The organism is Actinotalea endophytica (genome assembly GCF_025717005.1).
Lineage (GTDB): Bacteria > Actinomycetota > Actinomycetes > Actinomycetales > Cellulomonadaceae > Actinotalea.
Map to the genome: position 1 here is coordinate 99,312 of NZ_JAOVZU010000008.1, position 53,267 is coordinate 152,578.

At 73.0% G+C, this 53,267-nt stretch carries 60 protein-coding genes (1 of these 60 only partly in view); 13 read left to right on the top strand and 47 right to left on the bottom strand.

The annotated features are described in order from the left end of the window. Positions 1–124: 124 nt before the first annotated feature. From OEB99_RS14345 to OEB99_RS14385, 9 genes are all read right to left on the bottom strand, one after another. Positions 125–1,165 (bottom strand): zinc-dependent dehydrogenase, encoded by a 1,041-nt coding sequence (locus OEB99_RS14345; RefSeq protein WP_263577963.1) that lies wholly within the window; start codon positions 1,163–1,165, stop codon positions 125–127. After that, positions 1,165–1,626: a PTS mannitol transporter subunit IIA gene (locus OEB99_RS14350; RefSeq protein WP_263577964.1), complete on the bottom strand. Its 462-nt coding sequence runs from the start codon at positions 1,624–1,626 to the stop codon at positions 1,165–1,167. The genes OEB99_RS14345 and OEB99_RS14350 overlap by 1 nt, the downstream gene beginning before the upstream one ends. After that, positions 1,619–1,927, bottom strand: a complete 309-nt coding sequence (locus OEB99_RS14355) for a PTS sugar transporter subunit IIBC family protein (protein ID WP_263577965.1) — start codon at positions 1,925–1,927, stop codon at positions 1,619–1,621. The genes OEB99_RS14350 and OEB99_RS14355 overlap by 8 nt, the downstream gene beginning before the upstream one ends. 139 nt (positions 1,928–2,066) lie before the next feature. Next, a complete protein-coding gene (locus tag OEB99_RS14360) occupies positions 2,067–3,245 on the bottom strand; it encodes a PTS transporter subunit EIIC (RefSeq protein ID WP_411910697.1) in 1,179 nt (392 codons plus the stop codon). 57 nt (positions 3,246–3,302) lie between these two features. Continuing rightward, positions 3,303–4,286: a 1-phosphofructokinase gene (gene pfkB / locus OEB99_RS14365; RefSeq protein WP_263577966.1), complete on the bottom strand. Its 984-nt coding sequence runs from the start codon at positions 4,284–4,286 to the stop codon at positions 3,303–3,305. Between the two features lie 200 nt (positions 4,287–4,486). Then, positions 4,487–5,248, bottom strand: a complete 762-nt coding sequence (locus OEB99_RS14370; protein WP_263577967.1) for a DeoR/GlpR family DNA-binding transcription regulator — start codon at positions 5,246–5,248, stop codon at positions 4,487–4,489. 153 nt (positions 5,249–5,401) lie between these two features. Then, the gene (locus OEB99_RS14375) at positions 5,402–5,902 is read right to left on the bottom strand and encodes a hypothetical protein (protein WP_263577968.1); all 501 of its coding nucleotides are present in this window, start codon (positions 5,900–5,902) and stop codon (positions 5,402–5,404) included. An 85-nt stretch (positions 5,903–5,987) separates the two neighbouring features. Beyond that, on the bottom strand, positions 5,988–7,112 hold the full coding sequence (locus OEB99_RS14380; RefSeq protein WP_263577969.1) for a GuaB3 family IMP dehydrogenase-related protein: 1,125 nt from the start codon (positions 7,110–7,112) through the stop codon (positions 5,988–5,990). A 28-nt stretch (positions 7,113–7,140) separates the two neighbouring features. After that, entirely contained in the window at positions 7,141–7,683 is a 543-nt protein-coding gene (locus tag OEB99_RS14385; protein WP_263577970.1) for a DJ-1/PfpI family protein, read from the bottom strand. Between the two features lie 133 nt (positions 7,684–7,816). Between OEB99_RS14385 and OEB99_RS14390 the strand changes: the two genes are divergently transcribed. Then, positions 7,817–8,545: an exonuclease domain-containing protein gene (locus OEB99_RS14390; RefSeq protein ID WP_263577971.1), complete on the top strand. Its 729-nt coding sequence runs from the start codon at positions 7,817–7,819 to the stop codon at positions 8,543–8,545. 1 nt (position 8,546) lies between these two features. Here OEB99_RS14390 and OEB99_RS14395 read toward each other — a convergent pair whose 3' ends face one another. From OEB99_RS14395 to OEB99_RS14410, 4 genes are all read right to left on the bottom strand, one after another. Beyond that, on the bottom strand, positions 8,547–9,344 hold the full coding sequence (locus tag OEB99_RS14395; protein WP_263577972.1) for an inositol monophosphatase family protein: 798 nt from the start codon (positions 9,342–9,344) through the stop codon (positions 8,547–8,549). Next, positions 9,344–10,849, bottom strand: a complete 1,506-nt coding sequence (guaB, locus tag OEB99_RS14400) for an IMP dehydrogenase (RefSeq protein WP_263577973.1) — start codon at positions 10,847–10,849, stop codon at positions 9,344–9,346. Before guaB ends, OEB99_RS14395 begins: the two co-directional genes overlap by 1 nt. 78 nt (positions 10,850–10,927) lie before the next feature. Continuing rightward, positions 10,928–11,563 (bottom strand): response regulator transcription factor, encoded by a 636-nt coding sequence (locus OEB99_RS14405; RefSeq protein WP_263577974.1) that lies wholly within the window; start codon positions 11,561–11,563, stop codon positions 10,928–10,930. A 154-nt stretch (positions 11,564–11,717) separates the two neighbouring features. Beyond that, on the bottom strand, positions 11,718–12,620 hold the full coding sequence (locus tag OEB99_RS14410; RefSeq protein WP_263577975.1) for a MerR family transcriptional regulator: 903 nt from the start codon (positions 12,618–12,620) through the stop codon (positions 11,718–11,720). Positions 12,621–12,892: 272 nt separating this feature from the next. Here OEB99_RS14410 and OEB99_RS14415 point away from each other — a divergent pair, with 272 nt between their 5' ends. Further along, positions 12,893–13,183 (top strand): WhiB family transcriptional regulator, encoded by a 291-nt coding sequence (locus OEB99_RS14415; RefSeq protein ID WP_263577976.1) that lies wholly within the window; start codon positions 12,893–12,895, stop codon positions 13,181–13,183. A 150-nt stretch (positions 13,184–13,333) separates the two neighbouring features. Here OEB99_RS14415 and groES read toward each other — a convergent pair whose 3' ends face one another. Beyond that, positions 13,334–13,627: a co-chaperone GroES gene (gene groES / locus OEB99_RS14420; protein ID WP_263577977.1), complete on the bottom strand. Its 294-nt coding sequence runs from the start codon at positions 13,625–13,627 to the stop codon at positions 13,334–13,336. A 234-nt stretch (positions 13,628–13,861) separates the two neighbouring features. Between groES and OEB99_RS14425 the strand changes: the two genes are divergently transcribed. From OEB99_RS14425 to OEB99_RS14435, 3 genes are all read left to right on the top strand, one after another. Then, entirely contained in the window at positions 13,862–15,055 is a 1,194-nt protein-coding gene (locus OEB99_RS14425) for a class I SAM-dependent methyltransferase (protein WP_263577978.1), read from the top strand. Further along, positions 15,052–16,191 (top strand): glutamate--cysteine ligase, encoded by a 1,140-nt coding sequence (locus tag OEB99_RS14430; RefSeq protein WP_263577979.1) that lies wholly within the window; start codon positions 15,052–15,054, stop codon positions 16,189–16,191. The genes OEB99_RS14425 and OEB99_RS14430 overlap by 4 nt, the downstream gene beginning before the upstream one ends. 189 nt (positions 16,192–16,380) lie before the next feature. After that, entirely contained in the window at positions 16,381–17,019 is a 639-nt protein-coding gene (locus OEB99_RS14435) for a hypothetical protein (RefSeq protein ID WP_263577980.1), read from the top strand. Here the strand turns inward: OEB99_RS14435 and tsaD are convergent. Then, positions 17,016–18,065: a tRNA (adenosine(37)-N6)-threonylcarbamoyltransferase complex transferase subunit TsaD gene (gene tsaD, locus OEB99_RS14440; RefSeq protein ID WP_263577981.1), complete on the bottom strand. Its 1,050-nt coding sequence runs from the start codon at positions 18,063–18,065 to the stop codon at positions 17,016–17,018. The genes OEB99_RS14435 and tsaD overlap by 4 nt on opposite strands. A gap of 147 nt (positions 18,066–18,212) precedes the next feature. Here tsaD and OEB99_RS14445 point away from each other — a divergent pair, with 147 nt between their 5' ends. After that, the gene (locus tag OEB99_RS14445) at positions 18,213–18,824 is read left to right on the top strand and encodes a malonic semialdehyde reductase (RefSeq protein WP_263577982.1); all 612 of its coding nucleotides are present in this window, start codon (positions 18,213–18,215) and stop codon (positions 18,822–18,824) included. Positions 18,825–18,884: 60 nt separating this feature from the next. Then, a complete protein-coding gene (locus OEB99_RS14450) occupies positions 18,885–19,697 on the top strand; it encodes an alpha/beta fold hydrolase (RefSeq protein ID WP_263577983.1) in 813 nt (270 codons plus the stop codon). A gap of 22 nt (positions 19,698–19,719) precedes the next feature. Here the strand turns inward: OEB99_RS14450 and rimI are convergent, their stop codons facing one another. From rimI to OEB99_RS14480, 6 genes are all read right to left on the bottom strand, one after another. Next, a complete protein-coding gene (gene rimI, locus OEB99_RS14455) occupies positions 19,720–20,163 on the bottom strand; it encodes a ribosomal protein S18-alanine N-acetyltransferase (protein WP_263577984.1) in 444 nt (147 codons plus the stop codon). Then, complete coding sequence (gene tsaB, locus OEB99_RS14460; protein WP_263577985.1) at positions 20,160–20,828, bottom strand: tRNA (adenosine(37)-N6)-threonylcarbamoyltransferase complex dimerization subunit type 1 TsaB; 669 nt, start codon at positions 20,826–20,828, stop codon at positions 20,160–20,162. The genes rimI and tsaB overlap by 4 nt, the downstream gene beginning before the upstream one ends. Positions 20,829–20,887: 59 nt before the next feature. Continuing rightward, entirely contained in the window at positions 20,888–21,403 is a 516-nt protein-coding gene (gene tsaE / locus OEB99_RS14465) for a tRNA (adenosine(37)-N6)-threonylcarbamoyltransferase complex ATPase subunit type 1 TsaE (RefSeq protein ID WP_263577986.1), read from the bottom strand. After that, positions 21,400–22,557 carry an alanine racemase gene (alr, locus tag OEB99_RS14470; RefSeq protein ID WP_263577987.1) on the bottom strand — a complete coding sequence of 386 codons (1,158 nt, stop codon included), beginning with the start codon at positions 22,555–22,557 and terminating at the stop codon, positions 21,400–21,402. Before alr ends, tsaE begins: the two co-directional genes overlap by 4 nt. 129 nt (positions 22,558–22,686) lie before the next feature. Then, the gene (locus tag OEB99_RS14475; protein WP_263577988.1) at positions 22,687–23,325 is read right to left on the bottom strand and encodes a nucleoside/nucleotide kinase family protein; all 639 of its coding nucleotides are present in this window, start codon (positions 23,323–23,325) and stop codon (positions 22,687–22,689) included. Beyond that, positions 23,322–24,872 carry a bifunctional ADP-dependent NAD(P)H-hydrate dehydratase/NAD(P)H-hydrate epimerase gene (locus tag OEB99_RS14480; RefSeq protein ID WP_263577989.1) on the bottom strand — a complete coding sequence of 517 codons (1,551 nt, stop codon included), beginning with the start codon at positions 24,870–24,872 and terminating at the stop codon, positions 23,322–23,324. Before OEB99_RS14480 ends, OEB99_RS14475 begins: the two co-directional genes overlap by 4 nt. A gap of 190 nt (positions 24,873–25,062) precedes the next feature. Here OEB99_RS14480 and metH point away from each other — a divergent pair, with 190 nt between their 5' ends. Further along, positions 25,063–28,707: a methionine synthase gene (gene metH / locus OEB99_RS14485; RefSeq protein ID WP_263577990.1), complete on the top strand. Its 3,645-nt coding sequence runs from the start codon at positions 25,063–25,065 to the stop codon at positions 28,705–28,707. Positions 28,708–28,769: 62 nt separating this feature from the next. Next, on the top strand, positions 28,770–29,759 hold the full coding sequence (locus OEB99_RS14490; protein ID WP_263577991.1) for an LLM class F420-dependent oxidoreductase: 990 nt from the start codon (positions 28,770–28,772) through the stop codon (positions 29,757–29,759). A 58-nt stretch (positions 29,760–29,817) separates the two neighbouring features. On the opposite strand, the gene OEB99_RS14495 is transcribed toward OEB99_RS14490, so the two are convergent. The 3 genes from OEB99_RS14495 to glmS all read right to left on the bottom strand — a co-directional run bounded on the left by OEB99_RS14495 (position 29,818) and on the right by glmS (position 32,877). Then, positions 29,818–30,171 (bottom strand): holo-ACP synthase, encoded by a 354-nt coding sequence (locus OEB99_RS14495; protein WP_263577992.1) that lies wholly within the window; start codon positions 30,169–30,171, stop codon positions 29,818–29,820. Between the two features lie 23 nt (positions 30,172–30,194). Next, on the bottom strand, positions 30,195–30,695 hold the full coding sequence (locus OEB99_RS14500; RefSeq protein WP_263577993.1) for a DUF4190 domain-containing protein: 501 nt from the start codon (positions 30,693–30,695) through the stop codon (positions 30,195–30,197). Positions 30,696–31,023: 328 nt separating this feature from the next. Continuing rightward, complete coding sequence (glmS, locus tag OEB99_RS14505) at positions 31,024–32,877, bottom strand: glutamine--fructose-6-phosphate transaminase (isomerizing) (protein ID WP_263577994.1); 1,854 nt, start codon at positions 32,875–32,877, stop codon at positions 31,024–31,026. Between glmS and coaA the strand changes: the two genes are divergently transcribed. Beyond that, positions 32,876–33,910, top strand: a complete 1,035-nt coding sequence (coaA, locus tag OEB99_RS14510) for a type I pantothenate kinase (protein ID WP_263577995.1) — start codon at positions 32,876–32,878, stop codon at positions 33,908–33,910. The genes glmS and coaA overlap by 2 nt on opposite strands. A 41-nt stretch (positions 33,911–33,951) precedes the next feature. Here the strand turns inward: coaA and OEB99_RS14515 are convergent, their stop codons facing one another. The 6 genes from OEB99_RS14515 to OEB99_RS14540 form a co-directional block, all read right to left on the bottom strand. Further along, complete coding sequence (locus OEB99_RS14515) at positions 33,952–34,674, bottom strand: DedA family protein (RefSeq protein WP_263577996.1); 723 nt, start codon at positions 34,672–34,674, stop codon at positions 33,952–33,954. Positions 34,675–34,843: 169 nt separating this feature from the next. Further along, positions 34,844–35,476, bottom strand: coding sequence for a peptide deformylase (locus OEB99_RS14520; RefSeq protein ID WP_263577997.1), 633 nt, complete (start codon positions 35,474–35,476; stop codon positions 34,844–34,846). A 75-nt stretch (positions 35,477–35,551) separates the two neighbouring features. Continuing rightward, positions 35,552–36,907 carry a phosphoglucosamine mutase gene (gene glmM / locus OEB99_RS14525; RefSeq protein ID WP_263577998.1) on the bottom strand — a complete coding sequence of 452 codons (1,356 nt, stop codon included), beginning with the start codon at positions 36,905–36,907 and terminating at the stop codon, positions 35,552–35,554. A 126-nt stretch (positions 36,908–37,033) separates the two neighbouring features. Next, a complete protein-coding gene (rpsI, locus tag OEB99_RS14530) occupies positions 37,034–37,510 on the bottom strand; it encodes a 30S ribosomal protein S9 (protein ID WP_263577999.1) in 477 nt (158 codons plus the stop codon). A 47-nt stretch (positions 37,511–37,557) separates the two neighbouring features. Further along, positions 37,558–38,001 carry a 50S ribosomal protein L13 gene (rplM, locus tag OEB99_RS14535; RefSeq protein ID WP_263578000.1) on the bottom strand — a complete coding sequence of 148 codons (444 nt, stop codon included), beginning with the start codon at positions 37,999–38,001 and terminating at the stop codon, positions 37,558–37,560. A gap of 149 nt (positions 38,002–38,150) precedes the next feature. Beyond that, a complete protein-coding gene (locus OEB99_RS14540) occupies positions 38,151–39,011 on the bottom strand; it encodes a LysR family transcriptional regulator ArgP (protein WP_263578001.1) in 861 nt (286 codons plus the stop codon). An 86-nt stretch (positions 39,012–39,097) separates the two neighbouring features. Here OEB99_RS14540 and OEB99_RS14545 point away from each other — a divergent pair, with 86 nt between their 5' ends. Further along, entirely contained in the window at positions 39,098–39,679 is a 582-nt protein-coding gene (locus OEB99_RS14545) for a LysE/ArgO family amino acid transporter (protein ID WP_411910699.1), read from the top strand. A gap of 44 nt (positions 39,680–39,723) precedes the next feature. Continuing rightward, a complete protein-coding gene (locus OEB99_RS14550) occupies positions 39,724–40,131 on the top strand; it encodes a DUF5709 domain-containing protein (RefSeq protein WP_263578003.1) in 408 nt (135 codons plus the stop codon). A gap of 95 nt (positions 40,132–40,226) precedes the next feature. Here the strand turns inward: OEB99_RS14550 and OEB99_RS14555 are convergent, their stop codons facing one another. Continuing rightward, positions 40,227–41,927, bottom strand: coding sequence for an aminotransferase class V-fold PLP-dependent enzyme (locus OEB99_RS14555; protein ID WP_263578004.1), 1,701 nt, complete (start codon positions 41,925–41,927; stop codon positions 40,227–40,229). A gap of 8 nt (positions 41,928–41,935) precedes the next feature. Then, positions 41,936–42,787, bottom strand: coding sequence for a tRNA pseudouridine(38-40) synthase TruA (gene truA, locus OEB99_RS14560; protein WP_263578107.1), 852 nt, complete (start codon positions 42,785–42,787; stop codon positions 41,936–41,938). A 38-nt stretch (positions 42,788–42,825) separates the two neighbouring features. Here truA and OEB99_RS14565 point away from each other — a divergent pair, with 38 nt between their 5' ends. After that, positions 42,826–43,623: an ROK family protein gene (locus OEB99_RS14565; protein ID WP_263578005.1), complete on the top strand. Its 798-nt coding sequence runs from the start codon at positions 42,826–42,828 to the stop codon at positions 43,621–43,623. Here the strand turns inward: OEB99_RS14565 and OEB99_RS14570 are convergent. The 15 genes from OEB99_RS14570 to rplF all read right to left on the bottom strand — a co-directional run. After that, on the bottom strand, positions 43,610–44,347 hold the full coding sequence (locus OEB99_RS14570; RefSeq protein ID WP_263578006.1) for an alpha/beta fold hydrolase: 738 nt from the start codon (positions 44,345–44,347) through the stop codon (positions 43,610–43,612). The two genes, OEB99_RS14565 and OEB99_RS14570, sit on opposite strands and share 14 nt — an antisense overlap. A 180-nt stretch (positions 44,348–44,527) precedes the next feature. Beyond that, positions 44,528–45,082 carry a 50S ribosomal protein L17 gene (gene rplQ / locus OEB99_RS14575; protein WP_263578007.1) on the bottom strand — a complete coding sequence of 185 codons (555 nt, stop codon included), beginning with the start codon at positions 45,080–45,082 and terminating at the stop codon, positions 44,528–44,530. Between the two features lie 51 nt (positions 45,083–45,133). Then, positions 45,134–46,126 carry a DNA-directed RNA polymerase subunit alpha gene (locus OEB99_RS14580; protein ID WP_263578008.1) on the bottom strand — a complete coding sequence of 331 codons (993 nt, stop codon included), beginning with the start codon at positions 46,124–46,126 and terminating at the stop codon, positions 45,134–45,136. An 89-nt stretch (positions 46,127–46,215) separates the two neighbouring features. Continuing rightward, entirely contained in the window at positions 46,216–46,623 is a 408-nt protein-coding gene (gene rpsK, locus OEB99_RS14585; RefSeq protein WP_263578009.1) for a 30S ribosomal protein S11, read from the bottom strand. 69 nt (positions 46,624–46,692) lie between these two features. Beyond that, positions 46,693–47,073: a 30S ribosomal protein S13 gene (gene rpsM, locus OEB99_RS14590; protein ID WP_263578010.1), complete on the bottom strand. Its 381-nt coding sequence runs from the start codon at positions 47,071–47,073 to the stop codon at positions 46,693–46,695. 200 nt (positions 47,074–47,273) lie between these two features. Then, positions 47,274–47,387: a 50S ribosomal protein L36 gene (rpmJ, locus tag OEB99_RS14595; RefSeq protein WP_263578011.1), complete on the bottom strand. Its 114-nt coding sequence runs from the start codon at positions 47,385–47,387 to the stop codon at positions 47,274–47,276. 82 nt (positions 47,388–47,469) lie between these two features. Next, entirely contained in the window at positions 47,470–47,691 is a 222-nt protein-coding gene (gene infA, locus OEB99_RS14600) for a translation initiation factor IF-1 (RefSeq protein ID WP_012867920.1), read from the bottom strand. A gap of 229 nt (positions 47,692–47,920) precedes the next feature. Then, the gene (gene map, locus OEB99_RS14605; RefSeq protein WP_263578012.1) at positions 47,921–48,745 is read right to left on the bottom strand and encodes a type I methionyl aminopeptidase; all 825 of its coding nucleotides are present in this window, start codon (positions 48,743–48,745) and stop codon (positions 47,921–47,923) included. Then, positions 48,745–49,323 (bottom strand): adenylate kinase, encoded by a 579-nt coding sequence (locus tag OEB99_RS14610; RefSeq protein WP_263578013.1) that lies wholly within the window; start codon positions 49,321–49,323, stop codon positions 48,745–48,747. The genes map and OEB99_RS14610 overlap by 1 nt, the downstream gene beginning before the upstream one ends. Continuing rightward, positions 49,320–50,618, bottom strand: coding sequence for a preprotein translocase subunit SecY (gene secY, locus OEB99_RS14615; RefSeq protein WP_263578014.1), 1,299 nt, complete (start codon positions 50,616–50,618; stop codon positions 49,320–49,322). The genes OEB99_RS14610 and secY overlap by 4 nt, the downstream gene beginning before the upstream one ends. 121 nt (positions 50,619–50,739) lie before the next feature. Next, positions 50,740–51,525 (bottom strand): 50S ribosomal protein L15, encoded by a 786-nt coding sequence (gene rplO / locus OEB99_RS14620; protein WP_263578015.1) that lies wholly within the window; start codon positions 51,523–51,525, stop codon positions 50,740–50,742. A 2-nt stretch (positions 51,526–51,527) separates the two neighbouring features. Continuing rightward, a complete protein-coding gene (gene rpmD, locus OEB99_RS14625) occupies positions 51,528–51,710 on the bottom strand; it encodes a 50S ribosomal protein L30 (protein WP_263578016.1) in 183 nt (60 codons plus the stop codon). Then, complete coding sequence (rpsE, locus tag OEB99_RS14630; RefSeq protein ID WP_263578017.1) at positions 51,710–52,345, bottom strand: 30S ribosomal protein S5; 636 nt, start codon at positions 52,343–52,345, stop codon at positions 51,710–51,712. Before rpsE ends, rpmD begins: the two co-directional genes overlap by 1 nt. A 40-nt stretch (positions 52,346–52,385) precedes the next feature. Then, on the bottom strand, positions 52,386–52,757 hold the full coding sequence (gene rplR / locus OEB99_RS14635; protein ID WP_263578018.1) for a 50S ribosomal protein L18: 372 nt from the start codon (positions 52,755–52,757) through the stop codon (positions 52,386–52,388). A gap of 2 nt (positions 52,758–52,759) precedes the next feature. Continuing rightward, on the bottom strand, positions 52,760–53,267 hold the 3' portion of the coding sequence (gene rplF / locus OEB99_RS14640; protein ID WP_263578019.1) for a 50S ribosomal protein L6. It continues 29 nt past the right edge of the window; the window shows 508 of its 537 coding nt (coding positions 30–537); the start codon falls outside the window, past its right edge; it ends in the stop codon at positions 52,760–52,762.

Consider the following 53,267-nt stretch of genomic DNA (forward strand, 5'->3'; position numbering starts at 1 on the left):
ACACGGAGCCCCGGCCCGGCCGCCCCGGGCGCCGGAAGAGACGGGGCGGGCGCCCCGGGGACGAACCCCGGGGCGCCCGGGTGGTGGCGCGCGCTCCGAGCCACGACGGCGCGCCGGTCCACCGTCAGGGCAGGATCGTCACCTTGATCGCCTCACCCCGGGAGACGATGCCGATCCCGTCCAGGACCTGGTCGAGCGACAGCTTGTGCGTGATGAGGTCGGCCACGGGGACCTTCCCGTCCGCGATGAGCTGCAGCGCCCGCTTGTTGTGCTCGGGGCTGGACCCGTTCGCGCCGACGATCGTCAGCTCGCTGTAGTGCACGAGGTTCGAGTCCAGCGTGATGGTCGGCTTGTCCTTCGGCAGCCCGCCGAAGAACGAGATCCGGCCGCCGCGGGCCAGCATCTGGAGCGCCTGCTCCTGCGCCGCACCGGAGGCCGCCGCGGTGATCGCGACGTCGACGCCGCGGCCGTCGGTGAGCTCGCGGACCTTGGCGATCGGGTCCTCCTCGGAGCTGCAGATCGCAGCGTCGGGGTGAACCAGGTCGGCCGCGAGGTCCAGCCGCTCGCGGGACAGCTCCACCAGGAAGACCCGCTTGGCGCCGTAGGAGCGGGCCAGGCGGACGTGCAGGCAACCGATCGGACCGGAGCCGACCACGACGACGTCGTCGCCGGGGTTGATCTTCACGAGCTCCTGCGCGTTGAGGGCGCACGCCAGCGGCTCGGCGACGCTCGCCTCCTCGAACGACAGGCCCTCGGGGATCCGGTTGAGACCGTCCACCTTGAGCACGTTCTCCGGCACCACCATGTACTCGGCGAAGCCGCCGTCGAAGTGGTAGCCCATCGAGACCTGGTTCGGGCAGATGTTCTGCTGACCCTTGGCACAGAAGTCGCACTCACCGCACGGGATCGCCGCGATCACCTGGACCCGGTCTCCCGCGGCCCAGCCGGCGACCTCGCTGCCGACCTCGACCACCTCCCCGGCGATCTCGTGCCCCATCACCCGCGGCGGGTGGATGTGGTGGTGACCGAACTTGGAGATCTTCACGTCGGTCCCGCAGGTGGAGCAGGCGCGGACGCGGATCTTGACCTCACGGGGGCCCGCGGTCGGTTCCGGCGCGTCCTCGAGGCGGACGTCACCGGGGGCGTGGAATCGGGCGACTCTCATCATTCTCCTTCGGTCGCGGCGCTCGGGGTGAGCATCCGCAGGACGGTGTCCGGATCGTCGGCGAGTCGCAGCGCCTCGGCCCGTTCGGGGACCACGAGGATCTGCGCGAGCTGGGCGAGGATGTCGACGTGCCCCTCGCCCTTCGCGGCGATGCCGATGCACACGGTGGCCGTGTTGCCGTTCCAGTCCACGCCGTCCGGGAAGCGCAGGAAGCACAACCCGTCGCGCACCACGGCTTCCTTGCCGGCGAGCGTGGCGTGCGGGATGGCGACACCTTCACCGATGTAGGTCGAGATGCTCTGCTCCCGCTCGAGCATCGCCGGCGGGTAGTCCTCGGTGACGCAGCCGGCCTCGACCAGGGCCCGACCGCAGGCGAGGATCGCCTCGGTCTTGTCGGCCGCGGTCTCCTGCAGCCGGATCGACCCCGGCGCGAGGAGCTCGGCCGGGTTCGTCTCAGACATCGAACGGCCGGCCGTTCTGCAGGGCCGTGACGACCTTGGTGACGGCGGGGTCACCGAGGAAGAGGTTGAACGGGACGACCGGCGTGCTGCCGGCCACGCCGCGTGCACGGTCCAGCAGGCCGGCGTGCGTGAGCACCAGGTCGGCGTCCGCGGGGATGCCCTGGACCGAGGTGTGCTCGACGGCGATGCCGGACTTCGCGAGCTGCTTCTTCAGGGTGCTGGCGAGCATGGCGCTGCTGCCCATGCCGGCGTCGCAGGCGACGACGAGCTTCTTGACGGCAGCGGGGTCGATGGTGGTCATTGAGAGTCTCCTTGGCTCGGATCAGGCTCGGATGTGGGGTGCACGGCAGACCTGGGGCGGGGAACCGCGGCGCCGGCATAGGCGCCGCGGCCTCCCCCCAGCGCCGGTCGGGGCCGCGCGCCCCGGCCGGGGCCCCAGCTCACGGACGCTGCTGCTTGGACTCCGCCTTGAGCTCGGCGACCTCTTCCTCGGCGGCCTTGAGCTCAGCCTGCACCTCTGCGTCGGACTCTGCCCGGGCATTGCGTCCGAAGCCCATCAGCAGCGCGGCGACCACGAACGACACGATCGTCGCCATCAGGATCGCGAGGAGCGGTCCCCACACGCCACCCTTCGGGAGCATCGCGATGTAGGCGAAGATGCTGCCGGGTGCCGGCGAGGCGACCAGGCCGGCGCCGGTGATGACGGCGGTCGCGACACCGGTGGCACCGCCGAGGATCGTGGCGGCGATCAGCTGCGGCTTCATCAGGATGTACGGGAAGTAGATCTCGTGGATCCCGCCGAAGAAGTGCACGATGATCGCGCCGGGAGCCGTCGGGCGCAGCGCGATCGGGCCGAAGAACATGATCGCGAGCAGCACACCGAGGCCCGGGCCCGGGTTGGTCTCGAGCATGAACAGGATGCTCTTGCCGGTCTCGGCAGACTGCTCCGCACCGAGCGGGGTCAGCACGCCGTGGTTGATCGCGTTGTTCAGGAACAGCACCTTGGCCGGCTCGATGATCAGCGACGCGGCCGGGAGCAGGTGGTTGTCGACCAGCCACTGCACGCCGTTTCCGGCCGCCGTGGTGATGGACTCGACGACCGGGCCGACGATGTAGAGGCCACCGACGGCCATCGCACCGCCGATGATGCCGGCGCTGAAGTTGTCGATCAGCATCTCGAAGCCGGCCTTGACCTTGCCCGCGATGGCCTCGTCGAGCTTCTTCACGATCCACGCGGTCAGCGGCGCGATCGCCATGGCGCCGAGGAACATCGGCACGTCGGTGCCGACGATGACGCCGACGGTCGCGATGGCGCCGACGACGCCACCACGGTGACCGTGGACCATCTTGCCGCCGGTGAAGCCGATGAGCAGCGGCAGCAGGTAGGTGATCATCGGGCCGACGAGGCCGATGCCGGTCAGGCCGGGACCGGAGAAGTCACCCCAACCACCGATCTTGTCGACCGGGATCCAGCCGACCTCGATGAACAGCGCGGTGATGAGGCCCCAGGCGATGAAGGCGGCGATGTTCGGCATGACCATCCCGGCGAGGTAGCCGCCGAATCGCTGGATGGTCGCCTTCGCCCCCGTCCCCGTGACGGTCGGTGTGTAAGCGCTCACTGGAACTCCTTTGTCCAGACGGGCACGAGGCCGGAGGGTCCCCGCGCGGTGGGAGTGTTAGTTGGTACCGACGAGAGGCTGGGGAAGGAACGCGTCGGTCTCGGTGTCCGTCAGGACCACCGCCGCTGCGGGGTCGATGTCGGACGGCCCGGGCATCTGGGTGCCCGGGAGCTGAACGGCCGCGGCACCCCAGGCCAGGGCGGCGGCGAGCGCGGCCCGAGGGCCGCTCGGAACAGCGGAGAGGTAGCCCGCGAGGAAGGAGTCGCCGGCACCCACCGTGCTGCGCGGCGTCGTCACGACGGAGGTGCCGACCAGGACCCCGGAGTCGTCGACCAGCAGTGCGCCGGCGGAGCCGAGCGAGACGAGCACGGTCCCGGCCCCGGTCGCGCGCAGCTCCTCCGCGGCGGCGACGACCTCCGCGCGCGAGGCGAGCGGCCGGCCGACGGCCTCGGCGAGCTCCTCGGCGTTCGGCTTGATCAGGTCCGGGCCCGCGGCGATCGCCTCGACGAGCGCCGGGCCCGAGGTGTCCACGGCGACCCGGGCTCCGCGCGCGTGCACGCGGCGGATGATGCGTGCGTAGACGTCGGTCGGCGCGCCGGTCGGCAACGAGCCGCACAGCACGACCCAGGCTCCCGGGGCGGCGGCCTCGACCGTCGCGTCGACGAGCTGCTCGAGCTCGATCTCGGAGAGTTCCGGCCCCGGTTCGTTGATCTTGGTGACCGTGCCGTCGGACTCGGCGACCGTCACGTTGGAGCGCGTGTCGCCGGTGATGGGCACGGTGATGGCGTCGACCCCCTCGGCGCCGAGCATCTGGACGATCTGCGCACCGACGGGTCCGCCGACCGGGAGCACGGCCCGCGCCGCGACACCGTTCGCCAGCAGCGCACGAGTGACGTTGACGCCCTTGCCACCGGGATGCAGGTGGCCACCGGTCGCGCGGTTGACCTCGCCGACCTCGAGACGGGGCACCTCGACGGTGCGGTCGAGGCTCGGGTTGAGCGTGATCGCGATCACTGCCCGTTCCTGCCCGTTCAGGCCCATCTTGTCTCCATCGACTGTTTGCTTCGTTGGTAATCCCTGTGTCTAGTTGCAAAGCGGGCAGCGTGTCAAGTGCTTCGCAGCAAAACAGACACAATCGGTATGGGACGGGTCAGAGCCCGTCCCCCGGACGAGTGAGGGGGTGAGGGGACGCGGACGAAGCACGCCCGCGCGGAGGACGGGCGAACCCCGCCCGCGAGGTCTCAGGCGCGAACGACGCGCGGTCCGGCCGCCTCGATCTGCTCGGCGAGCTCCGGCTCGAGGCCCACGTCGGTGATCAGCGTGTCGATCACGGACAAGGGGGCGACGTGCGCGAACTCCGACCTGCCGACCTTGGTGTGGTCGGCGAGCACGACGATCCGTCGCGACGCGGCGACGAGGGCACGCTTCACGCCCGCCTCGACGAGGTCCGGCGTGGTCAGACCCTGGTCCACCGTGAGCCCGTTGGTACCCAGGAACGCGACGTCGGCGAAGATGTCCTCCACGTCGCGCTCGGTCCAGCTGCCGACCGCCGCGAGCGTACGACCGCGGATCGTGCCGCCCAGCAGGTGCACGGTGAACGGTGGCCGGCTCGCCAACGACAGCGCGATCGGCAACGAGTGGGTGACCACGGTGAGCTCCCGGTCGGTCGGGAGCAGCTCCGCCAGGCGCGCGGTCGTCGTGCCGGCGTCGAGGATGATCGCGCCACCGTCGGGCAGCTCGTCGAGCGCGGCCTTGGCGATCCGCTCCTTCTGGGTCGCCATGAGCGTCTCGCGCTCGGAGACCTCGGGCTCGAAGCCGAGCCGCTCGACCGGGATCGCACCGCCGTGGACCCGGTGCAGCAGGCCGCGTCGCTCGAGAGCGGTGAGGTCGCGGCGCACGGTCTCAGGGGTGACGTCCAGGATCTCGGCGAGCTCGCGCACCTCGACGCGACCGTCGAGCCGCGCCTTGCCGAGGATCTCCTGCTGCCGCTCGGTCGCGTACACACCCGTCCCTTTCGCACGCCGTCCGGCGACCGCTGCTGCTCGGACCGGGCGTCGACCCGGGCACGACCGCCCTGACAAGCAGGGTAGGGCAACACAAGCGGGCAGAGCCGGACATCGACGGGGGTGCCGCGCCCCGACCCGTGGGGCGGGACGTCAGTTGACGATCGACACCCGGATCTCGTCGGGCTCGAGGTCCTTCGCCGCCGCGAGGGCCGAGACCAGGTGGGCCTCGGCGTCGGCGAGGTCGGAGACGATCACGCTCACGCCCAGCGCCTGGTTGCACCAGACCCGCCACCCCGCACCCTCCGGGTTCGCGCTCGCGGTGAAGTTCTGGATCCGGATGTAGTCGGTCCCGCCCCCGTCGGCCTGCCACCGGCGGTGCGCACCCGTGCAGGCGGCGGCGATCAGGAACTCCGGCGACTGCGCGTGGCCCACGAAGGGTTCGCTCGCGACCAGTCGGCCGCGCCCGTCGCGGATGTCGATCCGGGCGGTGCCCATCGCGGGCGAGCTGAACCGGTAGGTCCACCCGTCCGGCAGCTGGGGCGCGCGGGAAGGAGCGACGACCTCGTCGTCGGTGGCCTCGCCCGACGCGTGCCGGTAGGGCGCGGCTTCGACCTCTGTCTCGGTGCGAGCGGCACGGCGGAAGAGGGGCATCGTCGGTCCTCCGGTGGTCGGGCACATCCTCTACTGAGGGAATCGGGTCCCGTGGCCCCGGGCGCGAGCCGCCGAACGGGTGAACTCAGTGCGGCGTGTACGGCGAGACGACCACCTCGACGCGCTGGAACTCCTTGAGGTCGGAGTAGCCGGTGGTGGCCATCGCCCTGCGCACCGCGCCGATCAGGTTCAACGTCCCGTCCGCCAGGTGACCCGGACCGAACAGGATCTGCTCGAGCGTGCCGGCGGTGCCGACCTCCACCCGCTCACCCCTGGGCAGCAGCGGGTGGTGCGCCTCGGGACCCCAGTGCCAGCCCCGGCCGGGCGCCTCCGCCGCACGCGCGAGGGCTGCGCCGAGCATCACGGCGTCCGCGCCGCAGGCCACCGCCTTGACCAGGTCGCCCGAGCGGCCCACGCCGCCGTCGGCGATCACGTGCACGTACCGGCCGCCCGACTCGTCGAGGTAGTCGCGGCGGGCGGCCGCCACGTCGGCCACCGCGCTCGCCATCGGTGCGTGGATGCCGAGCGAGACCCGCGTGGTGTGCGCCGCGCCGCCGCCGAACCCGACCAGCACTCCGGCCGCACCGGTCCGCATCAGGTGCAGGGCGGCGGTGTACGTCGCCGCACCGCCGACGATCACCGGCACGTCCAGCTCGTAGATGAACCGCTTGAGGTTGAGCGGTTCGCTGCGCCCGGACACGTGCTCCGCGGAGACCGTCGTACCGCGGATGACGAAGAGATCGACCCCGGCGTCCACGACGGCCTTCCAGAGCTGCTGCGTGCGCTGCGGCGACAGTGCTCCGGCCACCGTGACGCCACCGGCCCGGATCTCGGCGAGCCGCTGCGCGACGAGCTCGGGGATGATCGGCGCCGAGTACATCTCCTGCATCCGGGCCGTGGCCTGCTCGGTCGGCAGCTCGGCGATCTCGGCGAGCAGCGGCTCCGGGTCGTCGTACCGCGTCCACAGGCCCTCGAGGTCGAGCACGCCGAGCCCGCCGAAGCGACCGAGCGCGACTGCCGTCGCCGGGCTCATGACCGAGTCCATCGGGGCCGCGACGATCGGCAGGTCGAAGTGGTAGGCGTCGATCTGCCAGGAGACCGAGACCTCCTCGGGGTCGCGCGTCCGGCGTGACGGCACCACGGCGACGTCGTCGAAGGAGTACGCGCGGCGACCGCGCTTGCCGCGCCCGATCTCGATCTCGTTGCTCACCCGGCCAGGCTAGCGGCGACCGCGCCCCTCACGCCGCCAGGCGCGGCAGGGCCTCGGTGAACGCCGGCAGGTCGTCGGCCCGTCGCATGGTGAGCAGCGGGTAGCGACGCTCGGAGACCACGGTCGGCTCGTCGACCCAGATCGCACCGGCGTTGCGGATGTCGGTGGCCAGGCTCGGGAACGACGTGAGCTCCTTGCCCTCCACGACGTCGGCCTCGATCAGCAGCCACGGCGCGTGGCTCGCCGCCGCGATGGGCTTGCCGGCCTCGGCCATCCCCCGGACCAGGGCGACCGCCGCCGGGTCCATCCGCAGCGCGTCGCAGCTGAGCGTCCCGCCGGGCAGCACCAGCATCGCGAGGTCGTCGGGGCACACCTGCGCGAGCGTCCGGTCGACGGGGTACGCACCGGCCGGGGCCGCACCGTCGAGCACCGTGAGCACGCGGCCGGCACGGGGCGCGACGAGCACCGGGCGCCCGCCCGCAGCCAGCACCGCCTGCCACGGCACCGCGAGCTCGGCGTCCTCCACGCCCGTGACGTCGGTGAGGAATCCGACGACGCGTCCCTCGAGCACGGCACACCTCCCCGACCCAAGGCTGCGCCTCCGTGCGCCGTCCCGCATCTCGGCGTGGCGGCTCCGCCGTGTCACCGCCTGCTGGCACAGTGACGAGCGAGGCCCGGGAGGGCGAGCGGCCGGGAGGTGTCCGATGGCGTGGGTCGACCAGCCGCTGGTCGGGTTCGACACCGAGACCACCGGCGTCGACGTCGATCGCGACCGGATCGTCACCGCGGCGATCGTGCGCCGCACCGCGAGCGGGACCACGGTCTCGCGCTGGCTGATCGACCCCGGTGTCGATATCCCGGCGGCCGCCACCGCGGTGCACGGCATCACGACCGAGCACGCGAGGGCATGGGGCGTGGCCCCCCGCGAGGCGCTCGACGAGATCGCCGAGACCCTGGCCTCCGCCGTCGTGCGCGCCGAGCCGGTCGTGGCGTTCAACGCGTCGTTCGACCTGACCCTGCTGGACGCCGAGCTGCGGCGGCACGGGCTGCCCACGCTGCCGGACCGGCTGGGTCACCCGCTCCGCGCCGTGCTCGACCCGCTGGTGCTCGACCGGCACCTCGACCGCTACCGGCGCGGCAAGCGGCGCCTCGCCGACGTGTGCGCGCACTACGGCGTCGCGGCCGAGGGCCTCCACGCCGCCGACGCCGACGTGGTGGCGACCCTCGACGTGCTGGCGGCGATGACGCAGGTCTACCCGCAGCTCGCCGGCACCGAGCCCGAGGAGCTGCACCGCCGGCAGGTCGACGCCCACCGGCTCTGGGCGGAGTCGTTCAACGCGTGGCGCCGGGACCAGGGGCTCGCCGGGCCCGGGGCCGAGACCACCTGGCCGTGCCGGGACGCGCGGCACCTCGGGGGCGCTGCGGTCGCCTGAGTCAGGCCCGCGGGTCCGGCAGCATCAGGCCGCGCACCCGGTCGAACGCGTCGGCGCTCCCCGCGGCGATCATCGGACCGGCCAGCCCGGTCGCCCGGTACGGGCTCGCGTCGACGCCGGCGACGACGCCACCGAGCTCGCGCAGCAGGGCCGTGCCCGGCGCGTGGTCCCACGGCCACCCGGCCCAGTAGCCGAGCGCGTCGACCTCGCCGTCGGCGAGCGCGGTGTACGAGCGGCCCGCCCACAGCGGCACTCCGAGACCGACCTCGAGGCCCTCGGCGGCCGAGCGCTCGGCGAGCACGTCGTCGTGGCCGCGGCTCGGCGCGATCCGCAACCGCGGCCGTTCCGGTCGTGCCGGCGGGGTCAGCCGGGCACCGTCCCGCCAGGCGCCGGACCCGCGCTCGGCGACCCAGGTGTGCCCGCGCGACGGCAGACAGATCCACCCGGCCACCGGCTCGCCCGCCTCGACCAGGGCAACCATGATCGCGTAGTCCGGCGCACCCTCCACGAACGCGCGCGTACCGTCGATCGGGTCGACCAGGAAGGCCCGCTCGAGCTCGGGAAGCGCGCTGAGCAGAGCCGGATCAGCCGCCGTCGCCTCCTCGCCGACCACCGGCACGTCGGGCGCGATCGCGGTCAGCCCGGCGGTGATCGCGTCCTCGGCCGCGGTGTCGACGACGGTCACCAGGTCGCCGGGGCCCTTCGCGCTGACGTCGTCCTCGGACAGGTCCCGGAAGCGAGGTAGCACCAGCTCGTAGGCGACCCGCTCGACCAGGTCCGTGACCGCGGAGATCTCCATCAGCGCGCCGAGTAGTTCGGAGCCTCGCGGACCATCTGGATGTCGTGCGGGTGGGACTCCTTGAGCCCGGCCGCGGTGATCCGGACGAACTTGCCCCGAGCCTGCAGCTCGGGCACCGTGCGCGCACCCACGTAGAACATCGACTGGTGCAGGCCGCCGACCAGCTGGTGCGCGACCGCACCGAGCGGGCCGCGGTAGGGCACCTGGCCCTCGATGCCCTCGGTGATGATCTCGTCGTCGGACAGGTCGCCCTGGAAGTAGCGGTCCTTGGAGTAGGAGCGACGGTCGCCGCGGGACTGCATCGCACCGAGCGACGCCATCCCGCGGTAGCGCTTGTACTGCTTGCCGTTGACGAACACGAGGTCGCCGGGCGACTCGTCACAACCGGCGAGCAGGCCACCGATCATCACCGAGTCGGCTCCGGCGACGAGCGCCTTGGCGATGTCGCCCGAGTACTGCAGGCCGCCGTCGCCGATCACCGGCACACCCGCCGGCCGGGCCGCGAGCGCAGCCTGGTAGATCGCGGTGACCTGCGGCACGCCGACGCCGGCGACCACCCGGGTCGTGCAGATCGACCCGGGGCCGACCCCGACCTTGACCGCGTCCACGCCGGCGTCGACCAACGCCTGCGACCCCTCGCGCGTGGCGATGTTCCCGCCGATCACCTGCACGTGCTCGGTCGCCGGGTCGGACTTGATCCGGCGCACCATGTCGAGCATCAGCCGGGCGTGCCCGTTCGCGGTGTCGACCACGAGCACGTCCACACCGGCGTCCACCAGCGCGGTGACCCGCTCCCACGCGTCGCCGAAGAACCCGACGGCGGCCCCGACCCGCAGCCGCCCCTCGTCGTCCTTGGTGGCGAGCGGGTACTTCTCCGACTTCGCGAAGTCCTTGACCGTGATGAGGCCCTCGAGCCGGCCGTCGGCGTCCACCAGCGGGAGCTTCTCGACCTTGTGCTTCGCGAGGATCGCCTGGGCCTCGGCGCGCGCGATCCCGACCGGCGCGGTGATCAGCGGCATCGCGGTCATCACGTCGCGCACCCGCAGCCGGGCGAAGTCGGCGGGGTCGATGAACCGCAGGTCGCGGTTCGTGATGATGCCCAGCAGCCGCCGGGAGTCGTCGACCACGGGGAGCCCCGACACCCGGTAGGTGCCGCACAGCGCGTCGAGCTCGGCCAGCGTGGCGTCCGGGCCGACCGTGACCGGATCGGTGATCATGCCGGACTCGGAGCGCTTCACCAGGTCGACCTGGTGGGCCTGGTCGGCGATCGGCAGGTTGCGGTGCAGGATGCCGATGCCGCCCTCGCGGGCGATGGCGATCGCCAGCCGGGACTCGGTCACCGTGTCCATCGCCGCCGAGACCAGCGGGATGCGCAGGGAGATGTCCCGGGTCAGCCGGGTGGTGGTGTCGACCTCGCTCGGGACGACGTCCGTCTCGGCAGGCAGCAGCAGGACGTCGTCGTAGGTGAGGCCGACGAACGCGAAGGGGTCGGGATGCTCGCTCACCCGACGATGGTACTTACCGCGACGCGCAGCGCCGGACGCCGTCCGCGTGCCGGAGCCGCCGTGCCCGCCCGGGCGCGCTCAGCTGATCAGGCCGGTCCGCAGCCCGATCGCGACCGCCTGGGCCCGGTCCGCGGCACCGAGCTTGCGGAACAGACGCCGGGCGTGGGTCTTGACGGTGTCCTCCGAGAGGAAGAGCTCGGCGCCGATCTGCGCGTTCGAACGGCCGTGGCTCATGCCCGCGAGCACCTCGAGCTCGCGGCGGGTCAGCTCGGACGTCCCGGGCTGCCGTCGGCCGGGCACCGCCTGGAGGGTGGGGCCACCGGCGGACCGCTGGGTCTGCTGCGGGACACCGGTCGGCAGACCGTGGGCGGCCACCGCGGCCAGCTCGCTGCGGTCGACGTCGGGGGGCAGGTAGCCGCGTGCGCCGAGCGAGACCGCGCGGTCCAGGGTGATCTCGTCCCCGGGCACGGCGAGCATGATGACGGTCGCGTCCGCGCCGAGGCCACGGATCCGGCGCAGCGCCTCGATGGCGCCCACGCCGGGCAGGTGTGCGTCGAGCAGGACCAGGGCGGGTGAGGTGCGCCGCACCAGCGCGATCAGCTCCTCGGCCGTCGCCGCGGACCGCGCGGGTACGAGTGCCGGCACGCCGTGCGCGGCCGCGACGATCCGGTCGCGGACGCCGGCCGAGCCGTGACACACGATGACGCCGGTCATCTGGCTCCTCCTGGTCGTCCCGGGCGGCGGGCGCCGCCCGATGATCACGGCGAAGTGCCGTGCGACTACCTCATCGGCCAGGAAGGGGCGCGACCTTAGGCCCGGACGCGGGTGAACCCGCCATAGCCCGGACGGGTGAACCCTGCGGAGCGGCTCAGCCGGCGACCGCGACGACCTCGTGGCACGCCCCGCCCAGGCTGCGCACGTGGTGCGCACCCGACGGCGCCACGCCGCGCCCCCGACGGTGCCAGAACACCGTGAGATCGGCGTCACGGGCCCCGAGCTGCGTCACGAGCTCGACCGCGAGCGGCGGCTCGGCGGCACCCACCAGCACGACGACCGCTCCGACCTCGGCACCGTGGACCGCGTCGGCGAGCGCGTCCGCGTCGCCACCGGTGAGCACCGCGGCGGGCACCCCGAGCGGCGCGAGGGCGCCGGTCAGCACGTGCGCCTCGAGGTCGGTGGCCGCACCGACCGGAACGACCAGGGCCCTCGGCAGGGCCTCGCGCTCGCCGCTCCTCGCGACCTGCGCGGCGGTGCGGCTGCGCAGCTCGGCGTAGGCGGCGCCCTCCAGGCGGTGGCACGCGCTGTCGCCCGCGGTCTCGAACGTCGGCTCGGCGGTGAGCGCGACGATCGCGGGGCCGACGAGGTCGGCGTACCAGGCGAGCGTGTCGCGCGGGTGCACCCGGGCGAGGAGCCAACGCACGGCCGCGGTGTCCGCCGCCCGGGCCGCCCGGACCAGGGCCTCGGGATCGGCGGGCATCTCGACGTCGGCGTACGCGTCGAGCACATCGGCCTCGGACGGGCCGGTCACCGGGGTACCGCTCGCGAGGGCCGAGCGCGCCGCCTCGCTGGGGGCGACCCCTTCGAGGGTGAGGCGTCGCATGGTCATGAGCCGCGCGACGTCCTCCGGGGAGTACCGGCGGTGCGCTCCGGCGCTGTGCTCGCTCGGCCCGAGCCCGTAGCGGCGGTCCCAGGTGCGCAGCGTCGCCGGAGCGACGCCGAGACGCCGGGCGACGGCCGCGACGGTGAGGGCGGCCTCGGGCTCGGCGGTCACCGCGGCTCCTCCGCCGCGTCCCCGGTGCAGCACATGACGCGATTGTGCCCAACCTCCGGCGCGATTGCCACCAGTGCGGGGTTCGCGCGCCGGCACGGGGCGCTCAGCCACCGCGGCAGGCCGCCATGACGTCATTCTCCCAGCGAACCACCAGCACATTCACAGTGAATCGTTTGGCTCAGGACCTTGACGCGATTGTGAAGCGGTTCTAGGTTGGTCGAAGTTCGTCCCGGCCACTCAGCCTCTCGTCCACTCAGCTTGGAGGACCACCCATGACGGAGATCTCCCGCCTTCCCGGCCCGGTCATGGACCTGTGGGAGTGGCAGTACGAGGGCTCGTGCCGCGAGGCCGACCCGACACTGTTCTTCCACCCGGAGGGTGAGCGAGGCTCCGCGAGGCGCCGTCGCGCGGCCGCCGCGAAGGCGATCTGCGCCGAGTGCCCGGTGATCAACGAGTGCCGTCAGCACTCCCTCGAGGTGCGCGAGCCCTACGGCGTGTGGGGCGGCCTCTCCGAGGACGAGCGGGCCGAGATCCTGGCCCGCCGCGTGCGCCGCGCGAGCTGAGGCACGGGCGCTGCCCGAGGCGGGGCCGGCCCCGAGCCGGTGGATGCGCCTAACCTGAGCTGAGACAGCACGACCCGAGACAGCACGACCCGAGACAGCACGACGAAGCCCCGGACCACACGGTCCGGGGCTTCGTCGATGGTGCTGGGCTCAGCTGACGATCGCGAGGATGTCGCGCGCGGAGAGGATCAGGAACTCCTCGCCGGCGTACTTCACCTCGGTGCCGCCGTACTTGCTGTAGATGATCTTGTCGCCGACCGACACGTCGACCGGCAGGCGCTGGCCCTTGTCGTCGAACCGGCCCGGGCCGACCGCGACGACCTCGCCCTCCTGGGGCTTCTCCTTCGCGGTGTCCGGGATCACCAGACCGGACGCCGTCGTCTGCTCCGCCTCGAGCGGTCGGACGACAACCCGGTCCTCGAGCGGCTTGATGGAGACCGACACTGCGGACCTCCCCTTCACAGTCGTGGGAAACGGATCAGGGCCGCTGGCCCGGTCTCCCGTCGTCGCGGGTGCCGGTCGACCTGACCGCTGCGGCTGGCGACCCAGCACGGGCCGCCAGGACAGAAATCTATGCGTCGCTTAGCACTCGGTCAACACGAGTGCCAGCGGAGGCTCCCGGCGCGTCCGCCGGGACACGTCACGGCACCCCCACGGCCCACCTGGCAGGATCGACGCATGGACGCCGATGCCCTCCACGCCCTGCTCAGCCCCGAGGGCTGGGCGCTGCTCGGCGCCCTGCCGCCGTACGACGACCGCATCACCCTCGCGCTGTCCGAGCGGCTGCGCTCGGAGGGCCTCGACCCCACCCTGGTCGCCGCGGCCCTCACCCAGTCGCGGCTGCGTGCCGCGGGCCGCGCCAAGTTCGACGACTTCGCGGACGGCATGCTGTTCACCCAGTCAGGCCTCGAGCAGGCCACCCGGTTCACGGTCGCCGCGCGGCACGCCCAGCGGTACGCCGCGGCGGGCTGCACCCGGGTCGCCGACCTCACCTGCGGGATCGGCGGCGACGCGATGGCGTTCGCGGCCCTCGGCCTGGGCGTCGTCGCGGTGGACACCGACGAGCTCACCGCCGCGGTCGCGACGGTCAACCTCCGGCACTTCCCCGAGGCCGAGGTCCGCCACGGCGACGGGCTCACGACCGACCTCAGCGGTGTCGACGGCGTGTTCGCCGACCCGGCTCGCCGCACCGCCGCGGGCCGCCGGGCGCACGACCCGAAGGCCTACTCGCCTCCGCTCGACGACGTGCTCGAACTGCGCGCCCGCGTTCCCGCGCTCGGGGTCAAGGTCGGCCCGGGCATCCCGCACGCGGCGCTGCCCGAGGGTGCCGAGACGCAGTGGGTCAGCGTGGACGGCGACGTCGTGGAGGCGGGCCTGTGGTTCGGCCCGCTCGCACCGCAGGGCCCTGGGCTCGGTGCGCTGCTGCTGCGCGGGCGCTCGGCGACCGAGGTGCGCACGCCCCCGGGCGGCGCGCCGGAGGCGGAGGCCGGCCCGCCCGGAGCCTTCCTGTACGAGCCCGACGGCGCGGTCATCCGCGCAGGCCTGGTGACCCTCGTCGCCCAGGAGGTGCGCGGCCACCTGCTGGACCGCACCATCGCCTACGTGACCTCCGACCACCTCGTCGCGACCCCGCTCGCCGCGTCCTACCGCGTGCTGGACGTCCTGCCGTTCGGGGTCAAGCGGCTGCGCACCGCGCTGCGCGAGCGCGGCGTCGGCCGGGTCACCATCAAGAAGCGCGGCACCGCCGTGGTGCCCGAACAGCTACGCACCCAGCTCGACCTGCGTGGCGACGCAGAGGCCACGATCGTGCTGACCCGGGTGCGCGGCGCCCAGCAGGTGCTGATCGTCGAACCGGCGACGGAGGGCTCATGAACACGATCCCGTTCACCCGGTCCGAGCGCTCGACCATCGGCGTCGAGTGGGAGCTCGCGCTGGTCGACGCCGACTCCGGCGACCTGCGCCAGGTCGCCCAGACCGTCCTGGACGCGGTCGCTCCGCCCGGTGGCGGCGAGCACCCGAGCATCAAGCAGGAGCTCCTGCTCAACACCGTCGAGATCGTCACCCGGGTGTGCCGGACGGTCGGCGAGGCGGGTCGCGACCTGCAGCGGTCGATCGAGGAGCTGCGCCGGGTGACCGACCCGCTGCGCGTCGAGCTGATGTGCGCCGGCACGCACCCGTTCGCGCGGTGGAGCCACCAGAAGGTGACCGACAAGCAGCGCTACGCGACCCTGATCGACCGGACCCAGTGGTGGGGCCGGCAGATGCTCATCTACGGCGTGCACGTGCACGTCGGCATCGAGGACCGCGCCAAGGTCATGCCGATCCTGCGGGCCATGCTCACCTACTTCCCGCACATCCAGGCCCTGAGCGCCTCGTCACCGTTCTGGGGCGGCAAGGACACCGGGTACGCGTCGAACCGCGCGCTGATGTTCCAGCAGCTGCCCACCGCCGGCCTGCCGTTCCAGTTCGAGACCTGGGAGCAGTTCGAGGCCTACACCGCCGACATGCTGCACGTCGGCGTGATCGACCAGGTCGACGAGATCCGCTGGGACATCCGCCCCTCGCCCCGCTTCGGGACGCTCGAGATGCGGATCGCGGACGGCTCGCCCAACCTCACCGAGGTGCTCGCGTTCGCCGCGCTCATCCACTCCCTGGTCGAGCACTTCTCCACGTTGCTCGACGAGGGCAAGGAGCTGCCGACCCTGCCGCCGTGGTTCGTGCAGGAGAACAAGTGGCGCTCGGCGCGCTACGGCATGGACGCGATCATCATCCTCAACCGCGCCGGCGACGAGGAGCTCGTCACGGACAACGTCGAGAAGCTCCTGACCGAGCTGATGCCGACCGCCGAACGCCTCGGCTGCCACGAGGAGCTCGGCCAGCTGCGGACCATCCTGCGCAAGGGCGCGTCGTACCAGCGGCAGCGGGCCGTGGCCCGGCGCAACGACGGCGACCTCGGCGCCGTGGTCGCGTCCCTGGTCGCCGAGATGCGGGCCGGCCGGCCGCTGTAGCGCTCTCGACGGCGGACCAGCCCGACGTCGACCACCCGCGCCGCGCAGAGCGGGACCGCGTCGTCGTTGATCGAGGTGCCGTCTGATGTACGTCGAGGTCGACCTACCGCATTGCCGACCACACCACCGACCACCCGCCCGCCGGCCCACTCCTTCCGCAGCCGGCCGGCGGGGTGCCATGCTGCGCGCATGACGGTGCAGGGGGCGACCGGCGAGGCAGCCGCGAGCGACGACCGACGCGCGCGATCCTCGCGCTTCTCGCGTCCGAGGCATCCTGCGTGGTGGATCGCCCTCGGCGTGGCGGTGGTGCTGCTGGTGACGTGGGCTGTCGTCGCGACCCGCCCCGCACTGGTCGACGCCGGTGCGGCCTACACCGATCCGGTGTTCGTCCAGACCGACGACGGCTGGGCGAGCGGCACCGAGGTCTGGTCCACCTGGGACACCCCGGACGGCGGCTGGGTGAGTGTCGCCCTGCAGAACACGCGATCGTGGGCGGTCACGGTGTCGGTGCCGCCGAGAGCTCTCGCCGACCTCGATGTGCAGGTGGCGAACGATGAGGACTGGCTGCACCTGGTCGACCTGCGCCCCGAGTCGCTCGACCTCAGGGACAGCGTGCGCGTGCCCCCGCACGGCATCGTCGTGGCTGCGGTGCACGTGAGCGGGCGGTGCTTCGCTATGGCGGGTGGCAGTGCGCGGTTCGCGGATGCGGTCACCCTCGAGGTGACCGGTCTCGGGCTGACGAGGAACCAGACCCTGGCGCTCCCTGCGCAGTACGAGGCCGGCTACACGACCGACCACACGCCGCCGGCGGACTGCCCGACGCCCTAGACGAGCACCCGGGTCAGCGGCATCGAGGAGTCGACCGGGAGGTCCAGCGGCGAGGGCGGCAGGTCGCGGCGGAGCACGGCGGCCCCCATGGCCGCGATCATCGCGCCGTTGTCGGTGCAGTACTTGATCGGCGGGATGCGCACGTCGATGCCGGCCTCCGCGCACCGCAACGTCGCCATGTCGCGCAGCTGGGAGTTGGCGGAGAAGCCACCGCCGACGATCAGGGTCTCGACGCCGTGCGCGTGGCACGCCGCGATGGTCTTGGCGGTGAGCACGTCGGACACGGCCGCCGAGAACGACGCGGCGACGTCGTTGAGCGGGATCTCCTCGCCCGCGTCCTGCTTGGCCTCGACCCAGCGGGCGACGGCCGTCTTGAGGCCGGAGAACGAGAAGTCGGTGGCGTGCGCGGCCTGGTCCTTCGCGGCGGTGAGGCCGCGCGGGAAGCGGATCGCCTCGGGGTCGCCCTCGCGCGCGAGGCGGTCGATGTGCGGGCCGCCCGGGTAGGGCAGGCCGAGCAGCCGCCCGACCTTGTCGAACGCCTCACCGGCCGCGTCGTCGAGCGTCTGGCCGAGCTCGGTCACGCCCACGGTGTCGTCGAGGAGCAGCAGCGACGAGTGCCCCCCGGAGACGACCAGGGCCATCACCCGCTCGGGGAAGAGCCCGTCGACCAGCTCGTCGACCACCGCGTGGCCGACCACGTGGTTGACGCCGTAGAGCGGGATCTCGAGCCCCACGGCGAGCGCCTTGGCGGCCGCGGCACCGACAGTGAGCGGCCCGACCAGGCCCGGGCCCGCGGTGACGGCGACGGCGTCGAGGTCTCCGAGCTCGATCTCGGCCCGCTCGAGCGCGGCGGACACCACCGGGATCATCTGCTCGAGGTGGGCACGTGAGGCGATCTCCGGGATGATCCCGCCGAACCGGGCGTGCTCGTCCATCGAGCTCGCGACCACGTCGGACAGCAGCTCGGAACGGTCGTCGGTGACCCGCACCACGGCGGCCCCGGTCTCGTCGCACGAGGTCTCCAGGCCGAGGACGAGTCGCGACATGGCTCCAGGGTAGGGCCGGCACGGGCCTCACCCGACCTCGGACCGGAGCGCCTCCAGGTCGGCCGGGCACCGGCCTGGCGCGAGACTCACAGCACAGTCATCCCAGGTCCGGGAATGAAGACAGGGTCGTGCAATGTTCAACTGTCCATGACGCAGACGACCCAGCTCGACACCCTGACCGACCTCGGCGCCCTGGCGCCGCTGTTCCTCGACCGCCGCACGGCACGCGAGTGGTCCGACGAGGCCGTCCCCGACGCTCTCGTGGCGTCGGTCTACGACACCGTACGCTGGGGCCCGACGCTGATGAACACCTCGCCGCTGCGTCTGCTGCTCGTGCGCACCGACGAGGCCCGAGAGCGCCTCGTCGACCACATGAACGACGGCAACAAGGCTCGCGTCCGCAACGCCCCCCTGACGATCCTGGTCGCCGCCGACACCGCGTTCCACGAGCACATGGACGTCCTGGCGCCGCACGTGCCGCAGGCGGGCGAGCGCTTCGCCACGAACCCGGGGCGCGAGCGCCTCGCGCGCGAGCAGGCCTGGCTCCAGGCCGGCTACCTGGTGACCGCGCTGCGGGCAGCCGGGCTCGACGTCGGGCCGATGTCCGGCATGGACGCGGCGGGCATCGACGCCGACCTGCTCACCGGCACCGCGTGGCAGTCCCTGATGGTGCTCAACGTCGGCTACCCGGCGCCCGAGGACTCCGCCTTCCCGCGCGCGCCCCGCCTCGCGGTCGACGAGGCCGTCCGGGTCGCCTGAGCAACCCGGAGCCACCACCTGCCCGGACCGTGTCGGTGGCGCGTGGAAGGCTGACCAGCCGTGGCAGCCACCCCGCAGACGTTGCAGCACGTCGAGCACGGCACCGGGACGCCCGTCCTCGCCGTGCACGGCTGGGGCCCCGACCACCGGATCGTGCTGGGGTGCCTCGAGCCGGTGTTCAGTGCCCGGCCCGGGTACCGGCGCCTCTACCCCGACCTTCCCGGGATGGGCCGCACACCGGCCGAGGTCGACTCGGCGGACGGGGTGCTGGCCGCCCTGCTCGGGTTCGTCGACGCCGCGATCGGCGAGGAACCGTTCCTGCTCGTCGGTGAGTCCTACGGCGGCTACCTGGCGCGCGCCGTGGCCAGAGCACGGCCCGGGCAGGTCCTCGGGCTCGCACAGATCTGCCCGGTCGGCCCCGTCGCTCGCACCGAGCGCGACGTGCCCCCGCTCCAGGTCCTGTGGTCCGAGCCGGACGGCGTCGACGGGCCCCCGAACGTGGTCGCGGCCTTCGCCGACCTCGCCGTGGTGCGTTCACGCGAGGCCCTCGCGCGGTTCACCGAGCACGTGCACCCGGGCCTCGTCGCCGCCGACCAGGCGGCGCTGGCCCGGATCGCGCGGTCCTGGTCGCTGAGCGACGACCCCGACGCCGCGGACCTACCGCCGTTCGAACGGCCGAGCCTGGTGCTCCTGGGCCGTCAGGACTCCGCCGTGGGCTACCGCGACCAGCTCACGCTGCACACCGCCTGGCCACGCGCGACGCTCGCCGTGCTCGACGTCGCAGGCCACAACCTCCAGCTCGAGCAACCGGCGGTCTTCGAGGCGCTCATGGTCGAATGGCTCGACCGCGTCGCCGGACGTCGGCCGCGCTGACCTGCCGCGCCGGCCCGAGCGCTCAGAGCATCAAACGCATGGTCCAGGCGTCGACGTCCTCGGGCTGGTAGTACCGGGGGCGTCGCGCCAGGATCTCGAAACCCTCAGCCGTGTACAGCGCGAGCGCGGCATCGTTGTCCACGGCGACCTCCAGGAACATCGCCGAGGCCCCGAGCCCGCGCGCGTGGTCGAGCAACGCACGCAGGAGGATCCGCCCGAGGCCGTGGCGTTGCGCTCGCGACGCGACCCCGAGGGTCATCACCTGCGAGACGTCACCGTCGAACCACGACCCGGCGTAGGCCAGCACGGCATCCTCGTCGTCGGTCATCGCGACGTAGTACCGCCCCGGGGCGGTGAGCTCGTCGCGGATCATCGGCTCGGTCCACGCGGAGCGCGCGAACAGCTCACGTTCGAGAGCCGCGACCGTGGGCACGTCGGCCTCGACGAGCGAACGCAGGCCCGTCACCCCGTGGCCCGCTTCCGCGCCCCCGGCGGCACGGCATCCGGACGGCGCAGGTACAACGGCTCGGTGGGCTGGTCGACACCCCGGGCGGCGCGGGCGACGGCGAGCCGTGCGAGCACGACCGGGTCCAGCGACGTCGGCCCGCTCGCGGGCAGCCCGACCACCTCGCTCAGGGAGGCGGCCGTGGGGCCGACCAGGACTGCCGCGCCACGGCGCTCCAGGTCGGCCGGGTGCACGACGTCCTCGTTGCCCGTCGCCTCGACGTCACCCTCGTGGGCCGAGGCGCGGAACCAGCCCGCGTAGACCTCCTTGCGGCGGGCATCGGTGACCACCAGCACGTCGCCCTCGGCGCCCGTGTCGAACGCCTGGGCGGCCAGCACCTCGAGGCTCCCGACCCCGTGGACCGGCACCCCGGTCGCGAAGCCGAGCGCCCGCGCGGTCACCAGACCTGCGCGCAGCCCGGTGAACGGCGCCGGCCCGGTGCCCACCGCCACCGCGTCGATCTCGCGCGGGCGCAGCCCGGCCTCGGCGAACACCTCGGTGATCAGCGGCGAGAGCAGCTCGGCGTGGCGACGCTGCTCGGTGGCGGTGCGCACCGCGAGCGCGACACCGTCACGCACCAGCGCCACCGCGATGTCGGCGGACGTGTCGAGAGCGAGGACCAGCACGCGCCCATCCTGGCATCCGCCGACCGCCACCGCGGACCCGGCGCGGGCCGACCCACGGATCAGGGCTCGGGCAGCTCGACGCCGGCCCACCGCGGCCCGACGCCCCGAACCGTCAGGCGACGCGGCACCGCGACGTCCTCCTCGGCGGAACCCTCGGCGACCGCGCCGCCCGCGCCGCCGTGACCGCGGTCGAGGGTCACCTCGAGCCGGTCGGTGGACAGCACCTCGACGAGGCCCTCACCCCACTCGACGACGGTCACCGACTCCTCGAGCGACGTGTCGAGGTCCAGCGCCTCGAGCTCGTCGAGCGAGCCGAGCCGGTAGGCGTCGACGTGCACGAGGGCCGGGCCCCCGCCCAGCGGCGGGTGCACGCGGGCGATGATGAAGGTCGGCGACGCCACCTGGCCACGGACGTCCAGGGCCGCACCGATGCCCTGGACCAGGGTCGTCTTGCCCGCCCCGAGCGGGCCGGTCAGCAGCACGAGGTCGCCCGCCCGAAGCAGCCCGGCGAGGGCCCGTCCGTAGGCACGGGTCGCCTCGGGGTCGGCGAGCGTTCCGGTCAGGGTGTCGGTCATCGCTCCCCCAGGTAGACCCGTGGCACCCGGGCGCCGATCCGCGTCACGATCTCGTAGGAGATCGTCCCGACCACCTGCGCCCAGTCCTCCGCGGTCGGCTCGCCGTCGTCACCCGCACCGAACAGCACCACGGTGTCCCCTGCGGTCTCGGTCGCGTCCGGCCCGAGGTCGAGGACGACCTGGTCCATGCACACCCGCCCGGCCACGCCGAGCCGGCGTCCGCCCACCTGGATCGGCCCTCCCCAGGCATCGGCCGTGCCCGACGCGTGCCGCGGCAGCCCGTCCGCGTAGCCGATCGGCACCAGGCCGAGGACCGTGTCCCGGGTCGTGGTGTAGGCGTGGCCGTAGGACACGCCCTGCCCGGCCGGGACGACCTTGGTCAGCGCGAGGTCCGCCTCGAGCCGCATCGCCGGGCGCAGGCCGTAGTGCGCGGGATCGCCCAGGTGCGGCACGGGCGAGAGCCCGTAGACCGCCAGACCGGGCCGCACGAGGTCGAAGTGCACCGACGGGTCGGTCAAGGTCGCGGCCGAGTTCGCGAGGTGGCGCACCTCGAGCCGCGCGCCGCGTGACTCCGCGAGCGCGATCGCGTCGGCGAACACGCCCGCCTGCGAGCGCACCGTGGGGTGGCCCGGGTCGTCCGCCCAGGCGAAGTGCGACCAGATCCCCACGACGCGCAGCAGACCCTCGGCCTCAGCACCCAGTGCCGCGTCGAGCATCGCGGGCAGCTCCACCGGAGTCACCCCGTTACGGCCGAGACCGGTGTCGACCTTGAGGTGCACGCGCGCGGTACGTCCCGTCGCGCGCGCGGCGTCGATGACCTCGACGAGGGTCCACGCCGCGCCGACCGACAGGTCCACGTCGGCCCGGATCGCGTCGGCGAACGCCGCACCCGGCGCGTACAGCCAGGACAACAGGGGTGCGGTCACGCCGGCCGCGCGCAGCGCGAGCGCCTCGTCGAGCTGCGCGGTACCGAGCCACGTGGCGCCACCGGCGAGCGCGGCGCGCGCGGCCGGCACGAGTCCGTGGCCGTAGCCGTCGGCCTTGACCACCGCGAGCACGGCCGCGGGTCCGGCGAGCTCCGTGAGCCGGGCGGTGTTCGCGCGGATGGCGGCGAGATCGACGACGGCACGGGCGGGGTAGGTCACGGCGCCCATCCTCGCACCGCGGACGCCGCCGCCCGGCACCGTCTCACTGCGTCCATCGTGTCGCCCGCGGGCCCTCTACCGGCGTACCACCACCGGTCGTCCGTCACCGCCGCACGACTCTCCATCGCAGCCTGCGCGTCACCGCCGCACGACGCGGCTCGCCCGACCCCGGCCGGCCGCGACCAGCCGGGCGTTGGCCTCGTCCGAGCGCAGCACCCACTCGCGGGCCGCCGCCGGGCTGCGCCCGTGCGCGACGTGCCGGGCGACCAGCCGCTCGACCCGGACCTCGTCGTCGAGCTCGAGGTACCAGGTCTCGTCCAACAGCGACGCGACCTTGCCCCAGGCCCCGTCGTCGTGCAGCAGGTAGTTGCCCTCGACCACCACCAGCGGGACGTCGCCCGGCACCGGGATCGCGCCGGCGATCGCCTCCTCGAGCAGCCGGTCGAAGCGCGGGGCGTACACGACCGGGTCGTCCGGCCGCTGCCCGCCGAGGCGGGTGAGCAGCGCGACGAACCCCTCGGCGTCGAACGTGTCGGGCGCCCCCTTGCGGTCCGCGCGGCCGAGCCGTTCGAGCTCGGCCTGGGCCAGGTGGAAGCCGTCCATCGGCACGAGCACCGCGCGGCCGCCGAGCGCAGCGACGACCGCATGGGCCAGTGTGGACTTGCCGGCGCCGGGCGGACCGGCGATCCCGAGCAGGGTCCGGCCGCCACCGGCGAGCACCGCGGCCCGCGCGAGCAGCTCGGCGTCGAGGTCCGCCCCGTCGGCGGGCGCGGTCATCCGAGCAGCCCGGCGAGCACGGCCGGGACCGCCGACGCCACGCGCGACGCGGTCACCGGGCCGCCGCCCGATGCGGCCACCGCGGCGCGACCGTGCACGGACGCCGCCATCGCTGCGGCGCGGGCCAGCTCGTCCGGGAGCAGCGACTCTCCCGGAGCCTGCGCGGCCAGCGTCGCGAGCAACGCACCGAGCAGGCCGGCGAGCACGTCCCCGGCCCCCGCCGTCGCGAGCCACGGGGTCGCATCGCCCTGGGCGTAGACCGCCTCGGCGGCGACGACCAGCGTGACCGCGCCCTTGAGCAGGACGGTCGAGCCGGTGCGCGCGTGCGCCTCGCGGGCCCAGCGCAGCGGCTCGGCCTCGACGTCCTCCCGCGCGACGTCGGCGCCTCGGCCGCGGAGCAGGGCCGCGAGCTCTCCGGCGTGCGGCGTCAGGACCGCGGACTCCGCCCGCTCGGGCAGCAGGTCGAGTGCGCCCGCGTCGACGACCACCGGTGCACCGTCGCGGAGCACCGCGGCGAGACGCTCCCGAGCCACCCCGAGCCGCTCGCCCGCGAGACCCGGACCGATCACCCAGGCCTGCACCCGGCCGTCGCCGGCCACGACCTCCGGGTGTGCGGCGAGCACGGTGTGCGTCACGTCCGGCGGGCCGACGTAACGCACCATGCCGACGCCGCCGCCCTGTGCGCCCGCGACGGTGAGCACGGCCGCACCCGGGTACTCCGCGGAGCCGGCGAGCACCCCGAGCACCCCGCGGGAGTACTTGTGGTCGTCCAGCGCGGGCCGGGGCCACCCCACCACGAGGTCCGGTCGTTCGACCCGCAGCACGGCCGGCCGCGCACCGTGCTGGACCAGGACGTCCGTGAGGGCCAGGTCCACCACGCTGAGCACGCCGGCCAGGGGCGCCGCCGGCGGCAGGAGGAGACCCGGCTTGGGCACCCCGAACGTCACCGTGCGGTCGGCCGGCAGCACCGGGCCGGGCACCGTGCCGTCGTCGACGCCGATGCCGCTCGGCAGGTCGACCGCGACGACCGTCGGGCCCGCGTCCCCGGCCTCGGCGAGCAGCGGGTCGAGCAGCTCCACGAGCGATGCGGCCGGCTCCCGCAGCCCACCTCGACCACCGATCCCGAGCAGGCCGTCCAGCAGCACGTCGGCTGCGAAGGCCTCGGCGACCGCGTCACCGACCCAGACCGGCGTGCCCGGGGCGTCGTCGGCCACGGCGAGCACGCGGCCGCCTGCGGTGCGCAGTGCGACCAGGCCGCCCTCGTGCAGCGGCCCGAGCGCCAGGGCGGTCACGTCCGCCCCGCGCCCGGCGAGCACCGCCATGGCGTGCAGCGCGTCGCCGCCGTTGTTGCCCCGCCCGACCAGGGCGACCACGGTCGAGCCCACGACCGGTTCGGCGCGCGCCGCGAGCTCTTCGCGGACCACGCCGGCGAGCGCGGTCGCGGCGCGGTGCATGAGACCGCCGTGGAAGCCGCGCTCGGCGGCGAGCAGCGGCTCCTCGGCGGAACGTACGTCGGCAGCGGTGTAGGCCTCGATCACGCGTCCCATCCTGGACCGCCGGAGCCACCGGCGCAGGTGACGCGCACCCAGCTCCCGCGTTCGCGCCGACGCCGCCGCCGGCACCGGCCCGCCGGACCCGTCTCACGCACCGCGCGCGGCCCCGCGCAGGGGCGTGCCCTCCGTACCATGGGACGGCCCCCTGCCCGGGCGACGAGCCGCAGGAGACGAGGTGAGCGGCATGCAGGACCTTCGTGAGGCCGCCGCACAGCGGATCCTCGTGCTCGACGGCGCCTACGGGACCGCGCTGCAGCACGCGAACCTCACGGAGGCCGACTTCCGGTTCGAGGGGGACGACCCCGAGCGCAGCTACGCGGGCAACTTCGACCTGATCCAGCTGACCCGGCCCGACATCCTCCTGGCGATCCACGCCGAGTACGCCGCGGCCGGCGCGGACATCCTCAAGACGAACACGTTCAACGCCCAGGCGATCTCGCAGGCCGACTACGGCACCCAGGCGCTGGTGCGCCGGATGAACCTCACGGGCGCTCAGCTGGCCCGCGAGGCGGCGGACATGGCCGAGGCCGCGGACGGCAAGCACCGTTGGGTGGCCGGCTCGGTGGGCCCGACCAACCGCACGGCGTCGCTGTCCCCCGACGTCGAGCGCCCGGGCTTCCGCAACGTCACCTACGACGACCTCGCCGCCGCCTACCTGGAGCAGGTCACCGCGCTGCTGGACGGCGGGGTCGAGCTGCTCCTGGTCGAGACGGTCTTCGACACGCTCAACGCCAAGGCGGCGCTGGAGGCCTGCGAGCAGGCGTTCGTCGCGACCGGCCGGCGCGTGCCGATCATGCTCTCCGGCACGATCACCGACGCGAGCGGCCGCACCCTGTCCGGCCAGACCCCCGAGGCGTTCGTGGTCTCCACCGAGCACGCCGACCTGTTCAGCGTGGGTCTCAACTGCGCGCTCGGCCCCGAGCCGATGCACCCCTACCTGCGGGAGATCTCCGAGACCACCGGCGCCCTCGTCTCGACGCACCCCAACGCGGGCCTGCCGAACGCGTTCGGCGAGTACGACGAGACCCCGGAGCAGATGGCGACGGTGCTCGGCGGCTTCGCCCGCGAGGGCCTGCTCAACGTGGTCGGCGGGTGCTGCGGCACGACACCGGAGCACATCGCCGCGTTCGTCGCCGCGGTGGAGGGCGTCGCGCCACGCGCCCCGCGGCGGGCCCCGGACCGGCTCCGGCTCACCGGCCTCGAGCTGCTCGACCTCACGCCTGAGGTCGGGTTCATCAACGTCGGCGAGCGCACCAACGTGACCGGCTCGCCACGGTTCCGCCGCGCGATCCTCGAGGGCGACGACGAGGCCGCGGTCGCGATCGCCGCGCAGCAGGTCGCCGGTGGCGCGCAGATGATCGACGTCAACGTCGACGAGGGCATGCTCGACGGCCCGGCCACGATGGCCCGGTTCCTGGACCTGCTCGCCGCCGAGCCGGACATCGCGCGCGTGCCGGTGATGGTCGACTCGTCGGACTGGACCGTGCTGGAGGCGGGCCTGCGTCACCTGCAGGGCAAGGGCGTGGTCAACTCGCTGTCCCTCAAGGACGGCGAGGCCGCGTTCCTCGAGCGGGCCCGAACCGTGCGCCGCTACGGCGCGGCCGCGGTCGTGATGGCGTTCGACGAGGCGGGCCAGGCCGACAGCTACGAGCGCAGGATCGCGGTCTGCGAGCGGGCCTACCGGCTGCTGGTGGACGAGGTCGGCTTCCCGCCGCACGACATCATCTTCGACCCGAACGTGCTGACGGTGGCCACCGGCATCGAGGAGCACGACACGTACGCGCGCGACTTCATCGAGGCCGTGCGCTGGATCAAGGCGAACCTGCCGGGCGCGCTGACCAGCGGCGGCATCTCCAACGTCAGCTTCGCCTTCCGCGGCAACAACGTGGTGCGCGAGGCGATGCACGCGGTGTTCCTGTCCCACGCGATCGCGGCCGGCCTGGACATGGGGATCGTCAACGCCGGCATGCTCACGGTCGACGCCGACCTCGACCCGGAGCTGCGCGAGGCCGTCGAGGACGTCATCCTGGCCCGCCGCTCGGACGCCACGGAGCGGCTGATCGCGCTCGCCGGGAGCTACGCCGGCCAACAGGCGGCCGAAGCCCGCACCGAGGCCTGGCGCGAGCTGCCGGTCACCGACCGGCTGCGCCACGCACTGGTGCACGGGATCGTCGAGCACGTCGTGGCCGACGCCGAGGAGGCGTACCAGGAGCTCGGCTCGCCGCTCGGCGTCATCGAGGGCCCGCTGATGGACGGCATGGGTGTGGTCGGCGACCTGTTCGGCGCCGGGAAGATGTTCCTGCCGCAGGTGGTGAAGTCCGCGCGGGTGATGAAGGCCGCGGTCGCGCACCTCACGCCGTACATCGAGGCCGAGCAGGCCGCCGCCGAGGCGGCCGGCCAGGCATCGACCGGCAAGGGCACCGTGGTGCTGGCCACCGTCAAGGGCGACGTGCACGACATCGGCAAGAACATCGTGGGCGTCGTGCTGGGCTGCAACGGCTACGTCGTGCACGACCTGGGCGTCATGGTGCCGTCCGAGCGGATCCTCGCCACCGCCGCCGAGCTCGACGCCGACGTCATCGGGGTCTCCGGGCTGATCACGCCGTCGCTGCACGAGATGGTCGCCCTGGCCGGCGAGATGACCCGGCGCGGCCTGACAACCCCGCTGCTGATCGGCGGCGCGACCACGAGCACCGCGCACACCGCGGTGAAGATCGACCCCGCGTACGCCGGCACCGTGGTGCACGTGCCGGACGCGTCGCGCGCGGTCGGTGTGGTCGCCGACCTGCTGGCGCGCCCCGCGGAGATCGCCGTCCGGGTCCGCGAGCAGTACGACGGCGTGCGCGCGCGGCACGCCGAGAAGGACCACGTCCTGGTGCCGCTGGCCGAGGCCCGCGAACGCGGCCACCGGCTCACCGGGCTGCCCGTCCCCGCACCCCGCAAGCCGGGTCGGCACCTGCTGCGCCCCGACCTCGCCGAGCTGGTCGAGGTGATCGACTGGACCCCGCTGTTCACGGCCTGGGAGCTGCGCGGCTCCTACCCGCAGATCCTCGACGACCCCCGCCAGGGCGAGCACGCCCGGTCGCTGTTCGCGGATGCCCAGCGGCTCCTCGACGAGGTGATCGCCGAGGGCTCGCTGCGCGCCGAGGGCGTCGTGGGAGTGTGGCCCGCCGCCCGGCGCGGCGACGACATCGACGTGCTTCGCGCGGGCCCGGACGGGACGGCCGAGACGGTCGCGACCCTGCACACCCTGCGCCAGCAGCGCGAACGGTCCGGCGAGTACCTCGCGCTGGCCGACTACGTGGCCGGGCAGGGCGACCACCTCGGGGCGTTCGCGGTCACGATCCACGGTGCGGACGAGCTCGCCGCCCGCCACGAGGCGAAGCACGACGACTACACCGCGATCCTGGTCAAGGCGATCGGCGACCGCCTGGCCGAGGCGTTCGCCGAGTGGGCGCACCGCGAGGTTCGCACCCGCCTGTGGGGGTACGCCGCCGACGAGGCGCTGCCGGTCACCGACCTGATCCGCGAGCGCTACCAGGGCATCCGCCCCGCGCCGGGCTACCCGGCGCAGCCGGACCACACCGAGAAGCACACCCTCGACGCGCTGCTGAACCTGGCCGAGGTCGGCATCCAGCTCACCGACTCCTACGCGATGACCCCCGCGTCGTCGGTCTCCGGGCTGTACCTCGCGCACCCGGACGCCCGCTACCTCGCGGTCGGGCGACTGGGCCGCGACCAGGTGGCGGACTACGCCGAGCGCAAGGGCTGGACGCTCGCCGAGGCCGAGCGCTGGCTCGCCCCGAACCTCGGGTACGACCCGGCCTGAACGCCGGAACGCCGGAACCCGGACGCCGCGACCGTCCCCACGCCCGGGCATAGGTTGGCGTCATGCGATTCGGACTCTTCATCCCTCAGGGCTGGCGGATGGACCTCGTCGGCATCGACCCCGCGGAGCAGTGGCAGGTGATGCACGGGCTCGCGAAGCACGCCGATGACGGCGACGTCTTCGAGTCCGTCTGGGTCTACGACCACTTCCACACCGTTCCCGAACCCAGCGAGGAGGCCACCCATGAGGCCTGGACGCTGATGGCGGCGCTGGCCGCGTCGACCAGCCGGGTCCGCCTGGGCCAGATGTGCACCTGCATGGGCTACCGCAACCCCGCCTACCTCGCGAAGGTCGCCGCGACCGTGGACCTGATCTCGGGCGGTCGGATCGAGATGGGCATCGGAGCCGGGTGGTACGAGCACGAGTGGGACGCCTACGGCTACGGCTTCCCCGCCGTCGGCGACCGGCTGGGCATGCTCGACGAGGGCGTGCAGATCATGGAGCAGGCGTGGCGCACCGGGTACGCGACGCTCGACGGCCGCTACTACCAGGTCGACGGCGCCCGGGTGTTCCCGCAGCCGCTGCAAGAGGGCGGCATCCCGCTGTGGATCGCCGGTGGCGGCGAGAAGCGCACGCTCAAGTACGTGGCGCGCTCGGCGCAGTACGCGAACATCGCCGGCGACCCGGAGACCTTCGCGCGCAAGTCGGAGGTGCTGCGCGGGCACTGCGAGACCCTGGGCCGGGACTTCGGCTCGGTCGTGCGCTCGGCCAACTACAACGTCGTGATCGGCGCGACCGAGGCCGAGGTGGACGACCGGATCGCCGCGATCCAGGACCGCTACGCCCGCGTGCTGCCGGACAAGGCCGAGCAGATCGCCGCGGAGTTCCGAGGCGGCCCGCTGGTCGGCACACCGCAGCAGATCGTCGACAAGCTCCGTGAGCTCGAGGGCCTCGGGATGACCTATGCGATCACCTACTTCTCGGAGGCCGCGTACGACCGCTCCGGCATCGAGCTGTTCGAGCGCGAGGTGGCGCCGGCGCTGCGCGGCTGAGCAGGGCGCGCGGGCTGCCCCGTACCAAGCCGTCCGCGCGCTCGCGGGGCCGTGCGGGTCAGTCCCGCTCGGCCACGACCATCGCCGAGGCGATCCCGGCGTCGTGCGAGATGGACAGGTGGAACCGGTCGACGCCCAGCTCGGCGGCGCGCGCCGCGACCGTGCCGGTGATCTCGACCTCGGGCGGACCGCCGATCACGCGGTGCACCGTGGCGTCCTGCCAGCTCATGGTGCCGGGCGCGCCGAGCGCCTTCGCGATCGCCTCCTTCGCGGCGAACCGCGCCGCGAGCGACGACGCCGGCAGGTCGCGCTCGGCAGCGGTGAACAGCCGCTCGCGCAACCCGGGTGAGCGTTCCAGGGTCGCCATGAAGCGCGCGACGTCGACCACGTCGATCCCGACCCCGACGATCATGCGCCCACCCTACGGCGGCCGGGTCACAGCAGCGGCGCGATCATCCCTGGCGCGACCTCGAACGCGAACCAGACCACGCCGCCGACGAGGACCAGGTAGCCGAGGACGAGGGCGGCCACGGCCCGGGCCCGCCCCGTCCCAGTGATCCGCGCCTGTCGCAGCCCGACGTGCCCGAGCACCACCGCCACGGGCGCGAGACCCAGCATCCCGGCCATGAGCGCGAGCGTGCCGAGCACGGCGGCACCCGTGGACGCGCGACCTGCAGCGGGCACGGGCGACCGCTGCGCCGGTACGAACGCGAGGCGGTCGCCGGCCGAGCCGGTCGAGGTCGGCGACCACGACGGCCGACCCGGCGTGGTCGGCAGCCGCCAGGCCGCGACGGATGCCGGCGCGCCGACGTCCGTCCCGGCGTACGCGGCGATCACGTCCCTGACACCGGTGAGCAGGGCGAAGCGCCCGGCCGGCACGAGGGGCGGCGCCGTCTCGTCGCGCCGGGGCCGCCCGACAAGAGGCTTCTCCGGCACTCCCCACCGGGTGGCCAACGCCGCGGGCAGACTGCCGGGGGTCCATGGTGCCGACCCGCGAGGCTCGGCCCGGCGCGGGGCGGGGTCCCGTCGCGACGCGTGCCGCGCCGCGAGATCGAGTTCGTTCATCCGAGCCCCCGCTCATCCGATCGGACTACCGGAACGGTAGCGGGGGACGCTCGGGTGGCGGCAGGGCACTACCCCGTTCGGCGCAGGACGAACGGGGTGCTCGGGGCGATCCGGGCATCGGTCCGGACGGTCGGCAGCGCCGGCCAGGGCCCCCTGAGCAGCCGCGCCCGGCCGGGCTCTGCCGTCCGTCCCGAGGCGTCTACTCGACCGTCACGGACTTCGCGAGGTTGCGCGGCTGGTCGACGTCCAGGCCCTTGGCCGCCGCGAGCGCGCACGCGAAGATCTGCAGCGGCACCACGGCGACCAGCGGGGCGAGCAGCGACGCGGTCTTCGGCACGAAGAACACCCGGTCGGCGAACGGCAGCACGTCCGTGTCGCCCTCTTCCGCGATCACCAGCGGCCGGGCGCCGCGCGCCCGGATCTCCTGGATGTTCGAGACCACCTTCGAGTGCAGCGAGTCGCGGCCGCGCGGGCTCGGCACGATGACGAACACCGGCTGGCCGTCCTCGATCAGTGCGATCGGGCCGTGCTTCAGCTCGCCCGCGGCGAAGCCCTCGGCGTGCAGGTAGGCGATCTCCTTCAGCTTGAGCGCGCCCTCCATCGCGACCGGGTAGCCGACGTGCCGGCCCAGGAAGAGCACCGACGGGACGTCCTTCATCTCGACGGCGGCCTCGCGGACCGGTCCGGCCTCGTCCAGCACCTGCTGGACCTTCGCGGGGATCTCCCGGAGGTCGTCGAGGATCTCGGCGATCTCGTCCGGGAACTTCGTGCCGCGCAGCTGCGCCAGGTACAGGCCGAGCAGGTACGCCGCGGTGATCTGGGCCAGGAAGGCCTTGGTCGACGCGACGGCGACCTCGGGCCCCGCGTGCGTGTAGAGCACGGCGTCGGACTCGCGGGGGATCGTCGAGCCGTGCGTGTTCACGATCGCGAGGACGGTGGCGCCCTGCTCGCGCGCGTGGCGGACCGCCATGAGGGTGTCCATCGTCTCGCCGGACTGCGAGACCGCGACGACGAGCGTCTTGGCGTTCACGACCGGGTCCCGGTAGCGGAACTCGTGCGCGAGCTCGACCTCGACCGGGATCCGGCACCAGTGCTCGATCGCGTACTTCGCAACCTGCCCCGCGTACGCGGCCGTGCCGCACGCGATGACGATGATCTTGTCGATCTGGCGCAGCACGGTCTCGTCGACCCGGATCTCGTCGAGCACCAGGTGCCCGGCGGCGTCGGTACGACCGAGCAGGGTGTCCGCGACCGCATGCGGCTGGTCGTGGATCTCCTTGTCCATGAAGGAGGCGAACCCGCCCTTCTCGGCGGCGGACGCGTCCCAGTCGACGGTGTAGCGCTTGGGCGCGACCGGGTTGCCGTCGAAGTCCACGACCTCGACGCCGTCGGGGGTGAGGGTCACGACCTGGTCCTGACCGAGCTCGACCGCCTCACGGGTGTGCGCGATGAAGGCGGCCACGTCCGAGCCGAGGAAGTTCTCGCCCTCGCCCAGCCCGACGACCAGCGGCGAGTCGTGGCGCGTGCCGACGACCGTGTCCGGCGCGTCGGCGTGCACCGCGAGCAGCGTGAAGGTGCCCTGCAGCCGCTTCGCGACGGTCCGCATCGCGGTGGTGAGGTCGCCGTCGTAGGCCCGCGCGAGCAGGTGCGCGACGGTCTCGGTGTCGGTGTCGCTCGAGAAGGCGACGCCGTCGGCAGCCAGCTCCGCGCGCAGCTGGATGAAGTTCTCGATGATCCCGTTGTGGATCACGGCGACCGTGCCGTCCTCCGACAGGTGCGGGTGCGCGTTGCTGTCGGTCGGGGCGCCGTGCGTGGCCCACCTGGTGTGGCCGATCGCGGCGGTCGCGGGTGGGAGCGGCGCGGCCTCGAGGTCGGCGGCGAGCACCCCGAGCTTTCCCGCCCGCTTCGCGCTCACCAGACCCTGCGGCGTCACCAGCGCGACCCCGGCGGAGTCGTACCCGCGGTACTCGAGTCGAGCGAGACCACCCATGACGACCTCGAGGGGCCGCGGCCCCGGCGTCTGGGGACCGACATATCCCACGATTCCGCACATGGCGGGGAGTCTATCCGCGGGCGCTCGGCGGCCACGGGACGGGACCCGGGACCACCGGCGGCTCCGATCGGGCAGACTGGCCCCCGTGGCCGCACCCGAGTTCCCCACGCCGTACGTGGATCTGGACCGGGGCCAGTGGAGCCGCCTGTCGGCGAGCACGCCGCTGCCGCTGACCGACACCGACGTCCTGCGCCTGCGCGGCCTCGGTGACCCGATCGACCTTGCCGAGGTCGATGCGATCTACCGGCCGCTGTCGCGACTGCTCGCCCTGTACGTCGAGGCGACCGGGCGGCTGCACTCGGCGTCCTCGACGTTCCTCGGCGAGTACGCGGGTCGGACCCCGTACGTGATCGGGATCGCCGGGTCGGTCGCGGTCGGCAAGTCGACCACCGCCCGCGTGCTGCGCGAGCTCATGGCCCGCTGGCCGGAGACCCCGCGGGTCGAGCTCATCACGACCGACGGCTTCCTGCTGCCCAACCACGAGCTCGAACGTCGCGGTCTGATGGACCGCAAGGGCTTCCCGGAGTCCTACGACCGTCGCGCACTGCTGCAGTTCCTCGCCGCGGTCAAGGCCGGCAGCGCCGAGGTGCGCGCCCCCGTGTACTCGCACCACTCGTACGACATCGTGCCGGACGACGCCGTGGTGGTCCGCCGACCCGACGTGCTGATCGTCGAGGGGCTCAACGTGCTGCAGCCCGCCAGGTCGACCGCGGCCGGCCAGTCGAGCCTCGCGGTGAGCGACTTCTTCGACTTCTCGATCTACGTCGACGCGCGCGCCACGGACGTGCGGCGCTGGTACGTGGACCGGTTCCTGTCCCTGAGGCACACGGCGTTCGCCAGGCCGGACTCCTACTTCCACCGGTACGCGTCGCTGGACGACGTCCAGGCCGTCGTGCGCGCCCAGGAGATCTGGGACTCGATCAACGCCCCGAACCTCGTCGAGAACATCCTGCCGACCCGGGGCCGCGCCACCCTCGTACTGCGCAAGGGGCCCGACCACGCCGTCCAGCGGGTCCGCCTGCGCAAGCTCTGATCACGCTTCGTCGTCGCGGGCCCGGCTCCGCACGCCTCTGATCAGGCCTCGTCGTCCCGGGTCCCGGCCGACTCGGCGTCCGGCTCCGCGTCGGCATCCGCCTCGGCGTCCGCGTCGGCCTCCGGCTCGTCGCCGGGCCTGCTGGCCAGCGCGGTCCAGCCCATCCGGCGGCCCAGCCGGCTCAGTGCCGGGTCGAGCGCCATCCCCATCAGAACGCCGCCGGCGACCCCGACCATCACGCCGATCCACGGCGAGTTGATGAACAGGTGCCCGGCGGCCGAGCCGATGGCCACCGTGTACCCGGCCCAGGTGACCGCCGCGATCCCCACGAGGGCGGTGAACCGGGCGCGGGGGTAGCCGAGTCCCCCGGCGGTCATGTTCACCGCGACGCGCCCCACCGGGATGTAGCGCGCGGCGAGGATGAAGACCGCTCCGCGCTCGCCCAGCGCCCGCTCGGCCCAGCTCATGGCTTCCTGGACCCGCCGGCCGCGCAGGAACGACCTGCCGCGCAGGTCCGCGCGCTTGCCGATGCTGTACGCGATCTGGTCACCGGTGAACGCCCCGAGCGCCGCGGCGAGGGCCACGGCCCACAGCTGGGGCCCCTGGTGGGAGACCGCGAGGGAGGCGAGCGCGATGACCACGGTCTCGCTCGGCACCGGCGGGAAGAAGCCGTCGATCACCGCGAGGGCGTACTCGGCGACATAGACCCACGGGGAGTCCGCGATGTTCTGCACCCAGTCGGCGATCGAGGTCACCCAGGACACCGCACCAACTCCTTCGCTCAGGAGCCTCACCGTACGGCCCGGCGCCACGGTGCAGGATCAGGGACTCCCCTGATCTCTGCCCGGGGACATGGTGCCGCCCCGCCGGGTCACGCGCATCCACTCGCAGGATGACAAGCGGCGAGCGCCCGTGCTCACCGCCCGGGACGCGTCAGGGCAGGGCGAACCCGAGCTCGGCGGCGGCGCGGGCCGGGGTCGGGTCGACGGCGTAGCGGGCCGCCTCCTCGGGCGAGAGCAGCGAGCGGAGCTCGGCTCCGTCCAGGTAGAGCCGACCGCGGAGGTGATCGGTCTCGTGCTGCACGATCCGGGCCGGCCAGCCGGTCAGGACCTCGTCGAGCGCGGCACCGGTCTCGTCGTGACCTGTCAGTCGCACGCTGCGCCACCGGGGCGTCACGGCTGCATAGCCCTTGACCGAGAGGCACCCCTCGTAGAACGCGACCCGCTCGGTGCCCACCGGCTCGTAGTGCGGGTTGATGATCACGCGGAACGGCACCGTCGCATGCTCGCGCGGGTCGTCCGGGTCGGGCTCGTCGCCCCAGTCGTCCTCGAGCACGGCGAGCGCGAGACCCAGGCCGACCTGCGGAGCTGCCAGCCCCACACCCGGCGCGGCGTGCATGGTGTCGCGCATCGCCTCGATGAGCTCGGCGAGCAGCAGGTCGCTGAGCTGCCCGTCGTAGGGCGTCGCGACCTGCCGCAGCACGGGCCGGCCCGCCTGCACGATGGGAAGCGGCCGCGGTCCGGCCAGCAGCGCCTCGACCTGGTCCGCCATGGTGCTCACGCTCATCTGGTCCTCCCCAGTCGTCGAGGCGTCACGGTCGACGGGACCGCGCGGGTGTCGAGGCAACCCAGCCGTCGTGGGCTACAGGGCGAGCCTGTCACGCACGATGCCCGCGAGGTGGTCCGCGAGCCGTTCGGCCTCGTTCAGCACTGCGGCCTCGACCATCACCCGCACGAGCGGCTCGGTGCCGGACGGCCGCAGCAGCACGCGGCCCGACCGGCCCAGCTCGGCCTCGACGGCCGCGACGGCCGCCTGCACCTCGGTGTCGTCGACCCTGGTGCGGTCGACGCCGCTGACGTTGACGAGGACCTGGGGCAGGCGCGGCACCGTCGCGGCCAGGTCGCGCAGGCGCTCCCCCGCGGCCGCGACGGTCGCGGCCAGGTGCAGCGCGGTCAGCGTGCCGTCCCCAGTGGTCGCGTGGTCGGCCATGATGACGTGGCCGGACTGCTCACCGCCGAGCGAGTAGCCCTGGGCCCGCATCTCCTCGAGCACGTAGCGGTCGCCGACGCCGGTCTGCACCGTCGCGATCCCGGCGTCGGACATCGCCAGCTGGAGGCCGAGGTTGCTCATCACGGTCGTGACCAGGGTGTCCTGCGCGAGTCGGCCGTGGGCCTTCAGCGAGACCGCGAGGATCCCCATGATCTGGTCGCCGTCGACCAGGGCACCGGTGTGGTCCACCGCGAGGCAGCGGTCCGCGTCTCCGTCGAGCGCGACCCCGAGGTCGGCGCCCGCCGCGACGACCGCGGCCTGGAGCTGCTCGGGGTGCGTCGAGCCGCACTTCTCGTTGATGTTGCGGCCGTCCGGAGAGGCGTTGATCACCACGACGTCGGCACCGGCGGCCCGCAGCGCGGCCGGTCCGACCTCGCTCGCCGCACCGTTCGCGCAGTCGATCGCGATCCGCAGACCCGCGAGCGCCTCCTCGCGACCCGGCAACGACGAGACCAGGTGCTCGACGTAGCGATCGGCGGCCAGCCCGAGGTCGTTGGACACCCGACCGACCGCGCTGCCGGTCGGCCGCTCCCACGGCTCGCCGATCCGTTGCTCGATCGCGTCCTCGACCTCGTCGGGAAGCTTGTGGCCGCCGCGCGTGAAGAACTTGATGCCGTTGTCCGGCATCGGGTTGTGCGACGCCGAGAGCATCACCCCGAGGTCCACGGACAGCGCGCCGGTGAGGTAGGCGACGCCGGGGGTCGGCAGCACGCCGAGGTCGATGACGTCCACGCCGGCGCTCGCGAGCCCGGCGATCACGGCCGCGGCGAGGAACTCGCCCGACGCGCGGGGGTCCCGGCCGACGACCGCCCGGGGCCGGTGCCCGGCGAACACGCCCTGTGAGGCGAGCACGTGGGCCGCCGCCACCGACAGGTCCAGCGCGAGCTCAGCGGTGACATCCCGGTTGGCGACCCCGCGCACCCCGTCGGTGCCGAACATCCGGCCCATCTGACCTCCTCGTCCTGGACGACTGTGCCACACGCGCCCGCGTCGGAGCACACCGAGCGGTGCGCACCGGCCGGTACGACCACGGCCCCGATGGAGACCATCGGGGCCGTGCGGAGTCGTGCTCGATCAGCGCTTCGAGTACTGGGGCGCCTTGCGGGCCTTCTTCAGACCGGCCTTCTTGCGCTCGACCACACGCGGGTCGCGGGTGAGGAAGCCCGCCTTCTTCAGCGCCGGGCGGTTGTGCTCGGCGTCGATCGCGTTGAGCGCACGGGCGATGCCCAGGCGCAGCGCGCCGGCCTGGCCGCTCACGCCGCCGCCGGAGATCCGGGCGATGACGTCGAAGCGCCCCTCGACGTCGACCAGGGCGAGCGGGCTGTTCACCAGCTGCTGGTGCACCTTGTTCGGGAAGTACTGCTCGAGGGTGCGGCCGTTGATCTTCCACTGGCCGGTGCCCGGGACGAGGCGCACGCGGGCGATGGCCTCCTTGCGGCGACCGAGCGCCTGGCCAGGCGCCGTCAGGCTCTGACCGCGGCCCGCCGGGGCGGCGCTCTCAGAGGTGTAGCTGGTGGGCGTCTCGCCCTCGAATTCGGTGGTCTCGGCCACGGGTGCTGTCCTCGCTGTGGGGTGGTCGGTGGTCGCCGGAGCGCGCCTTACTGGGCGACCTGGCTGATCTCGAACGGCTGGGGCTTCTGCGCGGCGTGCGGGTGCTCGGAGCCGACGTAGACCTTGAGCTTGCTCATCTGCTGCCGCGACAGCGACGTCTTCGGCAGCATGCCGCGGACGGCCTTCTCGATGGCCCGCTCCGGCTTGGTGGCCAGCAGGGTCGAGTACGGCGTGGCCCGCAGACCGCCCGGGTAGCCCGAGTGGCGGTAGGCGAGCTTCTGGTCGCGCTTGTTGCCGGTCAGCGCGACCTTCTCGGCGTTGATGACGATGACGAAGTCGCCCGTGTCGACGTGCGGGGCGAAGGTCGCCTTGTGCTTGCCGCGCAGCAGTGTGGCGACCTGGGAGGCCAGCCGGCCCAGCACGACGTCGGTGGCGTCGATGACGTGCCAGGTCCGCTCGACGTCGCCGGGCTTCGGGGTGAACGTGCGCACGGTCGTACCTTCGTCTCGCTCGGTGTGAGGTGTGCCGGTCTTCACGACAGTCCGCGAAGATCGGGTGGGCGTCGAGGCGCGCCAAGGCGCAACAAGGACGCACAACGACCTCCAAGAGTACCCGGGCACCCCCGCAAGGGCAAAACTCGTCAGCGCAGCGCGGAGCGGGCGGCCGCACGCACGTCGGCCGTCAGCGCCGCGAGCACGGGCGAGTCCACCTTCCACCGCTGCCAGTGCAGCGGCACGTCCAGCGAGCGTCCGGGCGCGAGGTCGACGAGCACACCCGAGTCGAGCTCGTCGGCGACCGCCACCTCGGGGACCATCCCCCACGCGACCCCGGCCCGGAGCACGGCGACGAACGCGTCCTGGGACGGCACGTGGTGCCGGGCCGGCGGGTCCACCACGCCGAGGTCCGCCAGGAAGCGGTCCTGAAGCGTGTCGTGCCGGTCGAACGCCAGCAGCGGAGCCGACGCCCACCTGCCCGGTCCGGTCGGGTGGCGTTCGGCGAACCCGGGTGCGGCGAGCGCGCGGTACCGCATCGCCCCGAGCGGCGATGCGCTGCAGCCCTGCACCGGTGCCGGGTCCGCGCTCACCGCGGCCATCACGGTGCCGTCGCGCAGCAGGTCTGCCGTCCGGTCCTGGTCCACGCGGTGCACGTCGACCAGCACACCCCGGTCCGCGGTCGCCGCGACCACCGCGGGGAACCAGGTCGACAAGGAGTCGGCGTTCACGGCGAGCGCCAGCGTCACCGGTCCGTGCTCGCCCAGCTCGGTGCGCGCCTCGTGCTCGGCGAGGTCGAGCTGGCCGGCGAGCCGGACGAGGACCGCACCGGCGTCGGTGGCCCTGGTCGGCCGGGCCCGCCGGACCAGCACCTGCCCGGCGGCCTGCTCGAGGCCCTTGATGCGCTGCGACACGGCTGACGGTGTGACGTGCAGCGCGGTCGCCGCCGCGTCGAAGCTGCCGTGCCGGACGACCGCAGCGAGGGTGGCGAGCTGGGCGCGATCGAACATGATAAGAGGATCTCATGTTCCTGTAGAAACATTCGCTGGTCTGCAAGCCGGGTGAGCCCTAGCCTCGGCGCGTGCTCCTCTCCGCGATGACCGGGTTCCTCACCGGGCTGTCCCTGATCGTCGTGATCGGCGCCCAGAACGCCTTCGTCCTGCGCCAGGGGCTACGCCGGGAGCACGTCGGCGTGGTGGTCGCACTGTGCACCGCCTCGGACGCGGTGCTGATCGCGTTGGGCGTCGCCGGTCTCGGTGCACTGGTCCAGGCCGCGCCCGTCGCGCTGGCGGTCGCCCGGTGGGGCGGTGCCGCGTTCCTCGTGGTGCTGGCGGTCGGCGCGTTCCGGCGGGCGCGGACCGCCGAGCACCTCGACCCCGCGGCGACCGGACCCGGGCGGCTCGGCGCCGTCGTCGCGACCACGCTCGCCCTGACCTGGCTCAACCCGCACGTCTACCTCGACACCGTGGTGCTGCTCGGCGGCATCTCGACCCAGCACGAGCCGCGCTGGGCCTTCGGCGTCGGCGCCGCGCTGGGGAGCCTGGTCTGGTTCTCGCTGCTCGGTTTCGGCGCGCGGGTGCTGCGCCCGCTGTTCGCGCGGCCGGGGTCGTGGCGTGTGCTCGACGTGGCGGTCGGCGTCGTGATGGTCGTGGTCGCGGTGTCGCTCGTGCTCGGCTGAGCAGCCAGGGTGCGCCGTTGCCGCCGAGGTGTGACGGTGGGGGCATGAGCAGCGACACACCCGGCACGCGCCCCGACCCCGAGCTCGTGGCGGAGGGCGACACGGATCAGCTGTCGGCGGAGGACACGCTGGTCGACCGTGGGGTGGACGACCTGCTGGACGAGGGTTGGGCCCCGCCGGAGCGGCGGCCGCGGCATCGCCTCACCACGGTGGTGGACGAGATCGCCGGCGACACGATCGACGAACGACTCGACCAGGAGGAGCCCGAGGTCTGGCAGACCGACGTCGCGGGCGGGCCGGGCCGTTGGGAGGACCGCGCGGGCCGCCTGTCCCCGGCGCGCCATGCGTACGACGGGGAGTCGACCGCGAGCCTCGAAGCCACCGACGCGGGCATCGCGGGCGGCGGTGCCGGCGCCGAGGAGGCCGCGATGCACGAGGTCGACGAGCCCTGATCCCCGGCGCGCCACGCCGGCCCGCACCGGCCTGACGCGGACCGCCGACCCCGCCGCCGACCCCGCCGCCGACCCCGCGATCCGTCCCGTGCCGGTCAGCCGAGGACGCAGGACGCCGGCAGGTCGAACCAGCGCAGGTGCTCGAAGTCGGCGCTCACCTCGGGCCGGTCGGCCAGGTCCGGCGCCTGCGCCGACGCGAGCACGGCGGCAGCCTCCACCAGGTGCTCGGCGAGCAGCTCCTCGCCCCCGGTGGGCTCGTGCGCGCCGGAGGTGACCATCGAGCCGTCCGGGGCGTAGTGGACGTCGGTGAGGCGGTGCGGGGGCTCCACGACGCCGTTGCGGTGCCGCCACCGACCGGACACCGGGTCGAACAGGTAGTCGTCGAGCAGCCGCCAGCCGTCCCGCGCGACCATCCGCACGGCCTCGATGACGTAGTCGGCGACGGCGTCGGAGATGAAGTAGTTGAAGTTGACCCGCACCCAGCCCGGCTTGATGCCCTCGCACCCACCCGAGATCTCCCGCTCGAACTCGTGCGACCGCTCGAGGTCGATCCCCAGCAACGCGTGCCCGTACGGCCCGGCGCACGAGCACCCGCCCCGAGCCTGGATGCCGAACAGGTCGTTGAGCACCGCCACCACGAAGTTGTGGTGCAGGTAGCGCCCGGACGGCGCCCGGACCACGAACGACGTGATCGAGAGCCGCTCGGCCTCGACGTTGCCGAGCACCTCGATCGCCGGCTCCGCGCTCCACGCCTCGAGCGCGCGCCGCAGGAAGCGCTCCTCGCGGCGCCGGATCTCCTCGACCCCGACGGCCTCCTTGAGCTGGAACACCAGACCCGCCCGGATCGCCTCGACGATCGCGGGCGTGCCGCCCTCCTCACGGTGCTCCGGGTCGGCGATGTACTCATGTTCCTCGGGGTTGACGAACGTCACGGTCCCGCCGCCCGGCACGTCCGGCACCCGGTTCGCGAACAGCTCGCGACGAGCGACCAGCACCCCGGGCGTGCCCGGGCCGCCGATGAGCTTGTGCGGGCTGAGGAAGATCGCGTCCTTGCGCGCCGCCGGGTCACCGGCCGGGTTCATCTCGATCTGCACGTAGGGCGCGGCCGCCGCGAAGTCCCAGAACGACAGCGCGCCGTGCTCGTGCAGCAGTCGGGCGATCCCCACGGTGTCCGACACGATGCCGGTCACGTTCGACGCGGCCGAGAACGAGCCGATCTTCAGCGGCCGGTCGGCGTACGCCTCGAGCTCCTCGCGCAGGTGCGCCGCGCAGACCCCGCCGTCGGCGTTCTGCCGGATCACCACGACGTCGGCCACGCACTCGCGCCAGGGGATCTCGTTGCTATGGTGCTCGTACGGGCCGACGAAGACCACCGGCCGCTGGCCGGCCGGGATGTGCTGCGCCAGGTGCCACCGATCCTCGAGCTGCGACGGGATCCGCAGGCCCAGGACGCCGATGAGCTTGTCGATCGCGGCCGTCGACCCGGACCCGGTGAACACGACCACGGTGTCGTCGTCCCCGCCGACCGCGTCGTGGATGATCCGCCGGGCGTCCTCGCGCAGCCGCGTCGTCTGCAGGCCCGTGCCGCTGGACTCGGTGTGCGTGTTCGCGTACGCGGGCAGCACGACGTCGCGCAGGTAGTCCTCGAGGAACGTCAGCGCACGCCCGCTGGCCGTGTAGTCGGCGTAGGTGACCCGGCGTCTGCCGTACGGCGTCACCATGACGTGGTCGTCGCCGATCACCGACGCGCGGATGCGTTCGATGAGCGGGTTCGTGGGGAAGGTGTCGTCGCTCACGGCGCGCCTCACTCCTCCGGGTCGATCGGGTCACGCCGTGCACGGGTCTGCTCGGCCCGGGCGGCCAGGTCCTCGTCGGCCGGGTAGCCGACCTCCTCGAGCGTGAGTCCGTGCGCCGGAGCCACGTGGGCCGCAGGGTCGCGGACCCGCGCCGCGAGCAGCTCAGCGGGCCAGGCGGCCGTGCGCCGCCCCTCGCCGACCGCGAGCAGCCCGCCCACCAGGGCCCGCACCATCGAGTGGCAGAAGGCGTCCGCGCGCACGTCGACCACCACGAGCCCGGCGTCCGGCCCGGCCGTGGGGCGACCGACCCGCAGCTCCTCGAGCGTGCGCACCGTGGTGGCCTCCGGGCGCGGCTTGCAGAACGCCGCGAAGTCGTGGTGACCGATCAGCCGGCCGGCGGCGTCGTCCATCGCCGCCTCGTCCAGCGCGAGCCGGTGCCGCACGACCCACGAGCGCCGCAACGGGTCGACGAGCACGGGGTCGTCGGCGATCCGGTAGCAGTAGCGCCGGTACGTCGCCGAGAAGCGGGCGTCGAAGCCCGCCGGGGCAGGCTCGGCCCGGTGCACCACGACGTCGGGCGGCAGCACGCCGGCGAGCCGGCGCACGAGCGCCGTCGCCGGGTCGTCGAGCCGGCCGCGCACCGCGTCCCAGGCCTCGGCCGGCAGGTCGAGGTGCGCGACCTGCCCCCTCGCGTGCACGCCGGCGTCGGTGCGTCCGGCGACGGTGAGCCGCGGCGGCTCGAGCCGCAGCACGGTGCCGAGAGCAGCCTCGAGGGTGCCCTGGACGGTGCGCAGGCCGGGCTGAGCCGCCCACCCGGCGAAGCCCGTCCCGTCGTAGGACAGCTCCAGGCGCACCCGCATCACGGCCCACACGCTACCCACGGGGGTAGCCTCTCCGCGTGAACGCACCCGCCGCCGAGACCGCCAACGACGTCCGCACGCTCGCCGTGGACTGCGGCGGTGGCGGCATCAAGGCCTCGGTGCTGGACGCGCAGGGCACCATGCACGTGCCGCCGGTGCGGGTCCCGACGCCCTACCCCCTGCCCCCCGAGCGGCTGGTCGAGACCGTCGTGGCGATGGCGAAGGACCTGCCCAAGGCGGATCGCGGCACGGTCGGCATGCCGGGCATGCTGCGCCACGGCGTGGTGATCGCCACCCCGCACTACGTGACCAAGTCCGGGCCGCGGACCCGGGTGCTGCCCGAGCTCGTCGAGGCCTGGGCCGGCAAGGACATGGCGGCTGCGTTCTCCGAGGCGCTCGGCTATCCGGTGCTGGTGCTCAACGACGCGGAGGTGCACGGCGCGGGCGTGGTGTCCGGCAGCGGCCTCGAGCTGGTCCTGACGCTCGGTACGGGTCTCGGCAGCGCGCTCTTCGACGGCGGGGTGCTCGCCCCGCACCTGGAGTGGTCCCACGCCCCGGTGCGATGGGGCGTCTCCTACGACATGTACCTCGGCGAGGTCGAGCGGCGCCGTCTCGGTGATGCCGCCTGGTCGCGCCGGGTCCGGCGCGCGATCGACGGGCTGCGGCCCGTGTTCCTGTGGGACCGGCTGTACATCGGCGGCGGCAACTCCCGCCGGATCCGGCCGATCGTGCTCGAGGCCCTCGGCGACGACGTCGTGATCGTGCCGAACTCCGCGGGCATCGTCGGCGGCGTGCGCGCCTGGGGGCTGCAGCGCTCCCCGCTCAGCGAGAGCTGACCGCCTCCCGCGCGTCGAGCTCGTCGAGCGCGCCGAGCAGCACCCTCGAGAACGCCACCGGCGCCACGACGCTCACCAGGTGCGTCGAGCCCGGGACGACGACCAGCCGTGCCCCCGGCGCGGCCCGCAGCGCGCCCCGCTCACCGATCCGGAAGTGGTCCCAGCGCCCGTTCACGAGCCACAGCGGCGCCTGCACGGCCGCGAGGTCCGCCCGGGTGTCGAGCCGCGACACCTCGCGCAGCGCGTCCACCATGACGTCGAGCGCGAACCCCCCGGCACCGAGGTCGGTCGCACCGGGTTCGGGGATCGCCGCGGCGACGGTGCGGGCGTTGAGCCAGGCACCGCGGTCCGGCAGGCGCGCGATCAGCCGGGACGCGAGGGTCCAGCCCCGGGTGAGCGGCCCTCCCGGCCGGGCGGTGCAGCCCGCGGCGACCACCCCGATCGCGTCGTGCGGGTGCCGGGCCGCCCAGGCCAGAGCGAGGTAGCCGCCCAACGACAGCCCGACCACCACGGCGCGTCCGCCGACGGCGTGCACCGCGTCGTCGACCGTGCCGAGCGCGGCCTCGAGCGTGAAGCGTTCGGCGGTCCGGGTGCCGTGCCCGGGCAGGTCGGGTGCGACGACGGCCCGCTCCCCCGAGGCGCGCAGCGCCTCGAGCTGGGCCCGCCACATGGTCGAGGAGGTCCGCAGGCCGTGCAGCAGCACGACGGGCACCACCTGGCTCACCCCGACACCGTACGACGGGCGGGCAGGGCGAGGGGGCCGGACGGGAACGGCCGGCACCAGGTGTTGCTCGGGCGCGACGCCGGCGCCAGGTGTTGCTCGGGCGCGACGCCGGCCCCCGCCGCGCACCGGCGCGACGAAGGGCCCGGACCGCTACGGTCCGGGCCCTTCGGGTGTCGTGCGTCAGGCCTTCTCGGCGTCCTCGGCCTCGGTGACCTCGTCCTCGGTGACCTCGTCCTCGACAGCGGCCTCGTCGACCGTGTCCTGGACGTCCTCGGCCGGGGCCTCCTCGACGGTCTCCTCGACGACGGGCTCCTCGACCTTCGCAGCCTTCTTGGTGGCCTTCTCGGCCTCGCGCACGGTCGCCTGCTTCGGGCTGACCGGCTCGAGCACGAGCTCGATCACCGCCATGGGCGCGTTGTCACCCTTGCGGGGACCGATCTTGGTGATCCGGGTGTAGCCACCCTGCCGCTCGGCCATCGCCGGCGCGATCTCCGCGAAGAGCTCGTGCACCACGGCCTTGTCGCGAACCACGGTGAGCACCCGCCGCCGGGCGTGCAGGTCACCCCGCTTCGCGAAGGTGATCATCCGCTCGGCGAGGGGGCGCAGCCGCTTGGCCTTGGCCTCCGTGGTGGTGATCCGCCGGTGCTCGAACAGGCTCGTGGCCAGGTTGGCCAGGATGCGCCGCTCGTGGGCCGGGCCACCCCCGAGCCGCGGGCCCTTGGTGGGCGTGGGCATGTCGTACTCCTCGTTCGTTCGCTGGCCGCCGTGACCGGCGACCGAGGTGGCTCAGGACAGGTCGTCGTCGGCGTAGTCGCCGTCGTAGTACGTGGCGTCGAAGTCGAGCGGGCTGTCCTTGAGGTTCAGGCCCAGGCCGGCCAGCTTCTCCTTGACCTCGGTGATCGACTTCGCGCCGAAGTTGCGGATGTCGAGCAGGTCGGCCTCCGAGCGTGCGACGAGCTCGCCGACGCTGTGGATGCCCTCACGCTTCAGGCAGTTGTAGGACCGGATCGTGAGCTGCAGCTCCTCGATCGGCAGCGCGAGGTCCGCGGCGAGCGCGGCGTCGGTCGGCGACGGGCCGATCTCGATGCCCTCGGCGTCCACGTTGAGCTCACGCGCCAGGCCGAAGAGCTCGACCAGGGTCTTGCCCGCCGAGGCCAGCGCGTCGCGCGGCAGGATCGCCGGCTTGGTCTCGACGTCGACGATGAGACGGTCGAAGTCGGTGCGCTGCTCGACACGGGTCGCCTCGACCTTGTAGGTCACCTTGAGGACCGGCGAGTAGATCGAGTCGACCGGGATCCGGCCGATCTCGGCGTCGAACATCTTGTTCTGCTGCGCCGAGACGTAGCCGCGGCCGCGCTCGACCGTGAGCTCGATCTCGAGCTTGCCCTTGCCGTTCAGGGTGGCGATGTGCAGGTCGGGGTTGTGCACCTCGACGCCGGCCGGCGGGGTGATGTCCGCCGCGGTGACCTCGCCCGGGCCCTGCTTGCGCAGGTACATCACGACGGGCTCGTCGTTCTCCGAGGAGACCACGAGCTCCTTGATGTTCAGGATGAGCTCGGTGACGTCCTCCTTGACCCCGACGATCGTGCTGAACTCGTGCAGCACGCCGTCGATGCGCAGGCTCGTGACCGCAGCACCAGGGATCGAGGAGAGCAGGGTCCGCCGCAGCGAGTTGCCGAGGGTGTAGCCGAAGCCGGGCTCCAGCGGCTCGATCACGAACCGCGAGCGGAACTCGGAGATGACCTCTTCGGTCAGGGTGGGGCGCTGTGCGATGAGCACTTCGGGGTTCCTCTCAGTGTGCGTCCGCCATATGACGCATCACGAAAACGCCCGTCGGACCTCGGTCCGCCCGACGGGAAAGGCTGGAGTCAGACGCGGCGACGCTTGGGCGGGCGGCACCCGTTGTGCGCCTGCGGCGTGACGTCCTGGATCGAGCCGACCTCGAGGCCGGTGGCCTGGAGCGAGCGGATCGCGGTCTCGCGGCCCGAGCCCGGGCCCTTCACCAGCACGTCGACCTTCTTCATGCCGTGCTCCTGCGCACGGCGGGCGGCCGCCTCGGCAGCGAGCTGCGCGGCGAACGGGGTCGACTTGCGCGAGCCCTTGAAACCGACCTGGCCGGAGGAGGCCCAGGCGACGACGGCGCCCGACGGGTCGGTGATCGACACGATCGTGTTGTTGAAGGTGCTCTTGATGTGGGCGACACCCACGGCGATGTTCTTCTTCTCCTTGCGGCGCGGCTTGCGCGCGGCGCTGGTGGAGCGGGTCTTGGGAGGCATCTGCTGTCCTTCGCTGGTCCGAGAGATCTGGGGCCGGCCGGGCGTCGAGCCGCGGCGCCGGCGGGGCTGCTACTTCTTGCCGGCCTTCTTCTTGCCGGCCACGGTGCGCTTCGGGCCCTTGCGGGTGCGGGCGTTGGTCTTGGTCCGCTGACCGCGCACCGGGAGCCCGCGGCGGTGCCGCAGACCCTCGTAGCTGCCGATCTCGACCTTGCGGCGGATGTCCGCGGCCACCTCGCGGCGCAGGTCACCTTCGAGCTTGTAGCTGCCCTCGAGGTGGTCGCGCAGCGCGACGAGCTCGGCATCGCCGAGGTCGCGGACCCGCAGGTCCGGGCTGATGCCGGTGGCCTCCAGCGTCTGGCGCGCACGCGTGCGGCCGACGCCGTAGATGTAGGTGAGCGCAACCTCGAGCCGCTTGTCACGGGGGAGGTCGACGCCGACGAGACGTGCCATCTGATGCTCCTGTACTGCTCGGAGGTCTGCCGCACAACCCTCCCGCTGCCGCGGGCCCCGGCCTCCGACCGAGGGTGGCGCTCGGACCCGTGGGGGCCCGCGCGCTGGCTGTGCGCTGGTCCGGTCACCCCGAGGGGCGCCGGGTGCCGGCGAGTCGCAAGACCTGCCGGCGTCCGGCTCAAGAGCCGGACGTCAGGACGTCAGCCCTGACGCTGCTTGTGCCGCAGGTTGTCGCAGATCACCATGACGCGACCGTGCCGGCGGATCACCTTGCACTTGTCGCAGACCGGCTTGACGCTGGGCTTGACCTTCATGTCGTTCCTCCGCCGCCGCACGCGCAGATGCGACGGGCGGCAGTTCTCGTTCGGGGGCACGCCGTGACCGGCGAACCCGGGACTACTTGTAGCGGTAGACGATCCGACCGCGGGACAGGTCGTACGGGCTCAGCTCGACCACGACCCGGTCCTCGGGGAGGATCCGGATGTAGTGCTGACGCATCTTGCCCGAGATGTGCGCAAGGACCTTGTGACCGTTGGCCAGCTCCACGCGAAACATCGCGTTCGGCAGGGCCTCGACCACGCTGCCCTCGATCTCGATGACGCCGTCCTTCTTCGCCATGTCCTCCGCTAACGTCGCAACTGCTCTGGCGCCCCACGTCACGGCACGTGGCCAGAGCCACAGACCGACGGGGACGGGACGCACCTGCCTGGCACCACCACGGTCGCGAGACCGGGCAGGCCGAGAACGGACGTACCCAACGGACGATCGTACGCCATGAAGGCCTAGGAGCGAAACCGACCGGGACGCCGCGCGCAAGCGACACGCCGCAGCGCAGCGTGCGGAACGGTCAGGCGACCCACTCCACCGGTGTCACGCCGAACGGTGCGAGGCCCGCCACGCCACCGTCGGCGGCCGTGGTCACCCAGATCCCCTCGGGGCCGATCGCGACGGTGTGCTCCCAGTGAGCGGCACGCTGACCGTCCTCGGTGACCACGGTCCAGTCGTCGTCCAGGACCCGGGTGGTGCGGGCACCGCGGGTGAGCATCGGCTCGATCGCGACGCACAGCCCCTCGCGCAGGCGCGGACCGCGGTCCCGGGTGCGGTAGTTGAGCACCTCGGGCGGCTGGTGCATCGCAGTACCGATGCCGTGCCCGACGTACTCCTGCACGATGCCGTACTCGACGTCCGCGTCCTCGACGACCTGTTCGACCGCATCGCCGACCACGCCGAGCCGGTCACCCGAGGCGAGCGCCGCCACCGCGGCCCACATCGCCCGCTCCGTGGTCGCCGACAGGGCGACATCGGCCGGGTCCGCATCGTCGAGCACCATCGTGAAGGCGGCGTCGCCGTGCCAGCCGTCCACGATCGCGCCGCAGTCCACGGACACCACGTCGCCGCGCCGGATCACCCGGGGACCGGGGATCCCGTGCACGATCTCGTCGTTGACCGAGACGCAGAGCACCGCGGGGTAGCCGTGGTAGCCGAGGAACGACGGTGTCGCACCGGCATCGGAGATCACCTTCGCCGCGACCGCGTCGAGGTCCGCCGTGGTGACACCGGGCTGCACCGCGTCACGCACCGCGGCGTGCGCGGCGGCCACCACCAGCCCGGCCCGCCGCATGCCGGCGACCTGGGCGGCGGTCTTGTACTCGATCCGCTCGCGTCCGAACATCAGCTGCGGACGCCCGCCACCGCGGTAGCGATCCGCTCGGCGACCTCGGCGATCTCGCCGGTCCCCTCGACCGTGACCAGCAGGCCTCGCGCGGCGTACGACGCCGTCAGCGGAGCCGTCTGCTCGGCGTAGATGTCCAGGCGGCGCGCGATCGCGTCCTCGGTGTCGTCCTCGCGCTGCTCGATCGCCGCGCGGCGCGCCATCCGGGCGAGCAGCTCGCCGCGATCGGCCGTGAGCTCGATGACGCCGTCGAGCCGGGTGCCCAGCGACGCGAGGATGTCGTCGAGCTCGTCCACCTGCGTGCAGTTGCGGGGGTAGCCGTCGAGGATGAAGCCCTCAGCCACGTCGGGCTCGGCGAGGCGCTGCCGCACCATGGCGTTGGTGACCTCGTCCGGGACGAGCTCGCCGCGCGAGGTGTAGCTCTGCGCCAGCGTGCCGAGCTCGTCGCCGGCAGCCATGTGGCTCCGGAAGATGTCGCCCGTCGAGATCGTCACCACCCCGAGCCGCTCGGCGAGCAGCGCGGCCTGCGTGCCCTTGCCGGACCCCTGCGGGCCCATGATGACCAGGCGAAGACTCATCTGAGGAAACCTTCGTAGTGACGTTGCTGGAGCTGTGCCTCGATCTGCTTCACAGTCTCCATGCCGACGCCGACCACGATCAGGATGGAAGTCCCACCGAACGGGATGTTCTGGCCCACGTTCAGCAGGATGAAGGTCACCACGGGGATCAGAGCGACGAACGCGAGGTACAGCGACCCGGGCGCGGTGATCCGCGTGATCACGTAGTCGAGGTACTCCGCGGTCGGGCGACCGGCCCGGATGCCGGGGATGAAGCCGCCGTACTTCTTCATGTTGTCCGCGACCTCGTCCGGGTTGAACGTGATGGCGGTGTAGAAGTACGCGAAGAAGATGATCAGCAGCACGTAGATCGTGATGTGCAGCGGCGCGCTCGACGGTGCGAGGTTGTTCGACACCCAGATGACCCAGCCCGAGGTCTGCTCGCCGAACTGGGCGATGAGGCCCGGGATCGCCAGCAGCGACGAGGCGAAGATCACCGGGATGACGCCGGACATGTTGATCTTGATCGGGATGTAGGTGCTGGTGCCGCCGTACATCCGCCGGCCGACCATGCGCTTGGCGTACTGCACCGGGATGCGCCGCTGGGACTGCTCGACGAACACCACGAGCGCGATCACGAGCACCACGACGAGAAGCACGATGGTGAACTTCGCGGCACCGCCCTCACCGCCGGCGATCGACCACATCGAGGTGGGGAAGCGCGCCGCGATCTGGGTGAAGATCAGCAGTGACATGCCGTTGCCGATGCCGCGCTCGGTGATCAGCTCACCGAGCCACATGATCAGCGTGGTACCCGCGGTCATCACGATGATCATGATGAGCATGGTGATGACGCTGGTGTCCGGGATGACGTCCACCGAGCAGCTCGGGAACAGCGCCCCGCTGCGCGCGACGGTGAGGATCGTCGTCGACTGCAGGATCGCCAGGCCGATGGTGAGGTACCGCGTGTACTGGGTGAGCTTCGCGGTCCCGGACTGCCCCTCCTGGTGCAGAGCCTCGAACCGAGGGATCACCACGCGGAGCAGCTGGATGATGATGCTCGCCGTGATGTACGGCATGATCCCGAGCGCGAACACCGACAGCTGCAGGAGTGCTCCGCCGGAGAACAGGTTCACCAGACCCAGGAGGTCGTTCGTGCCCTGGCTCTGGTCCACACAGACCTGGACGTTGCTGTAGTCGACACCGGGGGTCGGCAAGAACGAGCCGAACCGGAAGACCACCATGATCCCGATCGTGAAGAGCAGCTTGCGCCGCAGATCGGGGGTCCGGAAGGCCCGGGCGAATGCGCTGAGCACCTGTCCTCCTGCTCCGCTCGTGGCGGGGTCGTACCGGGGGCGGGCTCGCATGACGGCCGCGCCGTCGGAACCCTAGTCGAGATCGGCGAGTGGTGGGGGCGGGCTCACCGCCCCCACCATCTCAGGCCTGCTCGATCGAACCGCCCGCGGCCACGATCTTCGCGGCCGCCGAGGCCGAGACCTTCTGCACGACGACCGAGAGCTTGACGCTCACGTCACCGTCACCGAGGACCTTCACCGGGGAGCCCTTGCGGACCGCGCCCTTCGCGACCAGGTCCTCGACGGTCACCGTGCCGCCGTCGGGGTACAGCGCCGAGAGCTTGTCCAGGTTGACCACCTGGTACTCGGTGCGGAACGGGTTGGTGAAGCCACGCAGCTTGGGCAGCCGCATGTGCATCGGCATCTGGCCACCCTCGAACCGCTCGGGCACCTGGTAGCGGGCCTTCGTGCCCTTGGTGCCACGGCCGGCGGTCTTGCCCTTGGAGCCCTCGCCACGACCCACGCGGGTCTTCGCGGTGCGCGCGCCGGGCGCGGGCCGCAGGTGGTGCACCTTGAGCATGCCGACCGAACCGGCGGCGGTCTCCTCGACGGGAGCCTCCGCCGCGGCCTTCTTCGCCGGGGCGGCGGGCTTCTCGGCCTTCTCCGCCTTGGGCGCAGCCTTCTCCGCCTTGGGGGCAGCAGCCTTCTCCGCCTTGGCGGCGGACTTCGGCGCAGCCTTCTCCGGCGCCTCGGCAGCGGCCTCGGCCTTCGCCTTGGCGGCCGAGGTGCGCGGCTTGGCCGCCTTCTCCTCGGTCGCCTTCGGCGCAGCCGCCTTCTCGGCGGCGGCCTTGGGCTTGCGCGCAGGCGCCTTCTTCTCCGCCGGGGCCTCGGCAGCAGCCTCGGTCGCGGCGTCCTTCTTCTCAGCCATGGTCAGTCGACCTCCTCGACGGCGACGAGATGCGTCACCGTGGCGACCATGCCGCGGATCTCAGGACGGTCCTCCTTGACGACGACGTCGCCGATGCGCTTGAGGCCGAGGGTCCGCAGCGTCTCGCGGTGGTTCTTCTTGCCGCCGATGGCGGACTTGGTCTGGGTCACCTTGAGCCGGGGCATCAGGCACCTGCCTTCGCCTCGAGGCCAGCCGCCTTCGCGCGCAGCAGCGCGGCCGGGGCGACGTGGTCGAGCGGGAGGCCACGCCGTGCGGCGACGGCCTCCGGCTCCTCCAGGGAGCGCAGGGCCTCCACCGTGGCGTGCACGATGTTGATCGCGTTCGACGAACCCATCGACTTGCTCAGCACGTCGTGGATGCCGGCGCACTCCAGGACGGCGCGCACCGGACCACCGGCGATCACACCGGTACCCGGCGAGGCCGGACGCAGGAACACGACGCCGGCGGCCGCCTCGCCCGTCACGGGGTGAGGGATGGTGCCCTGGATGCGGGGGACGCGGAAGAAGCTCTTCTTGGCCTCCTCGACGCCCTTCGCGATCGCGGCCGGGACCTCCTTGGCCTTGCCGTAGCCGACGCCGACGGTGCCGTCGCCGTCACCCACGACGACCAGCGCCGTGAAGCTGAAGCGACGACCGCCCTTGACGACCTTGGAGACGCGGTTGATCGTGACGACGCGCTCGACGAAGTTGCTGGCCGGGCCCTGGTCGCGACGGTTGTCGCGACGGTCCCCGCGCTCGCGGCGGTCGCCGCTGCGCTCTCCGCCCTGCGTCCCAGTGGTGCTGCGCTGCGGTGCAGCCATCAGTGCTTCCTCTGCTTCCGAACGAACATGACTCGGGTCATCACAGGGCCAGACCGCCCTCGCGAGCGCCGTCGGCCACGGCCGCGACCCGCCCGTGGTACTTGTTGCCGCCACGGTCGAAGACCACGGCCGTGATGCCGGCGGCCTTCGCGCGCTCGGCGACGAGCTCGCCGACCTTGCGGGCCTTGGCGGTCTTGTCGCCGTCCATCGCGCGCAGGTCCGCCTCGAGCGTCGACGCGGACACGAGGGTGCGGCCCTCGGCGTCGTCGACCACCTGGGCGATCATGTGCCGCGTGGAGCGGGACACCACGAGACGCGGCCGCTCGGCGGTGCCGGCGACCTTCTTGCGCAGCCGGAGGTGGCGACGCGTACGGGCGATGGCCTTGCCCTTGCCACGAACAGTGATTGCCACGACTACTTCCCAGCCTTTCCGGCCTTGCGGCGCACCTGCTCGCCGGCGTACCGCACGCCCTTGCCCTTGTACGGCTCGGGCTTACGGATCTTGCGGATGTTGGCGGCCGTCTCGCCCACGAGCTGCTTGTCGATGCCGGAGACCGAGAACTTGGTCGGCGACTCGACGGCGAACTCGATGCCCTGCGGCGGGGTGACCACGACCGGGTGGCTGAAGCCGAGCGCGAACTCGAGGTCCGAGCCCTTGGCGACCACGCGGTAACCGGTGCCGACGATCTCGAGCTTCTTCGAGTAGCCCTCGGTCACACCGGTGACCAGGTTCGCGATCAGGGTGCGGGTCAGGCCGTGCAGCGAGCGCGAGGTGCGCTCGTCGTCCGGGCGCGCCACCACGATGGTGGCCCCGGTGTGCTCGACCGTGATCGGGTCGGGCACGGTGTGCGACAGCGTGCCCTTGGGACCCTTCACGGTCACCACGGCACCGTCGATGGACACGTCCACGCCGGCCGGAACC

What these genes read in the sequence shown, in the direction of transcription:
- glmM (WP_263577998.1), bottom strand. Translation starts at nt 36,907, where the DNA reads ATGGGCCGGATGTTCGGCACCGACGGGGTGCGCGGGGTCGCCAACCGG.
- OEB99_RS14375 (WP_263577968.1), bottom strand. Translation starts at nt 5,902, where the DNA reads ATGCCCCTCTTCCGCCGTGCCGCTCGCACCGAGACAGAGGTCGAAGCC.
- OEB99_RS14480 (WP_263577989.1), bottom strand. Translation starts at nt 24,872, where the DNA reads ATGGGACGCGTGATCGAGGCCTACACCGCTGCCGACGTACGTTCCGCC.
- OEB99_RS14540 (WP_263578001.1), bottom strand. Translation starts at nt 39,011, where the DNA reads ATGTTCGATCGCGCCCAGCTCGCCACCCTCGCTGCGGTCGTCCGGCAC.
- OEB99_RS14355 (WP_263577965.1), bottom strand. Translation starts at nt 1,927, where the DNA reads ATGACCACCATCGACCCCGCTGCCGTCAAGAAGCTCGTCGTCGCCTGC.
- OEB99_RS14415 (WP_263577976.1), top strand. Translation starts at nt 12,893, where the DNA reads ATGACGGAGATCTCCCGCCTTCCCGGCCCGGTCATGGACCTGTGGGAG.
- rplQ (WP_263578007.1), bottom strand. Translation starts at nt 45,082, where the DNA reads ATGCCCACGCCCACCAAGGGCCCGCGGCTCGGGGGTGGCCCGGCCCAC.
- OEB99_RS14610 (WP_263578013.1), bottom strand. Translation starts at nt 49,323, where the DNA reads ATGAGTCTTCGCCTGGTCATCATGGGCCCGCAGGGGTCCGGCAAGGGC.
- alr (WP_263577987.1), bottom strand. Translation starts at nt 22,557, where the DNA reads ATGGGCGCCGTGACCTACCCCGCCCGTGCCGTCGTCGATCTCGCCGCC.
- OEB99_RS14520 (WP_263577997.1), bottom strand. Translation starts at nt 35,476, where the DNA reads ATGAGCGTGAGCACCATGGCGGACCAGGTCGAGGCGCTGCTGGCCGGA.
- rpsM (WP_263578010.1), bottom strand. Translation starts at nt 47,073, where the DNA reads ATGGCACGTCTCGTCGGCGTCGACCTCCCCCGTGACAAGCGGCTCGAG.
- glmS (WP_263577994.1), bottom strand. Translation starts at nt 32,877, where the DNA reads ATGTGCGGAATCGTGGGATATGTCGGTCCCCAGACGCCGGGGCCGCGG.
- OEB99_RS14435 (WP_263577980.1), top strand. Translation starts at nt 16,381, where the DNA reads ATGACGGTGCAGGGGGCGACCGGCGAGGCAGCCGCGAGCGACGACCGA.
- OEB99_RS14390 (WP_263577971.1), top strand. Translation starts at nt 7,817, where the DNA reads ATGGCGTGGGTCGACCAGCCGCTGGTCGGGTTCGACACCGAGACCACC.
- infA (WP_012867920.1), bottom strand. Translation starts at nt 47,691, where the DNA reads ATGGCGAAGAAGGACGGCGTCATCGAGATCGAGGGCAGCGTGGTCGAG.
- tsaD (WP_263577981.1), bottom strand. Translation starts at nt 18,065, where the DNA reads ATGTCGCGACTCGTCCTCGGCCTGGAGACCTCGTGCGACGAGACCGGG.
- OEB99_RS14350 (WP_263577964.1), bottom strand. Translation starts at nt 1,626, where the DNA reads ATGTCTGAGACGAACCCGGCCGAGCTCCTCGCGCCGGGGTCGATCCGG.
- OEB99_RS14545 (WP_411910699.1), top strand. Translation starts at nt 39,098, where the DNA reads ATGACCGGGTTCCTCACCGGGCTGTCCCTGATCGTCGTGATCGGCGCC.
- truA (WP_263578107.1), bottom strand. Translation starts at nt 42,787, where the DNA reads ATGCGGGTGCGCCTGGAGCTGTCCTACGACGGGACGGGCTTCGCCGGG.
- rpsE (WP_263578017.1), bottom strand. Translation starts at nt 52,345, where the DNA reads ATGGCTGCACCGCAGCGCAGCACCACTGGGACGCAGGGCGGAGAGCGC.
- OEB99_RS14490 (WP_263577991.1), top strand. Translation starts at nt 28,770, where the DNA reads ATGCGATTCGGACTCTTCATCCCTCAGGGCTGGCGGATGGACCTCGTC.
- OEB99_RS14405 (WP_263577974.1), bottom strand. Translation starts at nt 11,563, where the DNA reads ATGACCGGCGTCATCGTGTGTCACGGCTCGGCCGGCGTCCGCGACCGG.
- OEB99_RS14495 (WP_263577992.1), bottom strand. Translation starts at nt 30,171, where the DNA reads ATGATCGTCGGGGTCGGGATCGACGTGGTCGACGTCGCGCGCTTCATG.
- OEB99_RS14395 (WP_263577972.1), bottom strand. Translation starts at nt 9,344, where the DNA reads ATGGAGATCTCCGCGGTCACGGACCTGGTCGAGCGGGTCGCCTACGAG.
- coaA (WP_263577995.1), top strand. Translation starts at nt 32,876, where the DNA reads ATGGCGGGGAGTCTATCCGCGGGCGCTCGGCGGCCACGGGACGGGACC.
- rpmJ (WP_263578011.1), bottom strand. Translation starts at nt 47,387, where the DNA reads ATGAAGGTCAAGCCCAGCGTCAAGCCGGTCTGCGACAAGTGCAAGGTG.
- OEB99_RS14425 (WP_263577978.1), top strand. Translation starts at nt 13,862, where the DNA reads ATGGACGCCGATGCCCTCCACGCCCTGCTCAGCCCCGAGGGCTGGGCG.
- pfkB (WP_263577966.1), bottom strand. Translation starts at nt 4,286, where the DNA reads ATGGGCCTGAACGGGCAGGAACGGGCAGTGATCGCGATCACGCTCAAC.
- rplO (WP_263578015.1), bottom strand. Translation starts at nt 51,525, where the DNA reads ATGGCTGAGAAGAAGGACGCCGCGACCGAGGCTGCTGCCGAGGCCCCG.
- OEB99_RS14475 (WP_263577988.1), bottom strand. Translation starts at nt 23,325, where the DNA reads ATGACCGCGCCCGCCGACGGGGCGGACCTCGACGCCGAGCTGCTCGCG.
- metH (WP_263577990.1), top strand. Translation starts at nt 25,063, where the DNA reads ATGCAGGACCTTCGTGAGGCCGCCGCACAGCGGATCCTCGTGCTCGAC.
- OEB99_RS14430 (WP_263577979.1), top strand. Translation starts at nt 15,052, where the DNA reads ATGAACACGATCCCGTTCACCCGGTCCGAGCGCTCGACCATCGGCGTC.
- map (WP_263578012.1), bottom strand. Translation starts at nt 48,745, where the DNA reads ATGTTCGGACGCGAGCGGATCGAGTACAAGACCGCCGCCCAGGTCGCC.
- rpsK (WP_263578009.1), bottom strand. Translation starts at nt 46,623, where the DNA reads ATGCCTCCCAAGACCCGCTCCACCAGCGCCGCGCGCAAGCCGCGCCGC.
- rpmD (WP_263578016.1), bottom strand. Translation starts at nt 51,710, where the DNA reads ATGCCCCGGCTCAAGGTGACCCAGACCAAGTCCGCCATCGGCGGCAAG.
- OEB99_RS14445 (WP_263577982.1), top strand. Translation starts at nt 18,213, where the DNA reads ATGACGCAGACGACCCAGCTCGACACCCTGACCGACCTCGGCGCCCTG.
- tsaE (WP_263577986.1), bottom strand. Translation starts at nt 21,403, where the DNA reads ATGACCGACACCCTGACCGGAACGCTCGCCGACCCCGAGGCGACCCGT.
- OEB99_RS14550 (WP_263578003.1), top strand. Translation starts at nt 39,724, where the DNA reads ATGAGCAGCGACACACCCGGCACGCGCCCCGACCCCGAGCTCGTGGCG.
- OEB99_RS14345 (WP_263577963.1), bottom strand. Translation starts at nt 1,165, where the DNA reads ATGAGAGTCGCCCGATTCCACGCCCCCGGTGACGTCCGCCTCGAGGAC.